The organism is Citrobacter sp. CK198, assembly GCF_030333295.1.
Classification (GTDB): Bacteria; Pseudomonadota; Gammaproteobacteria; order Enterobacterales; family Enterobacteriaceae; genus Citrobacter_B; species Citrobacter_B koseri.
Map to the genome: position 1 here is coordinate 115,344 of NZ_JAOWGE010000034.1, position 56,693 is coordinate 172,036.

The 56,693-nt window shown below is 56.3% G+C and carries 55 protein-coding genes (2 of these 55 cut by a window edge); 37 read left to right on the plus strand and 18 right to left on the minus strand.

The window, feature by feature from the left end; translation table 11 throughout:
- Positions 1-1,625: the 3' portion of a tRNA(Met) cytidine acetyltransferase TmcA gene (locus tag OGY62_RS15655; protein ID WP_286460269.1), read on the plus strand. 391 nt of this gene lie to the left of the window's left edge; 1,625 of the gene's 2,016 nt are visible here — the last part of the coding sequence; its start codon lies off the left edge, out of view; it ends in the stop codon at positions 1,623-1,625.
- Between the two features lie 73 nt (positions 1,626-1,698).
- Positions 1,699-2,397 carry an esterase gene (gene ypfH / locus OGY62_RS15660; RefSeq protein ID WP_058667868.1) on the plus strand — a complete coding sequence of 233 codons (699 nt, stop codon included), beginning with the start codon at positions 1,699-1,701 and terminating at the stop codon, positions 2,395-2,397.
- Between the two features lie 104 nt (positions 2,398-2,501).
- Here ypfH and OGY62_RS15665 read toward each other — a convergent pair whose 3' ends face one another.
- From OGY62_RS15665 to OGY62_RS15675, 3 genes are read right to left on the minus strand one after another with little or no spacing between them, the layout of a single operon-like run.
- Positions 2,502-2,702, minus strand: a complete 201-nt coding sequence (locus OGY62_RS15665; RefSeq protein WP_012131308.1) for a YpfN family protein — start codon at positions 2,700-2,702, stop codon at positions 2,502-2,504.
- A 27-nt stretch (positions 2,703-2,729) separates the two neighbouring features.
- Positions 2,730-3,857, minus strand: coding sequence for a succinyl-diaminopimelate desuccinylase (gene dapE / locus OGY62_RS15670; protein WP_012131309.1), 1,128 nt, complete (start codon positions 3,855-3,857; stop codon positions 2,730-2,732).
- A gap of 3 nt (positions 3,858-3,860) precedes the next feature.
- Entirely contained in the window at positions 3,861-4,217 is a 357-nt protein-coding gene (locus tag OGY62_RS15675; protein WP_012131310.1) for an ArsC family reductase, read from the minus strand.
- A gap of 410 nt (positions 4,218-4,627) precedes the next feature.
- Between OGY62_RS15675 and ypfM the strand changes: the two genes are divergently transcribed.
- Positions 4,628-4,687, plus strand: coding sequence for a protein YpfM (gene ypfM, locus OGY62_RS15680; RefSeq protein WP_001386977.1), 60 nt, complete (start codon positions 4,628-4,630; stop codon positions 4,685-4,687).
- Between the two features lie 73 nt (positions 4,688-4,760).
- Here ypfM and acrD read toward each other — a convergent pair whose 3' ends face one another.
- Positions 4,761-7,874: a multidrug efflux RND transporter permease AcrD gene (acrD, locus tag OGY62_RS15685; RefSeq protein WP_012131312.1), complete on the minus strand. Its 3,114-nt coding sequence runs from the start codon at positions 7,872-7,874 to the stop codon at positions 4,761-4,763.
- A gap of 185 nt (positions 7,875-8,059) precedes the next feature.
- Positions 8,060-9,760, minus strand: coding sequence for a nitrate/nitrite two-component system sensor histidine kinase NarQ (narQ, locus tag OGY62_RS15690; RefSeq protein WP_012131314.1), 1,701 nt, complete (start codon positions 9,758-9,760; stop codon positions 8,060-8,062).
- A gap of 218 nt (positions 9,761-9,978) precedes the next feature.
- Here narQ and aegA point away from each other — a divergent pair, with 218 nt between their 5' ends.
- The 3 genes from aegA to OGY62_RS15705 all read left to right on the plus strand — a co-directional run bounded on the left by aegA (position 9,979) and on the right by OGY62_RS15705 (position 13,789).
- The gene (gene aegA, locus OGY62_RS15695) at positions 9,979-11,952 is read left to right on the plus strand and encodes a formate-dependent uric acid utilization protein AegA (protein ID WP_286460270.1); all 1,974 of its coding nucleotides are present in this window, start codon (positions 9,979-9,981) and stop codon (positions 11,950-11,952) included.
- 91 nt (positions 11,953-12,043) lie between these two features.
- On the plus strand, positions 12,044-12,619 hold the full coding sequence (gene nudK, locus OGY62_RS15700; RefSeq protein WP_286460271.1) for a GDP-mannose pyrophosphatase NudK: 576 nt from the start codon (positions 12,044-12,046) through the stop codon (positions 12,617-12,619).
- A gap of 126 nt (positions 12,620-12,745) precedes the next feature.
- Positions 12,746-13,789, plus strand: a complete 1,044-nt coding sequence (locus OGY62_RS15705; protein WP_049009708.1) for a DUF1176 domain-containing protein — start codon at positions 12,746-12,748, stop codon at positions 13,787-13,789.
- Between the two features lie 102 nt (positions 13,790-13,891).
- Here OGY62_RS15705 and tkt read toward each other — a convergent pair whose 3' ends face one another.
- Positions 13,892-15,886: a transketolase gene (gene tkt / locus OGY62_RS15710; RefSeq protein ID WP_286460272.1), complete on the minus strand. Its 1,995-nt coding sequence runs from the start codon at positions 15,884-15,886 to the stop codon at positions 13,892-13,894.
- A gap of 20 nt (positions 15,887-15,906) precedes the next feature.
- Positions 15,907-16,857 (minus strand): transaldolase, encoded by a 951-nt coding sequence (gene tal, locus OGY62_RS15715; protein ID WP_047462108.1) that lies wholly within the window; start codon positions 16,855-16,857, stop codon positions 15,907-15,909.
- A gap of 278 nt (positions 16,858-17,135) precedes the next feature.
- On the opposite strand from tal, the gene maeB reads away from it, so the two are divergent.
- From maeB to eutR, 18 genes are all read left to right on the plus strand, one after another.
- The gene (gene maeB, locus OGY62_RS15720) at positions 17,136-19,415 is read left to right on the plus strand and encodes an NADP-dependent oxaloacetate-decarboxylating malate dehydrogenase (protein ID WP_012131325.1); all 2,280 of its coding nucleotides are present in this window, start codon (positions 17,136-17,138) and stop codon (positions 19,413-19,415) included.
- Between the two features lie 159 nt (positions 19,416-19,574).
- Positions 19,575-19,910 carry an ethanolamine utilization microcompartment protein EutS gene (eutS, locus tag OGY62_RS15725; protein WP_047462111.1) on the plus strand — a complete coding sequence of 112 codons (336 nt, stop codon included), beginning with the start codon at positions 19,575-19,577 and terminating at the stop codon, positions 19,908-19,910.
- Positions 19,911-19,923: 13 nt separating this feature from the next.
- Positions 19,924-20,403 carry an ethanolamine utilization acetate kinase EutP gene (gene eutP / locus OGY62_RS15730; protein ID WP_012131327.1) on the plus strand — a complete coding sequence of 160 codons (480 nt, stop codon included), beginning with the start codon at positions 19,924-19,926 and terminating at the stop codon, positions 20,401-20,403.
- The gene (gene eutQ / locus OGY62_RS15735; RefSeq protein ID WP_012131328.1) at positions 20,381-21,070 is read left to right on the plus strand and encodes an ethanolamine utilization acetate kinase EutQ; all 690 of its coding nucleotides are present in this window, start codon (positions 20,381-20,383) and stop codon (positions 21,068-21,070) included. Before eutP ends, eutQ begins: the two co-directional genes overlap by 23 nt.
- 9 nt (positions 21,071-21,079) lie before the next feature.
- Entirely contained in the window at positions 21,080-21,883 is an 804-nt protein-coding gene (eutT, locus tag OGY62_RS15740; protein ID WP_012131329.1) for an ethanolamine utilization cob(I)yrinic acid a,c-diamide adenosyltransferase EutT, read from the plus strand.
- The gene (gene pta / locus OGY62_RS15745) at positions 21,880-22,896 is read left to right on the plus strand and encodes a phosphate acetyltransferase (RefSeq protein WP_012131330.1); all 1,017 of its coding nucleotides are present in this window, start codon (positions 21,880-21,882) and stop codon (positions 22,894-22,896) included. The genes eutT and pta overlap by 4 nt, the downstream gene beginning before the upstream one ends.
- A gap of 39 nt (positions 22,897-22,935) precedes the next feature.
- Positions 22,936-23,226, plus strand: coding sequence for an ethanolamine utilization microcompartment protein EutM (gene eutM, locus OGY62_RS15750; protein ID WP_000387720.1), 291 nt, complete (start codon positions 22,936-22,938; stop codon positions 23,224-23,226).
- A gap of 144 nt (positions 23,227-23,370) precedes the next feature.
- Entirely contained in the window at positions 23,371-23,658 is a 288-nt protein-coding gene (eutN, locus tag OGY62_RS15755; RefSeq protein WP_024130131.1) for an ethanolamine utilization microcompartment protein EutN, read from the plus strand.
- Positions 23,659-23,669: 11 nt separating this feature from the next.
- Positions 23,670-25,073, plus strand: a complete 1,404-nt coding sequence (locus tag OGY62_RS15760; protein WP_115608979.1) for an aldehyde dehydrogenase family protein — start codon at positions 23,670-23,672, stop codon at positions 25,071-25,073.
- Between the two features lie 36 nt (positions 25,074-25,109).
- A complete protein-coding gene (eutJ, locus tag OGY62_RS15765; protein ID WP_049010551.1) occupies positions 25,110-25,949 on the plus strand; it encodes an ethanolamine utilization protein EutJ in 840 nt (279 codons plus the stop codon).
- A complete protein-coding gene (eutG, locus tag OGY62_RS15770) occupies positions 25,939-27,126 on the plus strand; it encodes an ethanolamine utilization ethanol dehydrogenase EutG (protein WP_012131334.1) in 1,188 nt (395 codons plus the stop codon). The genes eutJ and eutG overlap by 11 nt, the downstream gene beginning before the upstream one ends.
- 123 nt (positions 27,127-27,249) lie before the next feature.
- Positions 27,250-28,476, plus strand: coding sequence for an ethanolamine utilization protein EutH (eutH, locus tag OGY62_RS15775; protein WP_047462122.1), 1,227 nt, complete (start codon positions 27,250-27,252; stop codon positions 28,474-28,476).
- Complete coding sequence (gene eutA / locus OGY62_RS15780; RefSeq protein WP_012131336.1) at positions 28,473-29,876, plus strand: ethanolamine ammonia-lyase reactivating factor EutA; 1,404 nt, start codon at positions 28,473-28,475, stop codon at positions 29,874-29,876. Before eutH ends, eutA begins: the two co-directional genes overlap by 4 nt.
- Positions 29,877-29,887: 11 nt before the next feature.
- Positions 29,888-31,249, plus strand: a complete 1,362-nt coding sequence (gene eutB / locus OGY62_RS15785) for an ethanolamine ammonia-lyase subunit alpha (protein ID WP_012131337.1) — start codon at positions 29,888-29,890, stop codon at positions 31,247-31,249.
- A 20-nt stretch (positions 31,250-31,269) separates the two neighbouring features.
- Positions 31,270-32,175, plus strand: a complete 906-nt coding sequence (gene eutC / locus OGY62_RS15790) for an ethanolamine ammonia-lyase subunit EutC (RefSeq protein WP_012131338.1) — start codon at positions 31,270-31,272, stop codon at positions 32,173-32,175.
- A 9-nt stretch (positions 32,176-32,184) separates the two neighbouring features.
- Positions 32,185-32,844 (plus strand): ethanolamine utilization microcompartment protein EutL, encoded by a 660-nt coding sequence (eutL, locus tag OGY62_RS15795; protein WP_047462132.1) that lies wholly within the window; start codon positions 32,185-32,187, stop codon positions 32,842-32,844.
- 11 nt (positions 32,845-32,855) lie between these two features.
- Positions 32,856-33,353, plus strand: a complete 498-nt coding sequence (eutK, locus tag OGY62_RS15800) for an ethanolamine utilization microcompartment protein EutK (RefSeq protein ID WP_286460273.1) — start codon at positions 32,856-32,858, stop codon at positions 33,351-33,353.
- Positions 33,354-33,397: 44 nt separating this feature from the next.
- Positions 33,398-34,450, plus strand: a complete 1,053-nt coding sequence (eutR, locus tag OGY62_RS15805) for an HTH-type transcriptional regulator EutR (protein ID WP_012131341.1) — start codon at positions 33,398-33,400, stop codon at positions 34,448-34,450.
- Between the two features lie 118 nt (positions 34,451-34,568).
- Here the strand turns inward: eutR and hemF are convergent, their stop codons facing one another.
- Positions 34,569-35,468: an oxygen-dependent coproporphyrinogen oxidase gene (gene hemF / locus OGY62_RS15810; protein ID WP_110493969.1), complete on the minus strand. Its 900-nt coding sequence runs from the start codon at positions 35,466-35,468 to the stop codon at positions 34,569-34,571.
- Between the two features lie 2 nt (positions 35,469-35,470).
- Positions 35,471-36,340 (minus strand): N-acetylmuramoyl-L-alanine amidase AmiA, encoded by an 870-nt coding sequence (amiA, locus tag OGY62_RS15815; protein WP_071258031.1) that lies wholly within the window; start codon positions 36,338-36,340, stop codon positions 35,471-35,473.
- A 211-nt stretch (positions 36,341-36,551) separates the two neighbouring features.
- Here amiA and OGY62_RS15820 point away from each other — a divergent pair, with 211 nt between their 5' ends.
- The 4 genes from OGY62_RS15820 to yfeX all read left to right on the plus strand — a co-directional run bounded on the left by OGY62_RS15820 (position 36,552) and on the right by yfeX (position 39,043).
- Positions 36,552-36,977 (plus strand): GNAT family acetyltransferase, encoded by a 426-nt coding sequence (locus tag OGY62_RS15820; RefSeq protein WP_012131345.1) that lies wholly within the window; start codon positions 36,552-36,554, stop codon positions 36,975-36,977.
- Positions 36,964-37,413: a DUF2919 domain-containing protein gene (locus OGY62_RS15825; protein ID WP_198448642.1), complete on the plus strand. Its 450-nt coding sequence runs from the start codon at positions 36,964-36,966 to the stop codon at positions 37,411-37,413. Before OGY62_RS15820 ends, OGY62_RS15825 begins: the two co-directional genes overlap by 14 nt.
- A 60-nt stretch (positions 37,414-37,473) precedes the next feature.
- Positions 37,474-38,049: an RpoE-regulated lipoprotein gene (locus OGY62_RS15830; protein WP_058667849.1), complete on the plus strand. Its 576-nt coding sequence runs from the start codon at positions 37,474-37,476 to the stop codon at positions 38,047-38,049.
- 94 nt (positions 38,050-38,143) lie between these two features.
- Positions 38,144-39,043, plus strand: a complete 900-nt coding sequence (yfeX, locus tag OGY62_RS15835; RefSeq protein WP_101744324.1) for a porphyrinogen peroxidase — start codon at positions 38,144-38,146, stop codon at positions 39,041-39,043.
- A gap of 96 nt (positions 39,044-39,139) precedes the next feature.
- Here the strand turns inward: yfeX and pbp4b are convergent, their stop codons facing one another.
- Genes pbp4b through OGY62_RS15860 form a run of 5 tightly spaced genes read right to left on the minus strand, consistent with a single transcriptional unit; the run spans position 39,140 to position 44,495 of the window.
- The gene (gene pbp4b, locus OGY62_RS15840; protein ID WP_047462148.1) at positions 39,140-40,444 is read right to left on the minus strand and encodes a penicillin binding protein PBP4B; all 1,305 of its coding nucleotides are present in this window, start codon (positions 40,442-40,444) and stop codon (positions 39,140-39,142) included.
- A gap of 4 nt (positions 40,445-40,448) precedes the next feature.
- Positions 40,449-41,879 carry a PTS N-acetylmuramic acid transporter subunit IIBC gene (gene murP / locus OGY62_RS15845; RefSeq protein WP_060815889.1) on the minus strand — a complete coding sequence of 477 codons (1,431 nt, stop codon included), beginning with the start codon at positions 41,877-41,879 and terminating at the stop codon, positions 40,449-40,451.
- 5 nt (positions 41,880-41,884) lie between these two features.
- The gene (murQ, locus tag OGY62_RS15850; protein ID WP_071258026.1) at positions 41,885-42,781 is read right to left on the minus strand and encodes an N-acetylmuramic acid 6-phosphate etherase; all 897 of its coding nucleotides are present in this window, start codon (positions 42,779-42,781) and stop codon (positions 41,885-41,887) included.
- A gap of 13 nt (positions 42,782-42,794) precedes the next feature.
- Positions 42,795-43,385: a DUF2057 family protein gene (locus OGY62_RS15855; RefSeq protein WP_012131352.1), complete on the minus strand. Its 591-nt coding sequence runs from the start codon at positions 43,383-43,385 to the stop codon at positions 42,795-42,797.
- A gap of 24 nt (positions 43,386-43,409) precedes the next feature.
- The gene (locus OGY62_RS15860) at positions 43,410-44,495 is read right to left on the minus strand and encodes a porin (RefSeq protein WP_012131354.1); all 1,086 of its coding nucleotides are present in this window, start codon (positions 44,493-44,495) and stop codon (positions 43,410-43,412) included.
- 201 nt (positions 44,496-44,696) lie between these two features.
- On the opposite strand from OGY62_RS15860, the gene murR reads away from it, so the two are divergent.
- From murR to cysM, 7 genes are all read left to right on the plus strand, one after another.
- Positions 44,697-45,560 carry an HTH-type transcriptional regulator MurR gene (gene murR, locus OGY62_RS15865; protein ID WP_012131355.1) on the plus strand — a complete coding sequence of 288 codons (864 nt, stop codon included), beginning with the start codon at positions 44,697-44,699 and terminating at the stop codon, positions 45,558-45,560.
- A 177-nt stretch (positions 45,561-45,737) separates the two neighbouring features.
- Positions 45,738-46,529: an SDR family oxidoreductase UcpA gene (gene ucpA / locus OGY62_RS15870; protein ID WP_012131356.1), complete on the plus strand. Its 792-nt coding sequence runs from the start codon at positions 45,738-45,740 to the stop codon at positions 46,527-46,529.
- Between the two features lie 157 nt (positions 46,530-46,686).
- Positions 46,687-47,703, plus strand: coding sequence for a thiosulfate/sulfate ABC transporter substrate-binding protein CysP (gene cysP / locus OGY62_RS15875; protein WP_012131357.1), 1,017 nt, complete (start codon positions 46,687-46,689; stop codon positions 47,701-47,703).
- A complete protein-coding gene (cysT, locus tag OGY62_RS15880; protein WP_012131358.1) occupies positions 47,703-48,536 on the plus strand; it encodes a sulfate/thiosulfate ABC transporter permease CysT in 834 nt (277 codons plus the stop codon). Before cysP ends, cysT begins: the two co-directional genes overlap by 1 nt.
- Positions 48,536-49,411, plus strand: a complete 876-nt coding sequence (gene cysW, locus OGY62_RS15885; RefSeq protein ID WP_012131359.1) for a sulfate/thiosulfate ABC transporter permease CysW — start codon at positions 48,536-48,538, stop codon at positions 49,409-49,411. The genes cysT and cysW overlap by 1 nt, the downstream gene beginning before the upstream one ends.
- On the plus strand, positions 49,401-50,498 hold the full coding sequence (gene cysA, locus OGY62_RS15890) for a sulfate/thiosulfate ABC transporter ATP-binding protein CysA (protein ID WP_012131360.1): 1,098 nt from the start codon (positions 49,401-49,403) through the stop codon (positions 50,496-50,498). Before cysW ends, cysA begins: the two co-directional genes overlap by 11 nt.
- Positions 50,499-50,610: 112 nt before the next feature.
- Entirely contained in the window at positions 50,611-51,522 is a 912-nt protein-coding gene (gene cysM / locus OGY62_RS15895) for a cysteine synthase CysM (protein WP_110494894.1), read from the plus strand.
- 90 nt (positions 51,523-51,612) lie between these two features.
- Here the strand turns inward: cysM and OGY62_RS15900 are convergent, their stop codons facing one another.
- Positions 51,613-52,329, minus strand: a complete 717-nt coding sequence (locus tag OGY62_RS15900) for a type 1 glutamine amidotransferase (RefSeq protein ID WP_012131362.1) — start codon at positions 52,327-52,329, stop codon at positions 51,613-51,615.
- Positions 52,330-52,342: 13 nt separating this feature from the next.
- Positions 52,343-53,635: a MocR-like B6 salvage transcription factor PtsJ gene (gene ptsJ / locus OGY62_RS15905; protein WP_286460274.1), complete on the minus strand. Its 1,293-nt coding sequence runs from the start codon at positions 53,633-53,635 to the stop codon at positions 52,343-52,345.
- A gap of 82 nt (positions 53,636-53,717) precedes the next feature.
- On the opposite strand from ptsJ, the gene pdxK reads away from it, so the two are divergent.
- Positions 53,718-54,584 carry a pyridoxine/pyridoxal/pyridoxamine kinase gene (gene pdxK, locus OGY62_RS15910; protein WP_130028541.1) on the plus strand — a complete coding sequence of 289 codons (867 nt, stop codon included), beginning with the start codon at positions 53,718-53,720 and terminating at the stop codon, positions 54,582-54,584.
- Complete coding sequence (locus tag OGY62_RS15915; RefSeq protein WP_012131365.1) at positions 54,581-54,820, plus strand: hypothetical protein; 240 nt, start codon at positions 54,581-54,583, stop codon at positions 54,818-54,820. The genes pdxK and OGY62_RS15915 overlap by 4 nt, the downstream gene beginning before the upstream one ends.
- A gap of 219 nt (positions 54,821-55,039) precedes the next feature.
- Here OGY62_RS15915 and crr read toward each other — a convergent pair whose 3' ends face one another.
- Complete coding sequence (gene crr, locus OGY62_RS15920; protein ID WP_000522253.1) at positions 55,040-55,549, minus strand: PTS glucose transporter subunit IIA; 510 nt, start codon at positions 55,547-55,549, stop codon at positions 55,040-55,042.
- A gap of 40 nt (positions 55,550-55,589) precedes the next feature.
- Positions 55,590-56,693 carry the 3' portion of a phosphoenolpyruvate-protein phosphotransferase PtsI gene (gene ptsI / locus OGY62_RS15925; RefSeq protein ID WP_047462162.1) on the minus strand. It continues 624 nt past the right edge of the window, so 1,104 of the gene's 1,728 nt are visible here — the last part of the coding sequence; its start codon lies beyond the right edge, outside the window — the gene reads right to left on this strand; its stop codon occupies positions 55,590-55,592.

Consider the following 56,693-nt stretch of genomic DNA (forward strand, 5'->3'; position numbering starts at 1 on the left):
CAACGCCACATTTTATCCAGCACCTCAAACGCGTGATGTCCCGTGACGAGCAGGCGCTGCACTGGCAGCAGTCTCAACCGTTTTCATGGCCGCGCTTTCCTGCCCGTCCCCACTGGCGACCCGCTACGGGTGAACCACAGCCTGAGCAGGCCGCGATTTTGCGGCATCTGCTGCGGATGCCGCCCGGCGTGGCCGCCGTTACGGCAGCGCGAGGTCGGGGTAAATCGGCGCTGGCCGGGCAGTTAATTTCGCGGATGAGCGGGACGGCCATTGTAACTGCGCCGTCGAAAGCGGCGACGGACGTGCTGGCGCAGTTTGCCGGTGAGAAATTTCGCTTTCTCGCTCCTGATGCGCTGTTGGCGGGCACGGAGACGGCCGACTGGCTGATTGTCGATGAAGCGGCGGCAATCCCCGCGCCGCTGCTGCATCGCCTGGCGTCGCGTTTTTCACGCATATTGTTGACCACCACCGTTCAGGGCTATGAAGGGACGGGACGCGGTTTTCTGCTGAAGTTCTGCGCCCGTTTTCCTCATCTCCGGCGTTTTGAACTGCGACAGCCTGTTCGCTGGGCGCAGGGGTGCCCGCTGGAACAATGGGTCGGCGAAGCGCTGATATTCGACGACGAGACGTTTGCCCATGCGCCGCAGGGGGCGATTCGGTTCTCTGCTTTTACGCAGGCGCTCTGGCATACCGGGCCGGCGCAGCCGCTGGCGGTGTATCAGCTGCTTTCCGGCGCGCACTACCGTACCTCTCCACTCGATCTGCGTCGCATGATGGATGCGCCGGGGCAGCATTTTCTCGGCGCTTTTACGGCTGAGCGGGTGGCGGGGGCCGCCTGGCTGGTGGAAGAGGGCGGATTATCGGCCGCGCTGAGCCAGGCCGTGTGGGCGGGCTATCGTCGCCCGCGTGGAAATCTTGTCGCGCAGTCGTTGGCCGCTCATGGTGGCGATCCGCTGGCGGCGACGCTGACCGGGCGTCGGGTGAGCCGTATTGCCGTCCACCCGGCCCGCCAGCGGGAAGGGATTGGGCAGCAGCTGATCGCTGAGGCATACGGCGGCGCCAGCCGATGCGACTATCTCTCCGTCAGTTTTGGTTATACCGCCGAACTCTGGCGATTCTGGCAGCGTTGCGGTTTTGTACTGGTGCGGATGGGGAACCACAAGGAGGCGAGCAGCGGCTGTTATACGGCGATGGCTTTGCTGCCCATCAGCGAGGCTGGCGCGCGGCTGGCGCACCGCGAGCACCAGCGTTTGCGCCGGGATGCGGAGATACTTGCTCGCTGGAACGGCGAAGCGATCCCGGTTATCCCGCTGAAAGCGTCTACGCTTAATGATGATGACTGGGATGAACTGGCGGGCTTTGCGTTTGCCCATCGACCGTTGCTCACGTCGTTAGGCTGTCTGAGTCGACTGCTTGAGCGCTGCGAGCTGGCGCTCCCCGCGCTGCGTGGACGCCTGGAGGAGAAGTGCAGCGACGCGAATCTGTGTATCCGGCTGGGTTTGCCTGGGCGTAAAGCGCTGCTTGTCGCTCAGCGCCGGGAAGTCGCCCATGCGCTTACCGTGCTGGATGACGAACGGGCGCAGCGGTTACGCGAACGCGTTTTGCAATGGCAATTTTTTCACTAACTCCTTCAATTTCCTGGCATGGTCATTGTGATTAAGCGGCGTAGAATCTGTTCTATCAGTTAAGGAGATCGCCATGAAACATGACCATTTTGTTGTTCAAAGCCCCGATAAACCCGCGAAACAACTGCTGTTGCTGTTTCATGGCGTGGGCGATAACCCGGTCTCAATGGGAGAAATTGGCTCCTGGTTCGCACCGTTGTTTCCAGAGGCGCTGGTGGTCAGCATTGGCGGCGCGGAACCTTGTGGCCCGGCGCCTGGGCGTCAGTGGTTTTCGGTTCAGGATGTGACGGAAGAGAACCGCCAGGCGCGGGTTGATGCGATTATGCCGGTGTTTATCGAGACGGTTCGCTACTGGCAGAAACAGAGCGGCGTTGGGCCGGAGGCTACCGCGCTGATTGGGTTTTCGCAGGGGGCGATTATGTCTCTTGAAAGCATCAAGGCCGAGCCGGGTCTGGCATCGCGCGTGATTGCTTTCAACGGACGCTACGCCAGCTTGCCGGAAACCGCCACGACCGCCACAACGGTACATTTGATTCACGGCGGTGAAGACCGGGTGATTGAGTTATCTCATGCGGTTGCCGCACAGGAAGCGTTAGTCCGTGCCGGAGGCGATGTGACGCTGGATATCGTCGAGGATTTAGGCCATGCGATTGACGATCGCAGCATGCAGTTTGCGCTCGACCATTTGCGCTATACCGTGCCGAAACACTACTTTGATGAAGCGTTGAGCGGCGGTAAGCCGAATGATGATGATATTATTGAAATGATATAAGCCGGAACTGAACCGTAGGCCGGATAGGGCGAAGCCGCCATCCGGCATTCAGACGGTATGTTGCCTGATGGCGACACGCTTATCAGGCCTACAGGTTTATCTGACTATTTCTTTGGCTGATCTTTCTTCGGCCAGTCGTCGTCATCGTCCCACTTATCGTTAAAATCACGATGCGGGGGCAGCTCCGGTTTATTGGCGAGGAATTTTTTGTGATCGACCCGCTTGAGGTCTTTGATCACATTGATCAGTACGCCCACCAAAAACACCAGCACCAGAATCCACCAATATTTTGCCAGCCAGTCCATGCTTATTTCCTCTTACAGGAACACGCGTCAGGCGACGAGTTGTTCCATGATACGTTGATACATGCGGGCAAGCAGTTGCAGATCGGCTGCATTAACACATTCATTAATTTTATGAATGGTGGCGTTGACCGGCCCGAGTTCGACTACCTGCGCCCCCATACGCGCAATAAAGCGCCCGTCGGACGTTCCACCCGTAGTGAGTAACTGCGGTTTTATCTCATTATAGTGCTCAATGGCGTTCACCACCGCATCCACCAGCTTGCCGCGCGCCGTCAGGAACGGCTGGCCGGAAAGCCACCAGTCCACCGTGTAGCGTAATTGATGTTTATCCAGCAGCGCGTGAACGCGCTCTTTGAGAGTCTCATCGGTCAGTTCGGTGCTGAAGCGGAAATTGAACTGAATAAACAGCTCGCCCGGAATGACGTTATTGCTGCCGGTGCCAGCCTGAATGTTGGCAATCTGCATACTGGTCGCCGGGAAAAATTCATTTCCCTGATCCCACTCGATCGCCACCAGTTCATTCAACATCGGCGCTGCGCGATGCACCGGGTTATCCGCCAGATGAGGATAAGCGACGTGCCCCTGCACACCGTGGATCGTCAGGTTGCAGGTCAGCGACCCGCGACGGCCATTCTTGACCACATCCCCGACGATTTCAGTGCTGGACGGTTCGCCGACTAGGCAATAGTCCAGACGTTCGTTACGCGCCATCAGCGTTTCGACCACCTTCACGGTGCCGTTTTTCGCGCTGGCTTCTTCATCCGAGGTGATAAGGAACGCCAGACGCCCCTGATGATCTGGATGCTGGGCGACGAAACGTTCAGCCGCAACGACCATCGCCGCCAGAGAGCCTTTCATGTCTGCCGCACCACGGCCAAACAGCATTCCGTCGCGGATTGTCGGCTCAAAAGGCGGGTTGATCCAGCGATCGACATCACCCGCAGGTACGACATCGGTATGCCCGGCAAAGGCCAGCGTTTCGCCTTGTCCGCGCCATGCCCAAAAATTCTGTGTATCGCCAAAATCCATATGCTCAACGGTAAAACCGATTGCACGCAGGCGTTCAATCATTAACGCCTGGCATCCTGCGTCATCTGGACTCAGGGAAGGGCGGCGAATAAGCTGCTGTGTCAGCTCAATAACCGGGCACGACATAGACTACACCTCATCAAAAAACTGCTGATAACTGGATTCGCTAAAACCCAGCAGCATAGGCTTCCCGGTCGCGCAGAGCAATGGGCGTTTGATAATTGCTGGCATTTCAGTCATTAATGCTGCGGCGGACGCCGCATCCGTGATGCCGTTACGCGTGGCTTCATCAAGTTTACGCCATGTCGTTCCGCGCGTATTCAGCAGGGGTTGCCAGCCTGACTCCGCAATAAACGTATTCAATAACGCGGCATCGATTCCGTCTGCGCGGTAATCGTGAAAGCGGTAGTCAATACCGTGAGCCTCCAGCCAGCGTCGCGCCTTTTTAATCGTGTCACAATTTTTGATGCCGTAGACGGTGATCATGTTGAATCCTTTTACGCGAATTACGAATAATTAAGCAATATTATCGTGGTATCCGTCAGTGCGGAACTGCCATATACCGGTTATTTATCATGACATAATAAACGGTAAATATAACATTGTTGAACTCTTGTGAATAATAATTCTGAAATGTTGCTTAATGAGCATCCCATCGGGAAGTATAAATCCAGCGAACTGCAATAGGCTGTTTCTTAACTGAAATGAGCGCGGTTTTCAGAAGTGGATTAATGTTTCAAAATATTGCAGTAAGTCACATAAAATTTATGGTTACAGGGTCATAGTAATGCCATGAACCCCATTCACCGGAGGATGTAATCACTGCAATCGGTTAAATTATCTTCTCTTGAGGATAATGTTTTCGTAGAATAGCCATAATAATAAGAGAGGTTGTTATGATTGAACGTGAACTGGGGAACTGGAAAGATTTTATCGAAGTTATGCTTCGCAAATAAATTTCTGGAAGATATCCTGATCCTGAAAAGGATAAGAAAAAGGCGACTCAAAGTAAGTCGCCTTTTTTGTGCCTTATTCCGGCTTCGGTTTCAGCGGGAAGCGGCGACGCACCAGCACAAAGAACAGCGGTACGAAGTAAATCGCCAGGATGGTGGCGGAGATCATCCCGCCCATGACGCCTGTCCCGACGGCATGCTGGCTCCCGGAACCCGCCCCGTTGCTAATCGCCATCGGCAGCACCCCGAAAATAAAGGCCAGAGAGGTCATCAGAATTGGGCGTAAACGCTGGCGGCAGGCATGCAGCGTGGCATCCAGCAGATCGTGGCCTTTCTCGTTCATCTCATTGGCGAATTCGACAATCAGGATCGCGTTTTTCGCGGAAAGGCCGATCACCGTTAGCAACCCGACCTGGAAGTAAACGTCATTTTCCAGTCCGCGCATCCAGGTGGCGAGCAGCGCGCCAATGACGCCCAGCGGCACCACCAGCATAACCGAGAACGGCACCGACCAGCTTTCATACAGCGCGGCCAGACACAGGAAAACGACCAGCAGCGAAATGGCGTACAGCGCAGGCGCCTGCGCGCCAGAGAGGCGTTCCTGATAAGACATCGCTGTCCATTCAAGCCCAAACCCCGTTGGCAACTGGCGAACCAGCGACTCCATTACATCCATTGCCGTACCGGTACTGACGCCAGGCGCCGCTTCGCCGACAATCTCGACCGCCGAGTAGCCGTTATAGCGCTCCAGACGCGGAGAGCCCGTTTCCCAGCGTGACGTCGCAAAGGCGGAGAAAGGCACCATGCCGCCGTCTTTATTACGCACATACCAGAGATTGATATCGTCCGGCAGCATGCGGTATTTCGCCGCCGCCTGTACATAGACCTTCTTCACGCGGCCCCGGTCCATAAAGTCATTGACGTAACTGGAGCCCCATGCGGTTTGCAGCGTGTCGTTGATGTCGTCGATAGAGACGCCCAGCGCCTGGGCTTTGCGCTGATCGATATCAATTTGCAACTGCGGACTGTCGTCCAGACCATTGTGACGCACGCGGGTCAGCGCACTGTCCTGCGCCGCCAGCTCAATCAACCGATCGCGTGCGGCCATTAAGGCATCGTGACCGGCGCCCGCGTGGTCCTGAAGTTCCATATCAAACCCTGCGGAACTGCCCAGACCGCTGATTGCCGGTGGACTGCTGGCGTAAACGCGCGCTTCTTTAATCTTGTTAAAGGCTTTCGTGGCGCGTTCAATAATGGCAAACGAGGTGCCGGTCGTGGCGTTGCGTTCGTCCCAGTCTTTTAAGCGGACAAACATGCGCGCCACGTTTTGACCGTTCCCGCCAGGCCCCGATCCCACCGTCGAGAAGACGGACATGACGTTGTCTTTCTCCTGGGTGAAGTAATATTTTTCAACTTCTTGCACCACTTTTAAGGTCTGCTGCTGCGTGGAGCCGCTTGGCAACTGTACCGAGGTAATAAACATCCCACGGTCTTCCTGCGGCAAGAAGGAGGTCGGCAGACGCAGGAACAGCACCACCATCGCGCCGAGCAACAGAACGTAGATCAGTATCCAGCGCAGGCTGCGATGCAGGATCTTCGCAACGCCTTTCTCGTAGCGTTCAGCGTTGCGGTTGAACGTCCGGTTAAACCAGCCGAAGAAGCCTTTCTGTCCGTGATGCTCGCCTTTGTGCAGGGGTTTTAGCAACGTGGCGCACAGGGCGGGCGTCAGGATCATCGCCACCAGCACGGAGAGCACCATCGCGGCGACAATCGTGATGGAGAACTGGCGATAGATAGCCCCGGTCGTACCGCCAAAGAAAGCCATCGGCACAAATACGGCTGACAGCACCATCGCGATACCGACCAGCGCCCCTTGTATCTGCCCCATCGATTTTCTGGTGGCTTCGCGCGGCGAAAGACCTTCCTCGCTCATGATGCGCTCGACGTTTTCCACCACCACGATGGCGTCATCGACCAGCAGGCCGATCGCCAGCACCATCGCGAACATCGTCAGCGTGTTAATGCTGTAGTCGAAGGCATACAGGACGGAGAACGTCCCCATCAATACCACCGGTACGGCGATAGTGGGGATCAGCGTGGCGCGGAAGTTTTGCAGGAACAGGTACATCACCAGGAACACCAGCGCGATGGCTTCCAGCAGGGTTTTCACCACATCGATAATCGAGGCTTTGACGAAGGAGGTGGTTTCATACGCCACCTTATACTCCAGACCGTGCGGGAAGTATTCGGCCAGCTCGTCCAGGCGGTTAAGCACCAGTTTGGCGGTTTCCATTTCGTTGGCGCCAGAGGCCAGTTTTACCCCCAGACCGGAGGCCGGATTACCGTTGAAGCGGCTGAGATAATCATATTTTTCAGCGCCCATTTCGACGGTCGCCACATCGCCCAGCTTGACCTCTGAACCGTCCTGGTTTACGCGCAGCGTGATATCACGAAACTGCTCGGGCGTTTGCAGCAGCGACTGGGCGTTGATTGTCGCATTGAGCGCCTGCCTGTCGACCGAAGGCGTGCCGCCAAGCTGCCCGACGGCAATTTGCGCGTTCTGTGATTCGATGGCATCCGTGACATCTTTCGCGGTCATCTGGTAGCTGTTGAGTTTGGCCGGGTCCAGCCATATACGCATCGAATATTGCGAACCGTAGGCATCGATATCCCCCACGCCGTTTACGCGGCTGAGCGGGTCCTGGATATTACTGGCGACATAGTCGGCGATGTCCTGTTTATCCATTGAGCCGTCGGTGGAGACAAACGCAATGGTCAGGATGTTGGTGTCCCCGGTTTTACGGACCGTGACGCCCTGGTTCTGTACCGCCTGCGGCAATTTACGCATTGCCGATTGCAGCTGGTTTTGTACCTGCTGGACGGCTTCATCGGGGTCGGTTCCGGCCACAAAACTGAGCGTCACCGTTGCCTGGCCCGTCCCGCTGCTTTGCGACGACATATACATCAGATTATCGAGGCCGGTCATATTCTGTTCGATAACCTGAGTGACGGTATTCTCCAGCGTCTGCGCGGATGCCCCCGGATAATTCGCGGTAATGCGGACGTTTGGCGGCGCCAGGTCGGGATATTGCTCTACGGGCAAAGAGAGAATGGCCAGGGTTCCCGTCAGACACAACAGGATTGCCAGCACCCAGGCAAAAATGGGGCGATCGATAAAGAAATTCGCCATTAAAGGAGGACCTCGTGTTTCTGCGTATAATTATTGGGTATGACCTGCTTCACTGTAGCGGCAAGGTACGTGTCAAACGTGGAGAAAAAAAGAAGATAATGTAAATTATCATGCACGTTTACAGCATACATTTTGTGCCAGTGCCGCCCTGTCTGTATTCCCGCCGTGCGGTGCTTTGCCGTTCTTTACGCTAATTGACCCTCTTCATCTTCCGATGAGCGAAAACTGATGCTGACCAGCGTCCCGCCCCCTGACGGTTGCGAGAAATTCAGCGTGCCGCTAAGTCTTTCCGCACGCTCGCGCATAATGTTCAGACCGTAGTGCCCCGTTGGTTCGTTCGGTTCGCCAATACCGACGCCGTTATCCCGAATATAGACCGTATGGTTGCCATCAGGGGCGGTGACGCAGCTAACGGCGATCTCCGTGGCGCTGGCGTGTTTAATCGCATTCAGCACCGCCTCGCGAACGATTTGTAACAGGTGCACCTGCATTTGCGCATCCAGCGCCAGCGTCGGTAAACGGCAATCCAGCGTCAGTTTCGCAGAGGTCTGGCTTTGCAGGGTATCCAGCATTTCATGCAGCGCAGAAGGTAAGTCGGCCTGCTGTAACGTCAGGCGGAAGGTGGTCAGCAGCTCGCGCAGTTGACGATAAGCGTCGTTCAGCGCCCGGGAGAAATCCGCCATGATGCTTTGCGCGGGGAGATTATCTTCTGGAATTGAGCGCTTCAGCAGCGTCAACTGAATGCGCAAATAGGAGAGCACCTGCGCCAGTGAGTCATGCAGCTCGCGGGCGATAGTCGCGCGCTCTTCCATCAGCAGCAGTTGCTGGAAATGTTTTTGCGCCTGATTAAAGTACAAACCGCGCCCCAGCATGGTCGATACGCTGTGTAGCAGCGGGGTGGAGGCGCTGACGTTGGGGCTTTGCCAGTGCAGTTCGCCGTAGACCGTTTCCTGCATCGTGACTGGCAGAATCTGCATGGGCAAATCAGCGCTTTCCGCTCCTTCGCTGATCCGCCAGTTATCGCCCACGGTTAATTCCAGATAGTACGCGGCGTCATGTTCGCGGACGATCTGTAAAATATGGCGGAAACAGTGAACGTCGATTTGGCTGGTATTGAGCGCCTGTGAGCACTGGTACAGCACTTCCAGACGGCGGTTGGCTTCGTGCAGATCGTGGGTTTTTTCTTCTACCGAAGCTTCGAGAGAGCGGTACAGCTTATGCAACTCGCTCGACATCTGGCTAAACGTTTTGGCCAGCAGCCCCAGCTCATTCGGCAAGTGGGTATTCAGCGGCGGGATGTCGAACTGACCATGTTCAATGTGCTGGCTGGCGGCGACCAGTTGGTTAAGCGGCTGGACTACCTGCTGGCGAATGCGCCGCAGGGTGAAAAAGACCAGCGTGAAGATCCCGATGCCGCCCGCCAGCGATATGCCGACCACCAGCATCACCTTGCGCTCGGCATAGTGTTGCAGCGCCAGAACGAAGAGATCGATCTGATCGACATAGTTATTGATATTGGCGCGATACCACTTTATATCCGCATCCACCAGTCTCGTGTTCATCTCCAGCCAGTTCGCATGCAGTTGCCCGTAACGGCTTTTAACCGTCTGCGGGACGTACCAGGCGTTCAGGTTACTTAACGCGGGAGAGTTGAGCGCTTGCTGAAAAAGCTGACGGTGCGCGTTCAATTGCGAACTGCCGCTTTGTAGATCGTAACCCAGTCGGTAGCTCTGCATACGCAGTGAACCGGCCACGTTAATGGCCTCGGCATCCCGCAAACTGCTCGCCAGCGTCAGCAGGGCGATACCGGTTGAGAGAATCGACAGCAGCACAATGTAAAAAAAGGCCCGGGCCAGGCTGGCCGAGACAGGGCGTTTGACGACCACGCGCGTAATCCCCGAAAAATATGCTCACAGTGAACGGATAAATATTGGCAAGTGTAACTGAAACGCAATTTCACCAGCGATGAAATAAATTGATCTGCCACAGGTTCTGGATAAATAGTTGTGCGTCCTGGGCAAATGAACATTGCCGACCCCTTCGGCGTCGGTTAATAACATTCATATAAAGAATAAGGTTTTTGCCACCAAAACAGAAGGACGCCATGAATCGTTTTATTATGGCCAATAGCCAACAGTGCCTGGGATGCCATGCCTGTGAGGTCGCTTGCGTAATGGCCCACAATGATGAGCAACACGTACTGCACCAGCGGCATTTTCAGCCCCGAATTACGGTGATCAAACATCAGCATCAGCGCAGCGCGGTAACCTGCCACCACTGCGAGGATGCGCCTTGCGCCCGGAGTTGCCCAAATGGCGCAATCCGTCATGTCAAAGACAGCGTTCAGGTCAACCAGCAAAAATGTATCGGCTGTAAATCCTGTGTGGTTGCCTGTCCCTTCGGCACAATGCAGATAATCCTTACGCCAACAGGTCAGGATCAGGTCAAAGCCACGGCGCACAAATGCGATTTGTGTCTGGATCGCGAAGGCGGCCCGGCCTGTGTTGAAAATTGCCCGGCAGATGCGTTGCAGCTGGTAACGGAAGCGTCGCTGACCCGGCTGTCGAAAGCGCGGCGTCTGCGCACTGCGCGTCAGGAAAATCAGCCCTGGCATGCCTGTGCGACGGGAGTCACTCCTGGTGCGCTCAGTAAAGTTGAACAGATGCGGGCGACGCCCCCACGCGGCGAGCCGGATAAGCTGGCGATTGACGCGCGAAAAACCAGCTTTGATGAAATTTACCTGCCGTTTCGTACCGCGCAGGCTGAACGCGAAGCGGCCCGTTGCCTGAAGTGCGGTGAACACAGTATCTGCGAGTGGACGTGCCCGCTGCACAACCATATTCCGCAGTGGATTGAGCTGGTAAAAGCGGGAAACATTGACGATGCGGTGGCGTTGTCGCACCAGACTAACTGCCTGCCGGAAATTACCGGGCGCGTATGCCCGCAGGACAGGCTGTGTGAAGGCGCCTGTACGGTGCGCGATGAGTATGGCGCGGTGACGATCGGCAATATTGAACGCTACATTTCCGACCGGGCGCTGGACAAAGGCTGGCGGCCAGACCTGAGCGGCGTGCAGCAGCAGGATAAACGCGTGGCGATTATTGGCGCGGGCCCGGCCGGGCTGGCCTGCGCAGATGTGCTGGCGCGTCATGGCGTGAGCACGACCGTGTTCGATCGCCACCCTGAAATTGGCGGCCTGCTGACCTTTGGCATTCCCTCTTTTAAGCTGGATAAATCACTGCTGGCGCGCCGTCGCGAAATCTTCAGCGCGATGGGAATTCATTTTGAACTGAACTGCGAAGTCGGCAAAGACGTCAGGCTGGCGTCGCTGCTGGATGAGTACGATGCGGTTTTTGTCGGCGTCGGCACATACCGTTCCATGAAGGCCGACCTGCCAAACGAAGATGCGCCGGGCGTATATGATGCGCTGCCGTTCCTGATTGCCAACACGAAACAGGTTATGGGGCTGGATGAATTGCCTGACGAACCTTTTATCGACACCGCCGGGCTTAATGTTGTGGTGCTGGGCGGCGGCGATACCGCGATGGACTGCGTGCGTACCGCGCTGCGTCATGGCGCAAGCCAGGTGACCTGCGCATATCGTCGCGACGAGGCGAATATGCCGGGGTCGAAAAAAGAGGTAAAAAACGCGCGGGAAGAGGGGGCGAACTTTGAATTTAACGTACAGCCGGTTGAGCTGGTGCTGAATGCCGACGGTTGCGTCAGCGGCGTGCGTTTTTTACGTACTCAGCTTGGCGAACCCGATGCGCAGGGGCGTCGCCGCCCGATGCCCATCGCGGGCAGCGAGTTTGTCATGCCCGCTGATGCGGTAATTATGGCGTTTGGTTTTCATCCGCATGGTATGCCGTGGCTGGAGGCGCACGGTGTGAAAGTGGACGACTGGGGGCGCATTGCGGCAAATGTCGAAAGCGCGTTCCGTTACCAGACCAGTAATCCTAAAATCTTCGCGGGCGGTGACGCCGTGCGCGGCGCCGATCTGGTGGTGACGGCGATGGCGGAAGGGCGTCACGCCGCGCAGGGGATTATTCAGTGGCTGGGGATCATGCAAACCGGATAAGTCTCCATTCGGCGCGAGCAGCATGATAGCGCGCAGACAAAACCGGCCTTGCGGCGTAAGATTACCTGTCTTCTTACGCTGTGGAGCCGGTATGTCGCAAAAAATTACTCTCATCAAAGACAAAATTCTCTCTGATAACTACTTTATCCTGCGCAATATTACCTACGATCTGACCCGTAAAAATGGCGATGTGATTCGCCATAAGCGCGAGGTTTACGATCGCGGCAATGGCGCAACGATCCTGCTGTATAACCGCGAAAAACAAACCGTGGTGCTCATCCGCCAGTTTCGCGTTGCCACCTGGGTGAACGGCAATGAAAGCGGCCAGTTGATAGAAACCTGCGCCGGGCTGCTGGATAACGACGAGCCGGAAGCGTGCATTCGCAAAGAAGCGATTGAAGAGACCGGCTATGAAGTGGGTGAGGTGCGTAAACTGTTTGAGTTATACATGTCGCCTGGCGGCGTGACGGAACTGATTCACTTCTTCATTGCAGAATACAGCGACAGTCAGCGGGCAAACGCAGGCGGCGGTGTGGAAGATGAAGATATTGAGGTACTGGAACTGCCATTAACACAGGCGCTGGCGATGATCAAAACCGGTGAGATACGAGACGGTAAGACCGTGTTATTGCTCAATTATTTGCATTCTTCCTCGCTAATGGATTGATAAATAAGGTTTATATTTCTTTACATAATGATGCCGCTATCCGACAAATCTGATTGAGCCACAGGAGTCGCGCAAGGAAGATACCGCCTAAAGCCGTTTCGTTTTTCTTCTGGGGTTGTACCGTCCATGCGCAATCGCGTTATTTTCGTTTTCCTGCTCGGCCTGCTGCCGACGTCGCTGACGTGGGCGGCGCCAGCGCAGCAGACTTTTTCTGACTGGCAGGTCACCTGTAACAATCAGAATTTTTGCGTGGCGCGTAATACCGGCGAACATCGCGGGCTGGTGATGACCTTAAGCCGCAGCGCCGGGGCGCATACCGATGCGGTACTTCGCATTGATTTGGGGGGGCTGACCTCGCCCGGTGCGAAAGAGGCGGAGATTGCGCCGCGTCTGCTGCTGGATGAAAAACCGCTGCCGCTAAATGCCGGGCAATGGCGCATTACGCCCTGGCATCTGATGACGGACGACACCGCCACCATTGCTGCGTTTTTACAGACCATTCAGGAAGCCCAGGCGATTACCCTGAAAAAGGGAAAACAGACGATTTCTCTGGTGGGGCTTAAAGCTGCGCTGTTGTTTATCGACGCACAGCAAAAACGCGTTGGCAGCGAAACGGCGTGGATTGATAAAGGGAATGATCCACCGCTCAGCGTGCCGCCCGCGCCAGCGCTGAAAGGCGTGGCTATCGTCAACCCAACGCCGACGCCGCTCTCTTATGATGAACGCAACGATCTGCTGGATTACGGTAACTGGCGGATGAACGGTATTCACTGCTCGCTTGACCCGATGCGCCGGGAAGTGCGCGTCGCGGCCCTGACCGATGACAAAGCCCTGCTGATGACCGGTTGCGAAGCCGGAGCCTATAATACGGTCGATCTCGCGTGGATTGTCTCACGCAAAAAACCATTCGCCTCCCGCGCCGTACGGTTGCGTTTGCCCTTTAACTCCGGGGCTGAAAGCAATGATATGGAGCTGATGAACGCGGTTTTTGACGAGAAATCCCGGGAATTAATCACGCTGGCAAAAGGGCGTGGGTTGGCCGATTGCGGTATCCAGACGCGCTGGCGTTTTGACGGCCAGCGTTTTCGTTTGGTGCGTTATGCCGAAGAGCCAAGCTGCGATAACTGGCATGGGCCAGATGCCTGGCCCACGTTGTGGATCACACGTTAGGGGCGCCCGGTGGCGCTAACGCTTACCGGGCCTACGGCCCATTTTGTAGGCCGGATAAGACGCATCGCGTCGCCATCCGGCTTCCGACCCACTCATCCATTTTCACGCTTTAAGCACCTTATGCGCTTTTTCGACGATATTCTCGACCGTAAAGCCGAAATAAGGGAACAGTTTTTCGGCCGGGGCCGATTCGCCATATCCCGTCATCCCGACAATCGCGCCTTTCAGCCCGACATATTTGTACCAGTAGTCGGCAATGCCCGCCTCAATCGCCACGCGAGCGGCAACGTTCGACGGCAGCACGGATTCGCGATACGCCTCATCCTGAGCATCAAAAATATCCGTCGAAGGCAGGGACACCACCCGGACGTTATGGCCTTCTCCGGTCAGCTTTTCCGCCGCCAGTAGGGTGATTTCCATTTCAGACCCGGTGGCAATCAGGATCACATCCGGCTTACCGCCGCTGTCTTTCAGCACATAACCACCACGGGCGATCTCCTTCACCTGCTCCGGGGTACGCTCCACCTGCGCCAGATTCTGCCTTGAGAGAATCAGCGCCGTCGGGCCGGTATGGCGCTCAACCGCCAGCTTCCAGCCGACTGCCGCCTCAACCTGATCGCACGGACGCCAGGTGCTGAAATTTGGCGTCAGACGCAGGCTGGCCAGTTGCTCCACGGCCTGGTGCGTCGGCCCATCTTCACCCAGCCCGATAGAGTCGTGGGTATAAACCATGATCTGCCGGGCTTTCATCAACGCCGCCATTCGCGCCGCGTTACGGGCGTATTCCACAAACATCAGGAAGGTCGCGGTGTAAGGCACGAATCCGCCGTGGTGGGCAATGCCGTTGGCAATAGCCGTCATACCAAATTCGCGCACGCCGTAGTGAATGTAATTCCCGGCCGGATCTTCTTTCAGCGACGTCGAACCTTTCCAGATAGTCAGGTTACTGGGCGCGAGATCCGCCGAGCCGCCGAGCAGTTCCGGCAGTATTGGGCCGTAGGCGTTCAGCGTATTTTGCGATGCCTTGCGGGTGGCGATTTTGGCCGGGTTGGCCTGCAATTCAGCAATGTATTTTCGCGTCGTGGTTTCCCAGGACTCTGGCAACTCGCCGCGCATTCGTCGGGTAAACGTTCTTGCCAGATCGGGATACGCTTTCTGATACGCCGCGAACTTCTCCTGCCATGCCTGCTGCGCTTTTTCACCTTTTTCACGCGCATCCCAGGCTCGGTAAATCTCTTTCGGGATCTCAAAAGCAGGGTGATGCCAGCCCAGTTTCTGGCGGGTCAGTGCCACCTCTTCTTCTCCCAGCGCCGCGCCGTGAGACTCTTCTTTCCCGGCTTTATTCGGTGAGCCGAAGCCGATTACCGTCCGGCAAATAATCAACGACGGTTTGTCTTTCACACTCTGCGCTTCAAGAATCGCTTTCTTCACGGCTTCGGGATCGTGCCCGTCGATCTCATGCACTACATGCCAGTGATACGCTTCGAACCGTTTGGCGGTATCGTCGGTAAACCAGCCTTCGGTTTCGCCATCAATTGAGATGCCGTTGTGATCGTAGAAGCCGATTAGCTTGCCCAGCCCCAGCGTACCCGCCAGCGAGCAGACTTCGTGCGAAATCCCCTCCATCAGGCAGCCATCGCCCATAAAGACATACGTGTAGTGATCGACGATGTCATGATCGGGCTGATTAAACTGCGCGGCCAGCGTGCGTTCGGCAATCGCCAGACCGACGGCATTCGCCAGTCCCTGACCCAATGGCCCGGTGGTGGTTTCAACGCCTGGCGTATAGCCGATTTCCGGGTGCCCCGGCGTTTTTGAATGGAGCTGACGGAAGTTTTTCAGCTCCTCGATTGGCAGATCGTAGCCGGTCAGGTGCAGCAGGCTGTAGAGCAGCATTGACGCGTGGCCGTTGGAAAGAATAAAGCGATCGCGGTCATACCAGGTGGGGTCGGTCGGGTTGTGGCGGATAAAATCATTCCACAGCACTTCAGCAATATCCGCCATGCCCATCGGCGCGCCGGGATGACCGGAATTGGCTTTTTGTACGGCATCCATACTGAGCGCACGAATGGCATTGGCAAGGTCTTTTCGGGACATAAATCACTCCGTGGCAAGGTTTACAGTTTGGCGGCGAGCAGGTCTTCCAGTTTGCGTTGGTCAACGGCGAACAGGCGGATACCTTCCGACAGTTTCTCAACGGCCATCGCGTCCTGATTATGTTCCCAGCGGAATTCCGCTTCGGTCATCGGGGTCGGGCGATGGAACGTCTGCGATGACGGCACCAGTTTGCGGATCACCAGCTCTTCTTTTTCTTGTAGCGCTTTCAGTAGGTTGGGAGAAATGGTCAGGCGGTCGCAGCCTGTCAGCGCCAGGATTTGCTCGGTGCGACGGAAACTGGCTCCCATGACGATGGTTTCGTAGCGGTGGCGTTTGAAGTAGTCATAGATATTACGTACCGATTTCACCCCCGGATCTTCTTCCACGACGTAGGGGTCCATCGGGCTGTGCGCCTGATACCAGTCATAGATACGCCCGACAAACGGCGAAACCAGAAAAACGCCTGCTTCCGCGCAGGCGCGCGCCTGTGCAAAAGAGAACAGCAGCGTCAGGTTACAGTTGATGCCTTCTTTCTCCAGCTCTTCCGCCGCCCGTATCCCTTCCCAGGTTGACGCGAGCTTAATTAAAATGCGCGATTTTTCCACGCCCTGCTGCTGGTAGAGGTCAACCAGGTGGCGGGCCTTCTGCATACTTTTTTCTTTATCGAAGGATAAGCGCGCGTCCACTTCCGTAGAGACCCGTCCGGGGACGATTTTCAGAATTTCCGCACCGAAATTGACGGCCAGTTTATCGCTGGCCTCGGCGACCTGCTGCTCCTGGGTTTTACCGCGTTTCTTGCCCCAGGCGATCGCGTCATCAATCAAATGGCTGTATTGCGCAAGGCCAGCCGCTTTTAGCAGCAGCGAGGGATTGGTGGTGGCGTCCTGAGGCTGATAATGGCGAATGGATTCGATATCGCCGCTGTCTGCCACGACAGTGGTGAATTGTTTGATGCCGTCTAACTGGTTCATAGGAAATACTCCTTGAAAAGTAAAGCGTTAGGTGAGTGCGTTGATTCACACTTCTGAGAAATTCATGCAGTACACAACAAAAAAGCATAGCAGACAGGCATGGTAATGCGGGTTTAAGCGGGTAACATGGATGCTATAAATTGATAACAAATTCTTTCTTTGAGTAGTGAGAGTATGGCTACCTTCAAAGTTTATGCCGCGCAGGGAGGTGATAATGTGCGGCGCACCAGAGGTTACCCGCGCCACTTTTTTGATCGATACGTGAAAGGAACAACAAGATGGATGACCAATTAAAACAAAGCGCCCTCGATTTCCACGAATTTCCCGTTCCAGGTAAAATCCAGGTTTCCCCGACCAAGCCCCTTGCCACACAGCGCGATCTGGCGCTGGCCTATTCGCCAGGCGTAGCGGCGCCGTGTCTTGAAATTGAAAAAGACCCGCTGGCGGCTTACAAATACACCGCTCGCGGCAATCTGGTCGCGGTGGTCTCTAACGGAACGGCGGTGCTCGGCCTGGGCAACATCGGCGCGCTGGCCGGTAAACCGGTAATGGAAGGTAAGGGCGTTCTGTTTAAGAAATTCGCGGGCATCGACGTGTTTGATATTGAAGTCGATGAACATAACCCGGATAAATTCATTGATGTCGTTGCCGCGCTGGAGCCGACGTTCGGCGGGATTAACCTCGAAGATATTAAAGCGCCTGAATGTTTCTATATCGAGCAGAAACTGCGTGAGCGCATGAATATTCCGGTATTCCATGATGACCAGCACGGAACGGCGATTATCAGCACCGCCGCTATTCTTAACGGCCTGCGCGTGGTGGAAAAAAATATCTCTGACGTGCGGATGGTGGTTTCCGGGGCAGGGGCGGCGGCAATCGCCTGTATGAACCTGCTGGTGGCGTTGGGGATGCAGAAACACAATATCGTGGTCTGTGACTCGAAAGGCGTTATCTATAAAGATCGCGAACCCAACATGGTGGAGACCAAAGCGGCCTATGCGGTGGTGGATGACGGCAAACGCACGCTGGATGATGTGATCGACGGGGCAGACATTTTCCTGGGCTGTTCCGGCCCGAAAGTGCTGACCCAGGAGATGGTGAAAAAAATGGCGCGTGCGCCGATGATCCTGGCGCTGGCGAACCCGGAGCCGGAAATTCTGCCGCCGCTGGCGAAAGAGGTGCGTTCAGACGCCATCATTTGTACCGGACGTTCCGACTATCCGAACCAGGTCAACAACGTGCTCTGCTTCCCGTTCATCTTCCGTGGCGCGCTGGATGTCGGCGCAACCGCGATCAACGAAGAGATGAAACTGGCGGCGGTACACGCCATTGCCGAGCTGGCGCACGCCGAACAAAGCGAAGTGGTCGCTTCCGCCTATGGCGATCAGGACTTGAGCTTCGGCCCGGAATACATCATTCCAAAACCGTTCGACCCGCGCCTGATTGTGAAGATTGCGCCTGCCGTGGCGAAAGCGGCGATGGACTCCGGCGTGGCGACTCGGCCGATTGCTGATTTCGATGCCTACATCGATAAGCTGACCGAATTTGTCTACAAAACCAACCTGTTCATGAAGCCAATCTTCTCTCTGGCCCGTAAAGCGCCGAAGCGCGTGGTGCTGGCGGAAGGGGAAGAGGCGCGTGTCCTGCATGCGACGCAGGAGCTGATTACGTTAGGTCTGGCGAAACCGATCCTGATTGGTCGCCCGAGCGTGATCGAAATGCGTATTCAGAAGCTGGGGCTACAGATCAAATCGGGTGTGGATTTTGAGATCGTCAACAATGAATCCGATCCGCGCTTCAAAGAGTACTGGGGTGAATACTATAAGATCATGAAACGCCGTGGCGTGACGCAGGAACAGGCGCAGCGGGCGGTGATCAGCAATACCACGGTGATTGGCGCGATCATGGTTCTGCGCGGTGAAGCGGATGCGATGATCTGCGGCACCATCGGCGAATACCACGAACACTTCAGCGTGGTGCAGGAACTGTTTGGCTACCGTGAGGGCGTCCACGCGGCGGGGGCGATGAACGCCTTGCTGTTGCCGAGCGGCAACACCTTTATCGCCGACACCTATGTCAATGACGATCCGACGCCGGAGCAACTGGCGGAAATTACGTTAATGGCTGCGGAAACGGTGCGCCGCTTTGGTATTGAGCCGAAGGTGGCGCTGTTGTCGCACTCCAACTTTGGTTCGTCTAAGTCGGTCGCTGCTTGCAAAATGCGTCAGACGCTGGAGTTAGTACGCGAACGCGCGCCTGAGCTGATGATCGACGGCGAAATGCACGGTGATGCCGCGCTGGTCGAAAGCATTCGCAACGACAGAATGCCGGACAGCCCGCTGAAAGGGGCGGCGAATATTTTAATTATGCCTAACGTGGAGGCCGCGCGTATTAGTTACAACTTACTGCGTGTCTCCAGCTCGGAAGGCGTGACGGTAGGGCCGGTATTGATGGGCGTTGCCAAACCGGTGCATGTATTAACGCCGATCGCTTCTGTTCGCCGTATCGTTAATATGGTGGCGCTGGCGGTGGTCGAAGCGCAAACGCAGCCACTGTAATTTCACTTTAATTCATTCCGGCGCGGGGTTCCCCGCGCTTTTTTATTTCCTCCTTTCTTAGTGATCTACTTCACCTTTTAAATCTGCTTGCCGAATTTTGTTATTTACTCTGACAAAAAATTGCCACGATGAGGTCAGTTTCAGCGGAGGCGGTGAGCAATGGATAAAGAACGCATTATTCAGGAATTTGTGCCGGGGAAACAGGTCACGCTGGCGCATCTGATTGCCCACCCGGGTGAAGAACTGGCGAAAAAGATCGGCGTTCCCGAAGCGGGCGCCATCGGCATCATGACGCTAACGCCAGGGGAAACGGCGATGATCGCGGGCGATTTAGCCATGAAAGCTGCCGATGTTCATATCGGTTTTCTCGATAGATTCAGCGGCGCGCTGGTGATTTATGGCTCCGTTGGCGCCGTCGAAGAAGCCTTATTGCAAACGGTCAACGGGCTGGGACGCTTATTAAATTTCACGTTGTGCGAATTAACAAAAAGTTAATTGGGGGGCGGCAATGAAACGTATTGCGTTTGTCGGCACCGTTGGCGCGGGGAAAACAACGCTTTTTAACGCCTTGCAGGGAAATTATTCCCTCGCCCGAAAAACACAAGCCGTGGAATTTAATGACAACGGCGATATCGATACGCCGGGAGAATATTTTAGCCATCCTCGCTGGTATCACGCCTTAATTACCACGCTACAGGATGTGGATACGCTGATTTATGTACATGCGGCAAATGACCGCGAAAGTCGCTTACCCGCCGGGTTATTGGATATTGGCGCCAGTAAACGACACATCGCCGTCATCAGCAAAACGGACATGCCGGATGCCGACGTCGCCGCCGCGCGACAGCTACTGAGCGGGTTGGGATTTCAGGAGCCGATTTTCGAGCTCAACAGCCATGACCCGCAAAGTGTGCAGCACCTGGTGGATTATCTGGCAGCACTCACCGAACAGGAGGAAGGCGCAGGTGAAGAAACTCATCACAGCTAACGATATTCGTGCGGCTCACGCACGCGGCGAACAGGAAATGTCGGTTGTTCTGCGCGCCAGCATCATTACCCCGGAAGCCCGCGAAGTTGCGGAACTGCTGGACTTCACGATCGTGGAATGCGACGAATCGGCACCGGCTGTCGCGCCGGTGGAAGACGCGAAAACCGAAAGTCAGCGCATTCGTGAAACCATCATCGCGCAGCTGCCGGAAGGGCAGTTTACCGAAAGCCTGGTCGCGCAACTGATGGACAAAGTGATGAAGGAAAAACAGTCGCTGGAGCAGGCTGACATGCAGCCGGGCTTTAAGTCGGTCACTGGCAAGGGCGGCGTAAAAGTGATCGACGGCAGCAGCGTGAAGTTTGGTCGTTTCGACGGCGCGCAGCCCCACTGCGTCGGCTTAACGGATTTGGTTACCGACAAGGACGGCAGCAGCATGGCAGCCGGGTTCATGCAGTGGGATAACGCGTTTTTCCCGTGGACGCTGAACTACGACGAGATCGATATGGTACTGGAGGGCGAACTGCATGTGCGTCATGAAGGCGAAACCATGATCGCGAAAGCCGGGGACGTGATGTTTATCCCGAAAGGCTCCAGCATTGAGTTTGGCACACCGTCGACCGTGCGCTTCTTATACGTTGCCTGGCCTGCGAACTGGCAGTCCTGCTAAGGCGGATGTATGAAGGATTTCATTACCGAAGCATGGCTCAGAGCGAATCATACGCTCAGCGAAGGAGCGGAGATCCATCTTCCCGCTGACGCTCGCCTGACGCCATCTGCCCGGGAATTGCTGGAAAGCCGCCATTTGCGCATCAAGTTTCTGGATGAGCAAGGCCGTCTTTTCGTCGATGACGATGAGCAGCAATTACAGCCGGTGCACGGTTTGACCAGCAGCGATACGCACCCTAAGGCGTGCTGCGAACTGTGTCGCCAACCGGTGGCGAAAAAGCCCGATACGCTGACCCACCTGACCGCCGACAAAATGGTTGCGAAAAGCGATCCGCGCCTGGGATTTCGCGCCGCGCTGGACAGCACCATCGCGCTGGTGGTGTGGCTGCAAATTGAGTTGCCGGAGCAGTGGCAGCCCTGGCTTGCCGACATTCGTTCCCGCCTGGGCAACATCATGCGTGCCGATGCGATGGATGAACCGCTGGCCGCGCAGGCCATTGTGGGGCTAAACGAAGACGAATTGCATCGTCTGTCCCATCAGCCGCTGCGCTATCTCGATCACGATCATCTGGTGCCGGAAGCCAGCCACGGCCGCGATGCCGCGCTGCTGAATTTGCTGCGTACCAAAGTGCGTGAGACGGAAGTCGTGGCCGCTCAGGTCTTTATCACCCGCAATTTTGACGTGCTGCGCCCGGATCTTCTACAGGCGTTGAACCGCCTCTCCAGTACGGTCTACGTGATGATGATTTTGTGCGTGACGAAGCATCCGCTCACCGTCAGCCAGATTCAACAGCGACTGGGAGGGGAGCAATGATCATTGAACGTTGCCGCGAACAGGCCTTACGCGCGCCCGCCAGGGTGGTCTTCCCGGATGCGCTGGATGTCCGTGTCCTGAAGGCGGCGCACTATCTGCAACGGCATGGTCTGGCGCGACCGGTTCTTGTCACCAGCCCGTTTGCGCTACGCCAGTTTGCGCTCACTCACCGTATCGCGATGGATGGCATTCAGGTGATTGACCCACAGAGCAATCTGTCTATGCGCGAGGTGTTCGCCGGGCGCTGGCTGGCGCGGGCGGGAGAGAAAACACCGCCGGATGCGCTGGAAAAACTGAACGACCCGCTGATGTTCGCCGCCGCGATGGTGAGCGCAGGTCATGCCGATGTGTGCATTGCCGGCAACCTCTCTTCGACAGCGAACGTGCTGCGGGCAGGGCTACGCCTGATCGGTTTGCAGCCGGGCTGTAAAACGCTGTCGTCGATCTTCCTGATGCTGCCGCAGTACACCGGGCAGGCGCTGGGATTCGCCGATTGCAGCGTGGTGCCGCAACCCACGGCGGCGCAACTGGCGGATATCGCCATCGCCAGCGCGCAGACCTGGCGAACCATTACCGGAGAGGAGCCTCGGGTCGCCATGCTGTCGTTCTCCAGTCATGGCAGCGCGCGTCACCCCAATGTCGCCAATGTGCAGCAGGCGACAGAGATCGTTCGCGAGCGCGCGCCGGATTTGATTGTTGACGGCGAGTTGCAGTTCGACGCCGCTTTTGTCCCGGACGTCGCCGCGCAAAAAGCGCCTGCCAGTCCGTTACAGGGCAAAGCCAATGTGATGGTCTTTCCGTCACTGGAAGCGGGCAACATTGGCTACAAAATCGCCCAGCGTCTGGGAGGATATCGCGCCGTTGGGCCGCTGATTCAGGGGCTTGCCGCACCGCTTCACGATCTCTCCCGAGGCTGTAGCGTACAGGAAATTATCGAACTGGCGTTGGTGGCAGCAGTGCCGCGCCAGACTGACGTGAGTCGTGAACACGACTCGCAAACACTGGTTGTATAAAGGTCCCGTCTGGACCCCCTTACCGAAGAGGAAAACACAATGGAAGCATTAGGAATGATTGAAACCCGGGGCCTGGTTGCATTGATTGAGGCCTCTGATGCGATGGTTAAAGCAGCACGCGTGAAACTGGTTGGCGTGAAGCAGATTGGCGGCGGTCTGGTCACCGCGATGGTGCGTGGCGATGTGGCAGCGTGCAAAGCCGCTACTGATGCCGGCGCCGCAGCGGCGCAGCGCATTGGCGAACTGGTTTCCGTACACGTCATTCCGCGCCCGCACGGCGATCTGGAAGAGGTGTTCCCGATCAGCTTCAAAGGTGACAGCAATATCTAAGCTGGATGGCTACGTCTGATCGTGTAGGCCGGAGAAGACGCAAACGCGTCGCCATCCGGCAATGAGATGGCATCGATGCCGGATGGCGCCTCGCTTATCCGGCCTACAGTTTCGGCACGCAACACACAACACATGGAGGCGGGTATGAAGCTGGCAGTCGTCACAGGACAAATTGTTTGTACGGTGCGCCATGAAGGACTCGCGCATGACAAATTGCTGATGGTGAAAATGATTGATGCCGAAGGGAATCCCGACGGGCAGTGCGCCGTTGCAATCGACAGCATTGGGGCGGGAACCGGGGAGTGGGTGCTGCTGGTTAGCGGCAGTTCTGCCCGCCAGGCGCATCGGAGCGAATCCTCACCTGTCGATCTGTGCGTGATTGGTATTGTCGATGAAGTGGTGGCTGGCGGGAAAGTCGTTTTCCATAAATAGGACTGAACATCATGAATCAACAGGATATTGAACAGGTGGTAAAAGCGGTATTGCTGAAAATGAAAGACAGCAGTCAACCTGCCGCCGCCGTTCATGAAATGGGCGTCTTTGCCTCCCTGGATGACGCCGTTGCCGCAGCGAAAGTGGCTCAGCAGGGGCTGAAGAGCGTGGCCATGCGCCAGCTCGCTATTCATGCGATACGTGAGGCGGGTGAAAAGCACGCCAGAGAACTGGCGGAACTTGCCGTGTCAGAAACCGGCATGGGACGCGTCGAAGATAAATTAGCGAAAAACGTGGCGCAGGCGCGCGGTACGCCGGGCGTGGAATGCCTCTCGCCGCAGGTACTGACCGGCGATAACGGTCTGACCTTAATTGAAAATGCGCCGTGGGGGGTTGTGGCGTCGGTTACGCCGTCCACCAATCCGGCGGCAACCGTGATTAACAACGCCATCAGCCTGATTGCCGCAGGCAACAGCGTGGTCTTTGCGCCGCATCCGGCGGCGAAAAAGGTTTCTCAGCGCGCCATTACGCTGCTTAACCAGGCGGTTGTTGCCGCAGGCGGCCCGGCTAACCTGCTGGTGACCGTTGCGAACCCGGATATCGAAACCGCCCAGCGCCTCTTTAAATATCCCGGTATCGGTCTGCTGGTGGTGACCGGCGGCGAAGCGGTCGTTGAAGCTGCCCGTAAACACACCAACAAACGTCTGATTGCCGCAGGCGCCGGGAACCCGCCGGTGGTGGTGGATGAAACCGCTGACCTGGCGCGTGCCGCGCAGTCCATCGTCAAAGGCGCATCCTTCGATAACAACATCATTTGCGCCGACGAGAAGGTGCTGATTGTTGTCGATAGCGTTGCCGATGAACTGATGCACCTGATGGAAGGGCAGCATGCGGTGAAACTCACCGCCGCACAGGCCGAACAGCTTCAGCCGGTATTGCTGAAAAATATCGACGAGCGTGGCAAAGGAACGGTCAGCCGCGACTGGGTTGGGCGTGATGCCGCCAAAATCGCCGCCGCGATTGGGCTGACGGTGCCGGAGCAAACGCGCTTGCTGTTTGTGGAAACGCCTGCCACGCACCCGTTCGCGGTCACGGAACTGATGATGCCGGTACTGCCGGTGGTGCGGGTCGCCAACGTAGAAGAGGCCATTGAACTGGCGGTCACGCTGGAAGGCGGTTGCCACCATACGGCGGCGATGCACTCGCGCAACATCGACAACATGAACCGGATGGCAAACGCCATTGATACCAGCATCTTCGTCAAGAACGGGCCGTGTATCGCCGGGCTTGGTCTGGGCGGCGAAGGCTGGACCACCATGACCATTACTACGCCAACCGGGGAAGGGGTGACCAGCGCGCGCACCTTCGTGCGTCTGCGTCGCTGCGTGTTGGTAGATGCGTTTCGCATCGTCTGATACCGGCCCCGCAGACTGTCTATAAGGAGAAAAGAGATGGCGCACGATGAACAACGTTGGCTGACGCCGAGACTCCAGAAAGCCGCTGAGCTATGTAATCAGCATCCCGTCGCCAGCGATTCGCCGCTGTGGCTGGGTATTGATTTAGGGACGTGCGATGTGGTGTCGATGGTTGTCGACCGCGACGTGCAGCCAGTCGCCGTTTGTCTGGACTGGGCTGACGTCGTGCGTGACGGCATCGTCTGGGACTTCTTCGGCGCCGTCACCATCGTGCGTCGCCATCTCGACACGCTCGAACGCCAGCTTGGCTGCCAGTTCACCCACGCGGCGACCTCATTTCCGCCAGGCACCGACCCGCGTATCTCCATCAATGTTCTGGAATCCGCCGGGCTGGAGGTCAGCCATGTGCTGGATGAGCCGACCGCCGTGGCGGATCTGCTGCGACTGGATAACGCGGGCGTGGTGGATATCGGCGGCGGTACGACGGGGATCGCCATTGTGAAGCAAGGCAAGGTGACTTACTCCGCTGATGAAGCGACCGGCGGACACCATATTTCCCTGACGCTGGCCGGAAACCGCCGCATCGAACTGGAAGACGCTGAGCAGTTCAAGCGCAGCAACGCCCGGGAGATTTGGCCGGTGGTAAAACCGGTGTACGAAAAGATGGCGGAGATTGTTGCCCGGCATATCGAAGGGCAAGGTATAGCCGATCTGTGGCTGGCGGGCGGCTCCTGTATGCAACCGGGCGTGGATGAACTATTCCGTAAACGCTTCCCGGAACTGCGGGTGCATTTACCTGAACACAGCCTGTTTATGACGCCGCTGGCGATTGCCAACAGCGGAAAAGAAAAAGCGGAGGGGATCTATGCAAAGTGAATTGCAGACCGCGCTCTTTCAGGCATTCGATACCCTGAATCTGCAACGGATAAAAACGTTCAGCGTTCCGCCCGTCACGCTGTGCGGCCTGGGGGCGCTCAGCGCCTGCGGGCAGGAAGCGCAAACGCGCGGGCTGACGCATCTGTTTGTCATGGTTGACAGTTTTCTGCATCAGGCAGGGATGACCGCCGGGCTTGAACGGAGTCTGGCGATGAAAGGCGTGGCGATGAGCATCTGGCCCTGCCCGGTGGGAGAACCTTCGATCACTGACGTTTGCGCGGCGGTCGCGCAGCTGCGCGAATCAAAATGTGACGGCGTGGTGGCGTTTGGCGGCGGCTCGGTGCTGGATGCGGCAAAAGCCGTAGCGCTGCTCTTTACCAACCCGGGGCAGACGCTGGCGGATATGACGGCGCAGAGCGTACTGCGCCCGCGTCTGCCGCTGATTGCCGTGCCGACGACGGCGGGGACGGGGTCGGAAACCACCAACGTGACGGTGATTATTGATGCGGTAAGCGGGCGCAAGCAAGTTCTGGCGCATGCCTCGCTGATGCCGGACGTCGCCATTCTGGATGCGGCGCTGACGGAAGGGGTGCCTTCTCACGTAACGGCGATGACCGGGATTGACGCGCTGACCCATGCGGTTGAGGCGTATAGCGCTCTGAATGCCACGCCGTTTACCGACAGCCTGGCGATTGGCGCTATTGCGATGATCGGCAAGTCGCTGCCGAAAGCGGTGGGGAACGGGCACGACATGGCGGCGCGGGAAAACATGCTGCTGGCGTCCTGCATGGCGGGGATGGCCTTTTCCAGCGCGGGGCTGGGGCTGTGTCATGCGATGGCGCACCAGCCGGGCGCGACGCTGCATATTCCGCATGGCCAGGCGAACAGTATGTTGCTGCCGACGGTGATGGGATTTAACCGCATGGTGTGTCGCGAACGGTTCAGCCATATCGGCCGGGCGTTACTCAACAAGAAAGCGGACGATCGCGACGCGATCGGCGCAGTTAGCGAACTGATTATTGAAACCGGGCTGACAAAACGCCTCGCCGATGTTGGCGCGACGTCCGCGCATTACAGCGCGTGGGCGCAAGGCGCGCTGGAAGATATTTGTATTCGCAGTAACCCACGAACCGCCACGCAGGAACAGATTATCGACCTGTACGCGGCGGCACAATAAAGCATACCAGGATGTAGGCCGGATAAGGCGTTCGCGCCGCCATCCGGCAAAAACGCGGCACTATTGCCTGATGGCGCTGCGCTTATCAGGCCTACGAAACACCTGGCAAATGGAGATAGGGCTATGGGAATTAACGAAATCATCATGTACATCATGATGTTCTTTATGCTGATTGCCGCCGTGGACAGGATCCTGTCGCAGTTTGGCGGTTCGGCGCGTTTTCTCGGTAAATTCGGTAAGAGCATCGAGGGGTCGGGCGGTCAGTTTGAAGAAGGTTTTATGGCGATGGGCGCGCTGGGGCTGGCGATGGTCGGTATGACCGCCCTGGCGCCGGTGCTGGCGAAGCTGCTCGGGCCGGTGATTATCCCGCTGTATGAAATGCTCGGCGCGAACCCGTCGATGTTCGCCGGAACGCTGCTGGCCTGCGATATGGGCGGCTTCTTCCTCGCCAAAGAACTGGCGGGCGGCGATGTGGCGGCATGGCTGTACTCCGGCCTGATCCTGGGGGCGATGATGGGGCCGACGATCGTCTTCTCCATTCCGGTGGCGCTCGGCATTATCGAGCCGTCTGACCGCCGCTACCTGGCGCTGGGCGTGCTGGCGGGGATTGTTACCATTCCCATTGGTTGTATCGCCGGTGGTTTAGTGGCGATGTACTCCGGCGTGGAGATCAACGGGCAACCGGTGGAGTTCACCTTCGCGTTGATCCTGATGAACATGATCCCGGTGATCATCGTTGCGGTGCTGGTTGCGCTGGGACTGAAATTTATCCCGGAGAAAATGATCAGCGGTTTCCAGATCTTCGCTAAATTCCTGGTGGCGTTGATCACTATTGGCCTGGCGGCTGCGGTGATTAAATTCCTGCTGGGATGGGAGCTGATCCCAGGTCTTGACCCGATCTTCATGTCCCCTGGCGACCAGCCTGGCGAAGTGATGCGCGCCATTGAAGTGATCGGCTCCATCTCCTGCGTTCTGCTCGGCGCCTATCCGATGGTGCTTCTGCTGACCCGCTGGTTTGAAAAACCGCTGATGCGCGTTGGCGGCCTGTTAAAAATCAACAATATGGCGGCAGGCGGCATGGTCGCGACGCTGGCGAACAATATTCCGATGTTCGGCATGATGAAACAGATGGATACCCGCGGCAAAGTGATCAACTGCGCCTTTGCGGTCTCCGCTGCCTTTGCGCTGGGCGACCACTTAGGCTTTGCGGCCGCCAACATGAACGCGATGATCTTCCCGATGATTGTCGGCAAGCTGATCGGCGGCGTGACGGCGATTGGCGTGGCGATGATGCTGGTGCCCAAAGATGAAGATGTTCCGGCAGAAACGGAAGTGGAGGCGCAGTCGTGAACACTCGCCAGCTACTGAGCGTCGGTATCGATATCGGCACCACCACCACTCAGGTGATCTTCTCACGCCTTGAGCTGGTTAACCGTGCGGCAGTGTCGCAGGTGCCGCGCTATGAATTTATCAAACGCGAAATTAGCTGGCAAAGCCCGGTCTTTTTTACCCCTGTGGATAAGCAGGGCGGATTGAAAGAGGCCGAACTTAAGGCGCTGATTCTGGCTCAGTACCAGGCGGCGGGGATTGCGCCGGAGACGGTGGATTCCGGGGCGATCATCATTACCGGCGAAAGCGCGAAAACCCGCAATGCGCGTCCGGCAGTGATGGCGCTGTCGCAGTCTCTCGGCGATTTTGTCGTCGCCAGCGCCGGGCCGCATCTGGAATCGGTGATTGCCGGGCACGGCGCGGGGGCGCAGACCCTGTCTGAACAGCGTTTGTGTCGCGTGCTCAACATCGACATCGGCGGCGGCACTTCGAACTATGTTCTGTTTGACGCCGGAAAAGTGAGCGGCTCCGCCTGTCTGAACGTGGGCGGCAGATTGCTGGAAACGGACGGTCAGGGGCGGGTGGTGCATGCGCATAAACCGGGGCAGATGATCGTTGAGGCGGTGTTCGGCGCGGGCACTGACGCCCGCTCGCTCAATGCCACACAGCTGGCGCAGGTCGTGCGGCGGATGGCGGATTTGATTGTCGAAATCATTGACGGCGAGCCTTCGCCGCTGGCGCAGGCGCTGATGCAAACCGGATTACTGCCCGCAGGGGTGAAACCGGAAGTGATCACCCTTTCCGGTGGCGTCGGGGAGTGCTACCGCAATCAGCCTGCCGATCCGTTCTGCTTTTCTGATGTCGGCCCGCTGCTGGCGACGGCGCTGCATGAGCACCCGCGCCTGCGTGAGATGAACGTGCAGTTCCCGACGCAAACCGTGCGCGCCACGGTGATTGGCGCGGGGGCGCACACGCTGTCGCTGTCCGGCAGCACCATCTGGCTGGAGGGGGTTGCGCTGCCGCTGCGCAACCTGCCGGTGGCGATTCCACAAGATGAAAACGAACTGGTGGCCGCCTGGGAACAGGCGCTGACTCAGCTCGATCTCGACCCTGGCACTGACGCATACGTGCTGGCGCTTCCCGCCCGGCTTCCGGTGCGCTACGCGGCATTACTCACGGTCATCGACGCGCTGCTGGCGTTTACCGCGCGTTTTCCCAATCCGCATCCCCTGCTGGTGGTGGCCGAGCAGGACTTTGGCAAAGCCCTGGGCATGTTATTGCGCCCACAGTTACAGCAACACCCGCTGGCGGTCATTGACGAAGTGAGCGTCCGGGCGGGGGACTATATCGACATTGGTACGCCTCTTTTTGGCGGATCGGTTGTGCCGGTGACGGTGAAATCACTCGCATTTCCTTCCTGAGGGAACGACTTATGAAACTAAAGACCACATTGTTCGGCAATGTTTATCAGTTTAAGGATGTAAAAGAGGTGCTGGCAAAAGCCAACGAACTGCGTTCGGGGGATGTGCTGGCAGGTGTTGCGGCTGAAAGCTCACAGGAGCGCGTTGCCGCGAAACAAGTGTTGTCGGAAATGTCGGTGGCGGATATTCGCAACAACCCGGTGATTTCCTATGAAGAGGACTGCGTGACGCGTCTGATTCAGGACGACGTCAATGAAACGGCCTATAACCGCATTAAAAACTGGAGCATCAGTGAGCTGCGTGAATATGTGCTGAGTGATGAAACTTCCGTGGATGACATTGCGTTTACGCGTAAAGGGCTGACTTCGGAAGTGGTGGCGGCGGTCGCGAAGATCTGCTCCAACGCCGACCTGATCTACGGTGGTAAGAAGATGCCGGTGATCAAAAAGGCCAATACCACCATCGGTATTCCGGGCACCTTTAGCTGCCGTTTGCAGCCGAACGATACCCGTGACGATGTACAGAGTATCGCCGCGCAAATCTATGAAGGGCTCTCTTTCGGGGCAGGCGATGCGGTGATTGGCGTTAACCCGGTAACGGACGACGTGGAAAACTTAAGTCGCGTGCTGGATACCGTGTACGGGGTGATCGACAAGTTCAATATTCCGACGCAGGGCTGCGTGCTGGCGCACGTCACCACTCAGATTGAAGCCATTCGTCGCGGCGCGCCGGGCGGGCTGATTTTCCAGAGTATTTGCGGCAGTGAAAAAGGATTAAAAGAGTTCGGTGTGGAGCTGGCGATGCTGGATGAAGCGCGTGCGGTCGGCGCGGAGTTCAACCGTATCGCCGGGGAAAACTGCCTGTACTTTGAAACCGGGCAGGGTTCTGCGCTTTCGGCTGGGGCCAACTTCGGCGCCGACCAGGTGACGATGGAAGCGCGTAACTACGGCCTGGCGCGGCACTACGATCCGTTCCTGGTGAATACGGTGGTCGGTTTTATCGGGCCGGAGTATCTCTACAATGACCGGCAGATTATTCGCGCCGGTCTGGAAGATCACTTTATGGGTAAGCTGAGCGGCATCTCAATGGGCTGCGACTGCTGCTACACCAACCACGCCGACGCCGATCAGAACCTCAACGAAAACCTGATGATTCTGCTCGCTACCGCAGGCTGTAACTACATTATGGGCATGCCGCTCGGCGACGACATCATGCTCAACTACCAGACCACCGCATTCCACGATACCGCAACGGTACGTCAGTTACTCAACCTGCGTCCGTCGCCGGAGTTTGAGCGCTGGCTGGAAACGATGGGCATTATGGAAAACGGTCGCCTGACCAAGCGGGCGGGCGATCCGTCACTGTTCTTCTGATGACGCGGGGATGACATACGATGGATCAAAAACAGATTGAAGAAATTGTACGCAGTGTAATGGCGTCAATGGGCGAGTCGCAGCCGCAGGCCCCCGCAGAATCCGCGCCAGCCTGTAGCGCTAAACAATGTGCCGCACCTTCAGCGCCTTCAGCGGCGGAAAGCTGCGCGCTGGATTTAGGATCGGCTGAGGCGAAAGCCTGGGTAGGCGTGGAGAATCCGCATCGCGCAGATGTGTTGGCCGAACTGCGCCGCAGCACCGCTGCGCGCGTGTGTACCGGTCGCGCTGGCCCACGTCCACGCACCCTGGCGCTGTTGCGCTTCCTGGCGGATCACTCTCGTTCGAAAGATACCGTCCTGAAAGAGGTGCCGGAAGAGTGGGTGAAAGCACAGGGGCTGCTGGAAGTTCGTTCGGAAATCAGCGACAAAAACCTCTACCTGACCCGCCCGGATATGGGGCGTCGTCTGAGTCAGGAGGCCATTGACGCGCTAAAAGCGCAGTGTGTCGCCAGCCCGGATGTCCAGGTGGTGATTTCCGATGGTTTATCGACGGATGCGATTACTGCCAACTACGAAGAGATCCTGCCGCCGCTGCTCTCTGGCCTGAAACAGGCGGGGCTGAAAGTCGGGACGCCGTTCTTTGTACGCTATGGCCGCGTGAAGATTGAAGATCAGATCGGCGAAATTCTTGGCGCGAAAGTGGTGATTCTGCTGGTGGGTGAGCGTCCTGGCTTAGGTCAGTCGGAAAGCCTCTCCTGCTATGCGGTTTACTCACCACGGGTGGCAACCACCGTTGAAGCGGATCGTACCTGTATTTCGAATATTCACCAGGGCGGCACGCCGCCGGTTGAAGCCGCAGCGGTAATTGTGGATTTGGCGAAACGTATGCTGGAGCAGAAAGCATCCGGCATCAATATGACCCGTTAAGGAGGCAACATGCCAGCATTAGATTTGATTCGACCGTCGGTCACCGCAATGCGCGTGATTGCCTCGGTGAATGACGGTTTCGCGCGTGAGCTTAAATTACCGTCACATATACGTAGCCTCGGTCTCATCACGGCAGACTCTGATGACGTAACGTATATTGCGGCAGACGAAGCGACAAAACAGGCGATGGTGGAAGTGGTGTATGGCCGTTCACTGTATGCCGGAGCGGCCCACGGGCCGTCGCCGACGGCCGGTGAAGTCTTGATTATGTTGGGCGGCCCGAACCCGGCGGAAGTGCGGGCGGGTCTGGATGCGATGGTGGCGCATATTGAAGGCGGCGCAGCGTTCCAGTGGGCCAACGATGCGGAAGATACAGCATTCCTGGCGCATGTGGTTTCGCGTACCGGGTCTTATCTCTCATCAACCTCAGGCATCGCGCTGGGCGATCCTATCGCCTATCTGGTGGCGCCGCCGCTGGAAGCGACGTTTGGCATTGATGCGGCGATGAAATCCGCCGATGTCCAACTGGTGACCTACGTGCCGCCGCCGTCAGAAACCAACTACTCTGCGGCGTTTTTAACGGGGAGCCAGGCCGCCTGTAAAGCCGCCTGCAACGCCTTTACCGATGCCGTTCTGGATATTGCCCGTAATCCCGTCCAGCGCGCGTAAGAGAGGTAGCGATGATCAATGCACTGGGATTACTGGAAGTGGATGGCATGGTTGCCTCCGTTGATGCGGCGGACGCCATGCTGAAAGCCGCCAATGTGCGATTGCTCAGCCACGAAGTGCTCGATCCCGGCCGGTTGACGCTGGTGGTGGAGGGCGATCTGGCGGCGTGTCGCGCGGCGCTGGATGCCGGAAGCGCCGCAGCACAACGCACGGGCCGTGTTATCAGCCGCAAAGAAATTGGGCGGCCGGAAGACGACACCCAGTGGCTGATCGGCGGCTTTAAGCGCCAGCCAACGAAAGTCGGAAAGACGCCAGATGCGCCTGTTACCTCTGAATCCTCAGAAGCGCTGTTGACGTTATTAGCATCAGTACGTCAGGGAATGACGGCAGGGGAGGTGGCCGCGCATTTTGGCTGGTCACTGGAGCGCGCCAGAAATGCGCTGGAGCAACTCTTTTCTGACGGGGCGTTGCGTAAACGCAGTAGTCGCTATCGTCTGAAGAAAGTATAACCTGTCGGAGGTGCCGGGGACGTTGCGCCCCGGCTTTGAAGATCATGAAAAAGACTCGTACAGCAAACTTGCACCATCTTTATCATGAAGCGTTACCCGAAGACGTTAAACTTACGCCTCTGGTTGAGGTGGATAATGTTCACCAGCGGCTGACAACGGACGTCTATGAACACGCCCTGACGATAACCGCCTGGCAGCAGATTTACGATCAGCTGCATCCCGGTAAATTTCATGGGGAATTCACGGAAATCCTGCTGGATGAAATTCAGGTGTTCCGTGAGTACACCGGTCTGGCGCTGCGTCAGTCTTGCCTGGTCTGGCCGAACTCCTTCTGGTTCGGTATTCCGGCAACGCGCGGCGAGCAAGGTTTTATCGGCACGCAGTGCATTGGCAGCGCGGAGATCGCCACCCGTCCTGGCGGGACGGAGTTTGAGCTGAGCACGCCGGATGATTACACCATCCTTGGCGTGGTTATCTCGGAGGAGGTGCTTACCCGGCAGGCCAATTTCCTGCATCACCCGGAAAGGGTGTTGCATATGCTGCGTAACCAGTCTGCGCTGGAGGTGAAAGAGCAGCATAAAGCGGCGCTGTGGGGCTTTGTCCAGCAGGCGCTGGCGACGTTCAGCGAGAACCCGGAAAACCTGCATCAGCATGCGGTGCGTAAAGTGCTGGGGGATAACCTGCTGCTGGCGATGGGGACGATGCTGGAAGAAGCGCAGCCGATTATAACGGCAGAAAGCGTCAGCCATCAGAGCTATCGAAAATTGCTGTCCCGCGCGCGGGAATACGTGCTGGAGAATATGTCGGAGCCGCTGACGGTACTCGATCTGTGCAATCAGCTGCACGTCAGCCGCCGCACGTTGCAAAACGCGTTTCACGCGATTCTGGGGATTGGCCCGAACGCGTGGCTGAAGCGGATTCGATTAAACGCGGTGCGGCGGGAGCTGATCAGCCCGTGGTCGCAAAGTTCGACGGTCAAAGAGGCGGCAATGCAGTGGGGGTTCTGGCATCTGGGGCAGTTCGCGACCGATTACCAGCAGCTGTTTGCCGAAAAACCGTCGCTGACGCTGCATCAGCGTATGCGCCAGTGGATGTGATGACATTATTGTGCCGGATGCGACGCTTTGCGTCTTATCCGGCCTACGGGCGCTACCGTTGCAGTTGTAGGCCGAATAAGGCGTTAGCTGTCATCAGGCAAAAACGCGGCCAGGTAAATTATACCCAGTCGCGGACTTTGATAAATTCGCTCAGCGCCGCTTCCGGGCTGCCTTCTTCCGGCTGCCAGTCGTACTCCCAGCGCACCAGCGGCGGCATCGACATCAAAATGGACTCGGTGCGTCCGCCCGTTTGCAGGCCAAACAGCGTGCCGCGATCCCACACCAGATTAAACTCCACATAGCGGCCCCGGCGATAAAGCTGGAAATGACGTTCGCGCTCGCCCCAGGCCATTGCTTTACGCCGCTCGACAATTGGCAGAAAAGCATCGGTATAGCCTTTGCCTACCGCCTGCATAAAGCGAAAGCAGCTGTCGAAATTCGGCGTGTTCAGATCGTCGAAGAAAAGCCCGCCGATGCCGCGCTGCTCATCGCGATGCTTCAGGAAAAAGTAATCGTCGCACCATTTTTTATAGCGCGGATAGACGTTCTCGCCGTAGGGCTGGCATAGATCCCGCGCCGTGCGGTGCCAGTGAATGGCATCCTCTTCAAACGCGTAATAGGGCGTCAGGTCGAAACCGCCGCCAAACCACCAGACCGGCTCCGCGCCGGGCTTCTCCGCAATAAAAAAGCGAACATTGGCATGGCTGGTTGGAATGTACGGATTCAACGGATGCACCACCAGCGACACGCCCATCGCTTCAAAACTGCGCCCAGCCAGCTCCGGGCGGTGTGCCGTCGCGGAGGCGGGCATCGCGTCGCCGTGAACATGGGAGAAATTTACCCCAGCCTGCTCAAAGACACCGCCGTTACGCAGTACCCGGCTGCGCCCGCCGCCACCCGCGTCGCGCTGCCAGCTATCTTCAACAAAATCAGCGCCATCAACGGCGGCTAACTGCTGGCAAATATCATCCTGAAGGCTGAGCAGGAACTGTTTTACGCGTTGTGCATCGGGTTTCATGATTACCGTTTCTTCGAGTGTGCTTTCTGGTTATCAAACCAGTGGAAATAACTGATCACGCCATTGGCTATCGCGGTGGCGATTTTCTGCCGGAATGCGGTGGTGCCTAACAGACGCTCCTCTTCCGGGTTGGTGATAAATGAGGTTTCTACCAGTACGGAGGGAATTGACGGTGATTTTAGTACCACAAACGCCGCCTGTTCCGTATTGCGACTGTGCAGACGATGCACCGGCTTGATCTTCTTAAGAATATGCGATCCCAGCGTCAGGCTGTTTTTGATGGTGTCGGTTTGCACCAGATCGAACAATACCTGCTGCAACAGATGATCTTTATCGGTCGCTTTTTTCCCCGCGACTTCATCGGCGCGGTTTTCACGGTCGGAGAGGTATTTCGCCATGGCGCTACTGGCGCCGCGATTAGAAAGCGCAAACACCGAGGCTCCTGCGGCGCTGGGGTTGGTAAAGCCATCTGCGTGGATGGACATAAACAGATCCGCGCCGTGCTTGTGGGCGATTTCCACGCGATCGTACAGGGGAATAAAGGTGTCGCCCGTGCGTGTCAGGCGCGCATCAATCCCCTGGTTGCGCAAAATCGCGCGCACGTTTTTGGCGATCTCCAGCACGACGTGTTTTTCCTTCGAGCCGTTGCGACCAATCGCGCCGGTGTCGATACCGCCGTGGCCGGGATCGAGAACAACAATGCGTCTGGCGCCTGCTTTTTTGGCCTTCGGTTTGCTGTGACCATTACTGGTCTTTAGCGCTTCTTCTTTAGCGATGGCGTGCGACATGCCCGACAGCGTCAGAGCCGCCAGCCCGGCTTTCAGCACCTGGCGGCGCGATGTGAGAGTTTTTAAGGGTTTAAAAGTGCTCATACAGCCTGAGTTGTGAAAATTGAGTTCCAGATGTTATATCGTATCGCGTAATCCGTTACGACTGTTCGTGATGAGAATTGTTTTACTTTTCATTTCAATACGTGACAATCCGTCATTATGCCATTTTTTTCGCCGTTTCGCGTCAGATATTGGCTAAATCAGTCGTTCGCGCCATAATCGGAGTTTTAACCTTGAAAAGGGTCTCAATACCATGGAGATACGCGTTTTTCGCCAGGAAGATTTCGAAGAGGTGATCACCCTCTGGGAGCGCTGCGATTTGCTGCGTCCGTGGAACGATCCTGAAATGGATATCGAACGTAAGCTGAACCATGACGTCAGCTTGTTCCTGGTCGCTGAGGTGAATGGCGAGGTGGTCGGTACGGTCATGGGCGGCTATGACGGCCATCGGGGTTCTGCCTATTATCTTGGCGTACACCCGGAGTTTCGCGGTCGTGGCATCGCCAACGCGCTGTTGAACCGGCTGGAGAAAAAGCTCATTGCTCGCGGCTGCCCGAAAATCCAAATCATGGTGCGGGAAGACAACGACATTGTACTGGGCATGTACGAGCGCCTGGGTTATGAACATTCGGACGCGTTAAGTCTGGGCAAGCGTCTGATTGAAGATGAAGAGTACTGAGTTTCATCCTGCTGACTACGACGGTCATGGGCGCTTGCGCCTGCCTTTTCTGTTCTGGTGCGTGCTGCTGCTTCAGGCGCGTACCTGGGTGCTGTTTGTGATTGCTGGCTCCTCCCGCGAGCAGGGCGATACGCTGCTGAATCTGTTTTATCCCGATCACGATACGTTCTGGCTGGGGTTGTTGCCCGGCGTCCCGGCGGTACTGGCGTTTTTACTGAGCGGGCGGCGCGACGCTTTCCCGTTGCTGTGGCGCGGGCTGCGCGGCTTATTGATTCTGGCGCAGGGCGTTCTGCTCTGCTGGCAACCGGTGCTGTGGCTGTATGGTGAACCGGTAAACGGCATCGGGCTGGCGCTGGTGGTGGCCGATATTGTCGCGCTTATCTGGTTGCTCTCTAACCGCCGTTTACGCGCCTGCTTTGCGCCGGCAAAAGAATAACGGCACTTTTTGGCGAAACCGGACTCCAAACAACGTTGATTAATAAAGAAAGGAAGTGAGATGAAATCGCTGCGTTTGATTTTATGCGCAATGCCGCTGGTGCTGAGCGGCTGTTCAACCCTCTCGTCGGTGAACTGGTCTGCTGCGAATCCGTGGAACTGGTTTGGCTCGTCGACAGAGGTCACTGAGCAGGGCGTTGGGGCATTAACTGCCTCCACGCCGCTGGATGAAAAAGCGATTACTGACGCGCTGGATGGCGGCTATCGCCTGCGTAGCGGAATGAAAACCCAGAACGGCAACGTGGTGCGTTTTTTTGAAGCGATGAAAGAGGACAAGGTTGCGCTGGTTATCAATGGCGACCAGGGAACCATCAGCCGTATTGATGTGCTGGACAGCGATATTCCATCGCAGGCAGGCGTTGAAATCGGTACGCCGTTTAGCGACCTTTACAGCAAAGCCTTCGGTAACTGCCAGAAAGCGACGGGCGATGACAGCGCGTCGGTCGAGTGTAAAGCACAAGACAGTCAACATATTAGCTATCTGTTCTCCGGCGAGTGGAACGGCCCGGAAGGGTTAATGCCTCCTGACGACACGCTGAAGAACTGGAAAGTGAGCAAAATCATCTGGCGCCGTTAATTTGCGTCTGAACAAACCGCCTCGCTGAAAAAACGGGTACAATACGCCCATCAATGCCACGCAGCCGTGGCATTCTTATTTTTCAGGAGGAACAATGTCTCAGGTTCAAAGTGGCATTTTGCCAGAACACTGCCGCGCGGCGATTTGGATTGAAGCCAATGTAAAAGGGGATGTCGATGCCCTGCGTGCGGCCAGCAAAGCGTTTGCCGATAAACTGGCAACCTTCGAAGCGAAATTCCCTGACGCGCATCTGGGCGCGGTTGTCGCATTTGGCAACAACACCTGGCGCGCCCTGAGCGGCGGCGTTGGGGCTGAAGAGCTGAAAGATTTTATCCCTTACGGTAAAGGTCTGGCGCCAGCAACCCAGTACGATGTGCTGATCCACATTCTTTCACTGCGTCACGACGTGAACTTCTCTGTCGCGCAGGCGGCAATGGCGGCTTTTGGCGAGTGCATCGAGGTGCAGGAAGAAGTCCACGGTTTCCGTTGGGTGGAAGAACGCGATCTCAGCGGCTTCGTTGACGGGACGGAAAACCCGGCGGGAGAAGAGGTTCGCCGCGAAGTCGCGGTCATCAAAGACGGCGTGGATGCGGGCGGCAGCTACGTGTTCGTTCAGCGTTGGGAACACAACCTGACGCAGCTCAACCGCATGAGCGTTCACGACCAGGAGATGATGATTGGTCGTACTAAAGAAGCCAACGAAGAGATCGATGGCGATGACCGTCCGGTCACGTCTCACCTGACCCGCGTGGATCTGAAAGAAGACGGCAAAGGGCTGAAAATTGTGCGCCAGAGCCTGCCATACGGTACGGCCAGCGGCACCCACGGCCTTTATTTCTGCGCTTACTGCGCGCGTCTGTACAATATTGAGCAGCAGTTGCTGAGCATGTTTGGCGATACCGATGGGAAGCGTGACGCCATGCTGCGCTTCACGAAGCCAGTGACGGGCGGCTATTACTTCGCACCGTCTCTGGACAGATTGATGGCGCTGTAATTTCTTTTGCCGGATGGCGGCGTCGTTTTACCCGGCCTACAGAGACTTTTTGTAGGCCGGGCAAGCGAAGCGCCCCCGGCAGTCCTGCCTTATCGGTTACTCATGTTTTAACGCCGCGTATATCTGATCCACCACCCAACCGTATGTGGCTATCGGCATCAACCCGCTGTTAAACATATTCGGGTTCTTTTGCGGGTCGGCGACGGGCGAGTGCGGTTTGTTGCTCAGCATCACAATCGCCATCTGATTGGCCGGGTCGATAACGGTCAGCGTCCCTGTCCATCCGGTATGGCCGTATGCCTGCGCGCTGGCCAGCGTGCCGAATGTCGGCGTCATGGACGCATTGCCGTTAACGCGCCAGCCGAGACCAAACGTGGCATCCTCCGGCGAGGATTGCGTGAACATTTTCACGGTTTCCGGGCTGAACAGCGTCACGTTACCGTACCCTCCGCCATTCAGCATGGTCTGCATCAGTACCGCAATATCGCCGGTATTCGAAAACAGTCCCGCATGTCCTGAAACACCGCCCATCGAGTAGAATGCTTTTTCATCATGCACCTGGCCCCATAGGGTGGTCGTGCGGATATTGGGGAAATGAATCACGCCATCCCGGGTATTGCCGTTCAGTTCCGTCGCGGCGATCTGCTGTTGGCGGAAGCCTTTCTGTAGCGGGTTAAAGACCGTATGCGTTAAACCGAGCGGGCGATAGAGGTTCTCTTCAACATAACGATCGAGCGGCTGGCCCGTCACGGACTCCACGATAAACCCAAGCAGCATATAATCCACATCGCTGTAGATGTGTTTCGTGCCGGGGCGGTACGCCAGCGGCGTGCGTTTGATCATCTCCAGCGTGGTGGCTTTATCCTGCGAATACAACTCGCCCGCGACGGCCTGGTTCGGGTATTGCGGGTCAGCAGGGAAACCGCCGGAATGATGCAGCAAATCCGCAATGCGTAACGTGCTTTTCCCTTTAATCGCATCCCCCGGACGATCGCCAAAATCGGGAATATATTTCGAGATAAGATCGTCCGGCTGTAATTTGCCCTCTGACATCAGTTTTTGCAGGGCAAAGTTCGTGGCATACATTTTTGTATTTGATGCCAGGTCGTACAGGGTGTCAGTGGTTGCCTTGACGGGATGAGACATCAGGACGCTGCCGTCATATTTTTTAGCCTGACCCCAGGCCTTACGATAAACAATATGACTGTCTTTAATAATGAGCAGGTTAACGCTCGGATAACCGGCATCAACCTGTTGCGCTATCCAGTTATCCAGCGCGTTAAGCCGTTCAATATTAAATCCTGCTTTTTCCGGCGCGGCGTCAGTCAATACCGGAAATGGCGCGGCGCTGGCAGTGCAACTGAGCGCCAGCAGGGAAGCAAAAAGTAATGTCATTTTCATGGTATTAGTCCAGATTCACATTACGGCAGCCAAAGAGAGCGGTAAAAATAAATCCGCCAAGATACGCAATCAGCATTCCTCCGGCATATACCGCCATTGCGGGCAGAATACCTTGCGCGGACGTCATTAACGGCAGCGCCACCAGACCGGATGGGCCAAAGGCGCTGTTTAAGCCCATCGGCAGACCCGACCAGGCCACTAAGCCGATGAACAGCCCCCCGGCAGCGCCGCCGAGGCAGGCGGTGATAAACGGTTTCATTCGTGGCAGCGTAACGCCGTAAATCAGCGGTTCGCCAACACCGAGTAAGCCGGGAATAATCGCCCCGCGAACCTGGCTGCGTAACACGCTGTGTTTTTCTGCTCGCCAGTAGAGCGCCAGTGCGGCGCCGACCTGACCTGCGCCCGCCATAGAAAGAATAGGGAACAGGCTGTTGAATCCCTGGCTACTCATTAATGCCAGATAGACGGGAATGAAGCCCTGATGGACGCCAAACACCACCGAAACAAGAAACAGACCCGCCAGAACGGCGCAGCCCAGCGGGTTGCTGTTGAGGTGGATAAAGAGCCATGACATCCCTTCGAACAGCCAGCCGCCCAGCGGCATGATGATCAGGTAGGCCAGTGCGGCGGTGACCAGCAGGGTTAACATGGAGGTCAGCAGCATGTCCAGATCGTCGGGCATAAAGCGTCGGATAAAGCCCTCAATACGCGCGCTGGCCCAGGCGGCGATCAGTACGCCGATAATGTTGCCGCGCGGGTCGATCGGCAGGCCAAAGAAGTCCTCAATACCGGAGAAATAGCCCGTGGTGGCGGCAGGGTTGTATCCCAACAGGAACAGCGAGGCGATGATCGCCCCGTTAACGCCGGTGCCACCGAAAGCCTGCGCGGCGTTATAGCCAATAAGAATGACCAGAAAGGTAAACAGCCCTTTACTGAATACTTTCATAAAGTTCAGGGCGTCGGGAAGCATACCTTGCGCATCGGCCGGAACGTGCAATACCGTACCCAGCAGCGTGGCAATCCCCAGCAGCAGACCCGCAGCAATAAAACCGGGAATGAGCGGCGTAAAAATAGTGGCGAACTTCGACAGGAATTGCTGAATGCCTGAGGTTTGTTTCGCTTTTAGCTGGCTTTTGGTTTTGGCGGCGATATCTGCCGCCTGCGTGACGGCGCCGCTGTTGTCGCTCAGTAGCGCATTCATGGCATCTGCCGCCCGCTGCGCTTTACCGGGGCCAAAAATGACCTGCACCTGGTTATTCGAGAGGACCACGCCTTTCACGCCTTCGAGCGTTTTAATCGCCGGATCGACCCGATCGCTGTCATGTACCGCCAGGCGTAAACGGGTCATGCAGTTCCCGCAGGTGGCAATATTACCCGGGCCACCGACCCGGGAGATAATCGTATTCAGGAGATCATTACTGATTTCTTTTGCCATTCGCTTTATTCCTCTTCCAGTACCTGGCGAATGAAGCCGCCATGTTGCTCAAGACGCAGACTGGCTTCTGTTGCGTTGAGGTTTTTCAGTAGCATGACGATAGCGGTTTTGCAGTGACGGCCACAGGCCATCAGCGCGGCTTCAGCCTGTTGCCCGGTGCAGCCTGTCGCATTTTTCACAATATTTACCTGACGCACGTTGAGTTTTTCGTTCGTGGCGACAACATCCACCATCAGGTTGCCAAACACCTTGCCGGATTTAATCATCAGGCCGGTGGACAGCATGTTGAGAATCAGCTTCTGCGCGGTGCCCGCCTTCATACGGGAAGAACCGCTCACCACTTCGGCGCCGACAACGGGCGTGATGGCAAGCTCCGCCGCCTTTGCTACGGCGCTCCCCGGATTGCAGGAGATCCCGATCGTCCGGCAGCCGAGCGTACGGGCATATTCCAGACCGGCAATCACATACGGCGTGCGACCGCTGGCCGCAATGCCCACAACCACATCTCTTTCATTGAGTGCGAGGGCTTTCAGGTCGTTGACCCCAAGCTCGCGGTTGTCTTCCGCGCCTTCAATCGCATGCTGTATCGCGCGCTCGCCACCGGCGATCAAACCGATAACCAGGCCTGATTCCACGCCATAGGTCGGGGGGCATTCGCTGGCGTCAAGGATACCCAGGCGACCGGACGTTCCGGCGCCGGTATAAATCAGCCGCCCGCCAGCGCTGACCTGCGCATAAATGATGTCGATAGCCGCGGCGATCTCGGGCAGAACCTGCTCCACGGCGAGTGGAACCGTTTTATCTTCATCATTAATGATGCGGCACATATCGAGGGTGGAAGCCCGGTCAATCTCAAAAGAGGCGCGGTTAACACCTTCGGTAATCATATTTTCAAGTTGCATATTACTTACAGCCTTACAGGTTTAGCGCCCATTTCAGGAATGCTTTTTTCTGGGTGTCGTCAGCTTTCAGATACAGTTGCTGTAGCTGGGAGAGCTGGTCATGCGAAGTGGCGGGCGCCGCCGGGGAAGCGGAGCGCGCCGGAGAAGGTATCATCGTGCTGTCATCGTTGACGATGGCGCTCAGGTCGGTGAACACGGTGATGCTGTCACGGTCGAGAATTTTGATATCAAACGGTACGGGTTTCCCGGCCGCCGTCAGGGTGAATACCGGTTTTTGCGCCATCTGACTGGCTTCTTTTTCGTCCAGCGGTTTTCCCGCAGACAGTTGCAGATCCACATTGCCGGAAGCGTTAAACGAGATGATATACGGGTTAGACGTCACGCGGCCCCGGTTATTGTTCACCGATTCAGGATTTGCTGGACTGTCGAACTTCACCACCATTTTTTGAGCGCCGTCTGGCAGCGCCACGTCTTTACTAAAAATACTGACTTTTGCCGAACGGGCCGCCAGCACGCTGACGTTATCGCCAATAAAGAGATGCGGAGCGGCAAAAGCCTGGCTGCAAAACAACAGTGCTGCGGCGGACACAAAATATTTCTTCATTTTTACTCTCCCGGAAAAGGGGAATCAGAATTCGTAACGTAAGCCAAGGTGGAAATAGTCATCAGCCGGGTTGCTGCCGCCAAAGGAGACATCATTGCCGTTCGTCCGTTTTTTCCCTTCTTCACCATTACGCCAGGAGTAAGACGCAAATATGGAACTGCGAACGGTGAGTTTGTACTGCGCTTCAAAGGTGGTGTCGCGAAGTTTCAGCCCGTCGCCGTCCTCATTTTTCAGATGGCGATAGCCGGTACGTAACGCCCAGTCCGGGCTGACGTTCCAGACCAGCGTTGCTTCGTAATCTTTATCGGTGCTGTCCGCAGAACCGTCGAGGTAGGTGACTTTATCCTGGGCATAGAGCAGGCCGAACATGAAATCGCCCAGGTAGTAGCGGGTGCCGATGCCATAAAAGGTGTACTTATCGACATTATTATCCGACAGCGTGGATGTATCGTCATGGCTCGCTTTCTCTGTCTGACCGGCAATCACCGGCTGGAGGCGGCCAAAATCGCCCATATCGAGCGTATAGCGAAGGGCGGCATTATAACCGTAATCCAGATCGGAGGTGTTGTTGCCCAGAATATAGGCGGTAGAGAAATCAAAATTGCCGAATGTGTTCTGGTACTGAATGGTGCCGTCCTGACGGAAAACCTGTACTGCCGTCGGGTCAACAAAGTTTGCCTGGCGAGCCATTGCGACATCGGAGCTGGCGAACACATCGCCGATATCCGTGAACATGATCAGGCCGGATGACACGCGCCCGCCGGTCAGCTTGCCGTATTCGGCAAAATCAATCCCTGCCCAGACGTAACGCGCGGTGAAGTCATTCGGGTTTTCCGCGCTGATGTTGTTCGCGTACTCTGCGGCATTTACCTGATACTGCGTAAAACCAATAACGGCCAGCTTGTCATTAATCGCCTGGCGGGCGGAGAAACCGATACGCGCGTCAAAATCGCCCGAGGTGTCGCCTGATTTCTTGTCAGAGATATTGAATCCGAGACGCCCGTAGAGATCGATATTCGATCCGTCATTGGCCTGGTAGATCACGGCGGCATGGCTGGCGCTGGTTGCGAGGAGAGTAAAGATTGCCAGGGACTTCAGAGTACGTTTCATTATGATTATCCTTTTCTGTGTGTAGTTTTTTGTTGCTATGAAAGACGCAAGGAATCATATATTCCATAAAAATATTTACAATAGAATCATTGAATCGTAATACAAATATTGTGAGGGCTATCAAATTCTCACCCGCGTTGTGTTATCCTGCGAACAGTGCGTTGGAATTAATGATTCCATGATGACGGGAGCGGAAGAGCGATGTTGTATCTGGCGAAAATGCGTAATGCAGAGGGAGAGTTAACGGAAAATGAACAGAAAATTGCCAGCTTTCTTTTGGCTCATGTCAGCGAGCTAAAAACCGTTTCTTCCCGCAATCTGGCGAAGCAGCTGGAAGTCAGCCAGTCCAGTATTGTGAAATTCGCCCAGAAGCTTGGCGCGAAGGGATTCACCGAGCTCAGAATGGCGCTCATTGAGGAGTACAGCGTCAACCGGGAAAAGAAACATGACACGGCGCTGCATCTGCACAGTACGATTACCAGTGAAGACAGCCTGGAGGTGATTGCCCGTAAGCTGAACAGAGAAAAAATGTTCGCGCTGGAGGAAACCTGTAGTCTGATGGATTTCGATCGCCTGAAGCAGGTGATTAACCTGATCAGCAAGGCCCGGCTTATTCAGATTACGGGCGTCGGCGGTTCGGCGCTGGTAGGACGGGATTTATCCTTCAAGCTGATGAAAATTGGTTATCGCGTGGCCTGCGAGGTCGATACCCATGTGCAGGCAACCATTGCTCAGGCCTTGCAGGAAGGGGACGTGCAAATAGCCATTTCCTACAGCGGGTCGAAAAAGGAGATCGTGCTTTGCGCTGAAGCGGCGCGTAAGCAGGGGGCGACGGTGATTGCGATCACCTCTTTGACGGACTCTCCGCTGCGGCGGCTGGCCGATTACACGCTGGATACCGTATCCGGTGAGACCGAATGGCGCAGTTCGTCCATGTCCACCCGAACCGCGCAGAACTCGGTGACCGATCTGCTGTTTGTTGGCATGGTGCAGCTCAATGATGTTGAGTCGCTTCGTATGATTGAGCGCAGCAGCGAACTGATTAATCTTTTAGGCAGGAGCTAGGGACTTTTACGTAAGATTTACCCTAATTAGTGAGCTGTTCCGCAGCACTTATTTGTTTTTTCTGTATTTTCAATGTTAATGGAGTGTAAGGCTTCATCGTAGTTTCGCTGGAGACGAGAGTAGCGCATAAGACGCACCGCTTATGCGCTGCAACAGACTGAAAAGGAGAACATTGAAATGGGTAAACTCACGGGCAAAACGGCATTGATTACCGGCGCGTCACAGGGCATTGGCGAGGGGATCGCCAGAGTGTTTGCTCGCCACGGCGCGAATTTAATTTTGCTGGATATCTCCGATGAGGCGGAAAAACTGGCGGATGAGCTGGGCGGACGCGGTCATCGTTGTACCGCCATCAAAGCGGATGTCAGGGATTTTGCATCGGTCGCGGCGGCAGTGGCGCGCGCGAAAAAGATAGAAGGTAAAATTGATATTCTGGTCAACAATGCGGGTGTTTGCCGGTTGGGCAACTTCCTCGACATGAGCGAAGAAGATCGCGATTTCCATATCGATATTAATATCAAAGGCGTCTGGAACGTCACAAAAGCCGTTCTGCCGGAAATGGTTGAACGCAAAGATGGGCGTATCGTCATGATGTCCTCCGTGACCGGGGATATGGTGGCCGATCCAGGCGAAACGGCTTATGCCCTGTCTAAAGCGGCGATTATCGGACTCACCAAGTCCCTGGCCGTGGAGTATGCGCAGTCCGGCGTTCGTGTGAACGCAATCTGTCCGGGTTATGTCCGCACGCCGATGGCGGAAAATATCGCCCGTCAGTCTAATCCTGACGATCCTGAATCGGTACTCACCGAAATGGCGAAAGCGATCCCGATGCGCCGTCTGGCCTGTCCGCTCGAAGTGGGTGAACTGGCGGCCTTCCTGGCGTCGGATGAGTCCAGCTATTTGACCGGGACGCAAAACGTGATTGATGGCGGCAGCACGCTGCCTGAAAGCGTGAGCGTGGGCGTCTGATTGACGCCGCTTTCCTCCTCACCGCATGTGGGGAGGGATTCTCTTATTCCCTTTTCGACTTTCAAATCATCAAACGGTATATAAAACCGTTACTCCTTTCGTACCCGTTATAAATATTATGACCATAAGAAAGTCATCAAATTTATAAGGGTGCGCAATGGCTGTTAACTTACTGAAAAAAAGATACCTGGCGCTGAGCGCGATGCTGTTGTTGGTCACGCAGGCGCAGGCAACAGAGCTGCTGAACAGCTCATACGACGTTTCTCGCGAACTGTTTGCCGCCCTTAATCCGCCGTTTGAACAGCAGTGGGCGAAAGATAACGGCGGCGATAAGCTGACCATCAAGCAGTCTCACGCCGGTTCGTCAAAACAAGCGCTGGCGATTCTGCAAGGGCTGAAAGCTGACGTAGTGACCTATAACCAGGTCACGGACGTGCAGATCCTGCATGACAAAGGCAAGCTGATCCCTGCCGACTGGCAAAGCCGTCTGCCGAATAACAGCTCACCGTTCTATTCCACGATGGGATTCCTGGTGCGCAAAGGGAATCCGAAAAATATCCATGACTGGAATGACCTTGTGCGTTCCGATGTAAAACTGATTTTCCCGAACCCGAAAACCTCAGGCAATGCCCGTTACACCTATCTGGCTGCATGGGGCGCGGCGGATAAAGCTGACGGTGGCGACAAAGCCAAAACCGAGCAGTTTATGACCCAGTTCCTGAAGAACGTCGAAGTGTTTGACACCGGCGGTCGCGGCGCGACCACCACCTTTGCGGAACGCGGCTTGGGCGATGTGCTGATTAGCTTTGAATCGGAAGTGAATAACATCCGTAAACAGTATGAAGCGCAGGGATTTGAAGTCGTTATCCCGAAAACCAATATTCTGGCCGAATTCCCGGTGGCATGGGTGGATAAAAACGTACAGGCCAACGGTACTGAAAAAGCGGCGAAGGCTTATCTGAACTGGCTCTACAGCCCGCAGGCGCAGACCATCATCACCGACTTCTACTACCGCGTGAATAACCCGGAAGTGATGGACAAACTGAAAGATAAATTCCCACAGACCGAACTGTTCCGCGTGGAAGACCAGTTTGGCTCCTGGCCGGAAGTGATGAAAACCCACTTCGGCAGCGGCGGCGAACTGGACAAACTGTTGGCGGCGGGGCGTAAGTAATGTTCGCAGTATCGACAAGACGTGTGCTGCCCGGCTTTACCTTAAGCCTCGGAACCAGCCTGTTGTTCGTCTGCCTGATATTGCTGCTTCCGTTGAGCGCGCTGGTGATGCAGCTGGCGCAAATGAGCTGGGCGCAATACTGGGAGGTTATCACCAACCCGCAGGTGGTAGCGGCCTACAAGGTCACGCTGTTGTCGGCGTTTGTGGCATCAATCTTCAACGGCGTATTTGGCCTGTTGATGGCGTGGATCTTAACCCGCTATCGCTTTCCAGGACGTACGCTGCTGGATGCGCTGATGGATCTGCCGTTTGCCCTGCCGACGGCGGTGGCGGGTCTGACTCTGGCGTCATTGTTTTCCGTGAACGGTTTTTACGGCGAATGGCTGGCGAAGTTTGATATCAAAGTGACTTACACCTGGCTTGGCATCGCGGTAGCGATGGCTTTTACCAGCATCCCGTTTGTGGTGCGCACGGTGCAGCCGGTACTGGAAGAGTTAGGCCCGGAATATGAAGAAGCGGCGGAAACGCTCGGCGCAACGCGCCTGCAAAGTTTCCGCAAAGTGGTGTTGCCGGAGCTGTCTCCTGCGCTGGTGGCGGGTATTGCGCTCTCGTTTACCCGTAGCCTCGGCGAGTTCGGCGCGGTGATTTTTATTGCCGGGAACATCGCGTGGAAAACCGAAGTGACCTCGCTGATGATTTTTGTTCGTTTGCAGGAGTTTGACTATCCGGCGGCCAGCGCGATTGCGTCGGTGATCCTCGCGGCGTCGCTGTTGCTGCTGTTCTCGATTAACACCCTGCAAAGTCGCTTTGGTCGACGTGTGGTAGGTCACTAATGGCGGAAGTTACCCAATTGAAGCGTTATGACGCCCCCCGCATTAACTGGGGAAAATGGTTTCTGATTGGCACCGGGATGCTGGTTTCGGCGTTTATTTTGCTGGTGCCGATGATTTATATCTTCGTACAGGCCTTCAGCAAAGGGCTGATGCCGGTCTTACAGAATCTGGCCGACCCGGACATGCTGCACGCGATCTGGCTGACGGTGTTGATTGCGCTGATTGCCGTACCGGTAAACCTGGTGTTTGGCGTTCTGCTGGCGTGGCTGGTGACGCGCTTTAATTTTCCCGGTCGCCAGCTGCTGCTGACGCTGCTGGATATTCCGTTTGCCGTCTCGCCGGTGGTGGCCGGTCTGGTCTACCTGCTGTTTTACGGCTCGAACGGCCCGCTGGGCGACTGGCTGGATGAGCACAACCTGCAAATTATGTTCGCCTGGCCGGGGATGGTGCTGGTCACTATTTTCGTCACCTGTCCGTTTGTGGTGCGTGAACTGGTGCCGGTTATGCTGAGTCAGGGCAGCCAGGAAGATGAAGCGGCGATTCTGCTTGGCGCTTCCGGCTGGCAAATGTTCCGTCGCGTTACGTTGCCTAATATTCGCTGGGCGCTGCTGTACGGCGTGGTGCTGACCAACGCGCGCGCCATTGGCGAGTTCGGCGCGGTGTCGGTGGTTTCCGGCTCGATTCGCGGCGAAACCCTGTCGCTGCCGTTACAGATTGAATTACTGGAGCAGGACTACAACACCGTCGGCTCCTTTACCGCCGCCGCGCTGCTGACGCTGATGGCGATTATTACCCTGTTTTTGAAGAGTATGTTGCAATGGCGCCTGGAAAATCAGGAAAAACGCGCGCAACAGGAGGAAAATCATGAGCATTGAGATTGCCAATATTAAGAAGTCTTTTGGTCGCACCCAGGTGCTGAACGATATCTCGCTGGATATTCCTTCAGGTCAGATGGTTGCCTTGCTGGGGCCGTCCGGTTCCGGTAAAACCACGCTGCTGCGTATTATTGCCGGGCTGGAGCATCAGACCAGCGGGCACATTCGTTTTCACGGTACAGACGTAAGCCGTCTGCACGCGCGCGATCGTAAAGTCGGCTTTGTTTTTCAGCACTATGCGCTGTTTCGTCATATGACGGTGTTCGACAATATCGCCTTTGGCCTGACGGTGCTGCCGCGTCGCGAACGTCCGAATGCGGCGGCCATTAAAGCGAAAGTGACGAAACTGCTGGAAATGGTGCAACTGGCCCATCTGGCGGAGCGTTTTCCGGCACAGCTTTCCGGCGGGCAGAAACAGCGCGTGGCGCTGGCGCGCGCGTTAGCGGTTGAGCCGCAGATCCTGCTGCTGGATGAACCGTTTGGCGCGCTTGATGCGCAGGTGCGTAAAGAGCTGCGCCGCTGGCTGCGTCAGTTGCATGAAGAGTTGAAATTTACCAGCGTGTTTGTCACCCACGATCAGGAAGAGGCTACGGAAGTGGCGGATCGCGTGGTGGTGATGAGCCAGGGCAACATTGAACAGGCCGATGCGCCGGATCAGGTGTGGCGTGAACCCGCCACCCGCTTTGTGCTGGAGTTTATGGGCGAAGTGAACCGTTTGCAGGGAACGATTCGCGGCGGTCAGTTCCACGTTGGCGCGCATCGCTGGCCGCTGGGGTATACGCCAGCGTACCAGGGAGCGGTCGATCTGTTCCTGCGTCCGTGGGAGGTGGATGTCAGCCGCCGCACCAGTCTGGATTCCCCGCTGCCGGTACAGGTGCTGGAGGCCAGTCCGAAAGGTCACTACACCCAATTAGTCGTGCAGCCTCTGGGGTGGTATAACGAACCGCTGACGGTGGTGATGCAGGGGGATAATCCCCCACAGCGCGGCGAGCGGCTGTTTGTCGGGCTGCAAAATGCGCGGTTGTACAACGGCAACCAGCGCATTGAGACGCGCGAAGAGGAGCTTGCTCTGGCAGAATCGGCCTGATAGGTTAATATCACGTAGTTTTGCCGGGTGGCGCTGCGCTGACCCGGCCTACAATATGATCTGCGTCGGCCCGGTAAGCGAAGCGCCACCGGGCTTTTTACTGGACAGAGAAGTGAACACATTAGAACAAACAATTGGCAATACGCCTCTGGTGAAATTGCAGCGGATGGCGCCGGATAACGGCAGTGAAATTTGGGTCAAGCTGGAAGGCAATAACCCTGCCGGGTCAGTGAAAGACCGGGCGGCGCTGTCGATGATCGTCCAGGCGGAAAAGCGCGGGGAAATTAAGCCCGGCGATGTGCTGATTGAAGCGACCAGCGGCAATACCGGTATTGCGTTGGCGATGATTGCCGCACTGAAAGGCTATCGCATGAAACTGCTGATGCCGGACAACATGAGCCAGGAGCGCCGCGCGGCGATGCGCGCCTATGGCGCGGATCTGATACTGGTGTCTAAAGAGCAAGGGATGGAAGGCGCGCGCGATTTGGCGCTGGAAATGGCCGAACGCGGCGAAGGTAAGCTGCTCGACCAGTTTAACAATCCCGACAACCCTTACGCGCACTACACCACGACCGGGCCGGAAATCTGGCAGCAAACCTCAGGCCGCATCACCCACTTTGTCTCCAGTATGGGAACAACCGGCACGATTACCGGTGTGTCGCGCTTCCTGCGCGAACAGGAAAAACCGGTAACGATTGTTGGCCTGCAACCGGAAGAGGGCAGCAGCATTCCGGGGATTCGTCGCTGGCCCGCAGAATATATGCCGGGTATTTTTAATGCTCAGCTTGTGGATCAGGTGCTGGATATTCACCAGAGCGAGGCGGAAAACACCATGCGCGAACTGGCGGTACGCGAAGGTATTTTCTGCGGCGTGAGTTCCGGCGGCGCGGTTGCCGGTGCGTTACGCGTTGCCCACGCGACGCCGGGGGCCGTGGTGGTGGCGATCATCTGCGATCGCGGCGATCGTTATCTTTCTACCGGCGTCTTTGGCGAAGAACACTTCAGCCAGGGGGCAGGGATTTAGCCTGTAGGCCTGATAAGCGTAGCGCCATCCGGCAACCGTAAAGTATGATCGCCGGATGACGACGCAAAGCGTCTTATCCGGCCTGCAACGTCAAGCGTTACGTTTCTCCACCAGCAGGTCGAGGAAGCGCCACAGTTTCTCGTTCATCTCCTGATAATTCCACTCGCGCATTTCGGCGTTCGAGCGAATAAAGCGCTTCCCTTTTGCCGCAGCCAGTTCCTGTTCTGAATGCTGGATCAGCCCTTCTACCGCCTCGGCGGTAAACTCCATATGGCACTGAAAACCGTAGACGGCGTTACCGTATTGCACGATCTGGCGCGGACATCCTTCGCTTGTCGCGAGAACGACCGACTGATCGGTTAACCCTGGCATATCGTTGTGCCAGTGCCCGACCACAAGCGGAGAGCCGAAATGAGCGAGCAGCGGATTCTGTTTCCCGGCTTCCGTCAGCGTAATCGGGTAGTGGCCGATCTCCTTTTCCGGGCTCTGGCGTACTTTTGCGCCCAGCGCCTCACCAATCAACTGGGAGCCAAGACAGATGCCGATCACAATACGACGCGCAGAGATCGCCTGATTAATAAGCCGCTGCTCCGCTAAAGAGTCAAAATACGGGCACTCTTCGAGCGTAGTACGCGGTGACTGCGGGCCGCCAAACACCACCAGCATATCGAAACCATCCGCATTGGCGGGGACAGGTTCACCGGCATACACGCGGGACCAGGAGAGGGGGTAACCGCGATCCTCAGCCCATTGCAGATAGGCTCCGGCAGATTCGAAAGACTCATGAACGACAAAATGAACTCGCACTTTTTCTCTCCTGTTAACGTTTTAACGCCTGATGGATATCAGCCGCCAGTTTGTTGATATCACCATCGCCCAACGTTGACAGCGTAATGCGCAGACCGTGGGCGGGCGCGTTGACGCCAAATGCTTCGCCTTCCCGTACCAGCCAGCCCGCTTTCGCCAGCATAAACGCGATGCTCTGGCTGTGGCTTTTCAACGGTAACCACGCATTCAGCCCATCGCCGGGGGCGTGTGTAAGCCCGGTTCGCTGGAGCGCGCAGGCCAGCTTCTGCTGCTGCGAAGCATAAAATTGCCGGGTCTGCGCCAGCGTTCGCTGATAGTTTTTGTCACTCAGGCAGGCATGCACTAAATCTTGCAACAGATGGCTGACCCACTGACTGCCGGAATTAAGGCGCAGGCGCAGTCTGGCTGAGGTGGCGGGATCGCTGGCGACAATGGCAAGACGCAGATCCGGCCCCAGCGTCTTTGACATCGAGCGAACCACTGACCAGTGTAGCGTCTCCGGGGCGATCACCGGGTGCCAGGGAGATGAAGAGAGCAGGGCAAAGTGGTCGTCGATAATAACCAGCGCTTGTGGGTATTTCGCCACAATGTTCTGTAGCGCGGCGGCGCGGGAGGCGCTTAAACTGCACCCCGTAGGATTGTGGGCGCGCGGGGTTAAAATGACGGCGCGGGCGCCATTTTTCAGCGCCTGTTCCAGCATCTCAGGCTGCATACCTTCGCTATCGACGCCGACGGGGATGGCGGAAAACCCGGCGTAGCGCAGCATACTGATGCTGCTTAAAAAGCAGGGATCTTCCACCGCTACGCTGTCACCCGGCAGTAAATGGGCGCACAGCAGACGCTCGATGGCGTCAATCGCCCCACTGGTGATATCAATCTCGCCTTCGCCAGGTATGGCATCCTGCATCCACTGCTTCGCCCACGCGTGAAGGGCGGGAGAAACGGCCGCATCGCCGTAAAGACGCGGCGACTTATTTATTGTCGAAAAATAACTGCTGAGATCGGGCAGCCGTTGGGGATCGGGATTGCCGCCGGAAAGATCGGTCAGCGGCGTATCGGGGCTGCTTCCTTCCAGCGCGAGCGGAAAAGGCGCACCTTTAATGACCGTACCGTTACGTCCCTGGCTCAGGGCCAGGCCGGATGTCACCAGCCGTTTGTAAGCCGCCGCGACAGTATTGCGGTTCACGTTTAATTCCGATGCTAGTTCCCGCACCGGCGGCAGCGTTTCCCCTGGCGCCAGTGCGCCGGTGGTGACATGCTGACGAATACTGTCAAAGATTTCGCTGGCGGTTTTTCCGTCGATCATTATTGACCTATGACAAAATGAATTTTAGCATATGACGATAATAGTGAGGCGTTAGCCCGCTGTCCAGTGAGAGGAGAGGTAAATGGGGCAGGATAGTGAAATACAGTCAGTGCTCTTCGACGATAAGCATCGGGCTTTACAGACCGACATTGTCGCCGTTCAGTCACAGGTGGTGTACGGCAGCGTAGGCAACAGTATTGCCGTACCGGCGATTAAAGCGCAGGGCTTGCGGGTGACGGCGGTACCCACGGTGCTGTTCAGCAATACGCCGCATTATGAAACGTTTTACGGCGGCATTATTCCTGCCGACTGGTTCAGCGGTTATCTTCAGGCCTTAAATGAACGGGATGCGCTGCGTGAGCTTAAAGCGGTCACGACAGGCTATATGGGCAGTGCGGAACAAATCGTTCTGCTGGCGAAATGGCTGGAAACGGTGCGGATCGCGCATCCTGAGGTGTGCATTCTGGTTGATCCGGTGATTGGCGACACGGACAGCGGAATGTATGTGAAAGCGGAAATCCCGCAGGCGTATCGTCATTATCTGCTGCCGCTGGCGCAGGGGCTGACGCCGAATGTGTTTGAGCTGGAGATGCTCAGCGGCAAACCGTGCGGCACGCTGGATGAAGCGGTTGCGGCGGCGAAATCGCTGCTCTCCGACACGCTGAAGTGGATTGTGATCACCAGTGCGCCAGGCCAGACGGCGGATACCATCAATGTGGCGGTGGTGACGAACGGCGGCGTGGATGTGATTGAACACCCGCGTGTGGAAACCGATTTAAAAGGGACGGGCGATCTGTTCTGCGCCGAACTGGTGAGCGGTATTGTGCAGGGGAAAGCGCTGACGGCGGCGACGCGATATGCCGCAGAGCGCGTGCTGGAGGTGATGACCTGGACGCAGCGCTGCGGGTGTGATGAGTTGATTCTGCCACCGGCAGGGGAGGCGCGATGAAGAGTTATCGGCTGGTGGTTCGCCAGCAGGGGCGTGTAGTTGGTCACTTTGAAACGAGCGGGCTTGATGCGCTGGAGGATATCTGCGTGGCGCGCGCGATGTTCGGCATTGCGGGCGGCTATCAATGCGAATTGCTGGTGTCGGACTCGGAGAAGCGGATGCTGGAAAGCGGGCCGGAAGGGATGAAGATCCTGATGCGCGAGAAGTGCTATCGTCCAGTCACCTCGCTGTTGTGAGCGCGTAACTATGCCGGATGGCGGCGAAAAACGCCTTATCCGGCATGCGATATTTTGTTGTAGGCCTGATAAGCGCAGCGCCATCAGGCAAACATCGCCTTATCCGGCATACGATATTTTGTTGTAGGCCTGATAAGCGAAGCGCCATCAGGTGCGGTTTTACCGTAACCAGGATAAAAAAATGGCGCCAGTCGGCGCCATTTTTCCCTGCGGCAAGAATTACTTCTTGATGCGGATAACCGGGGTTTCACCCACAGTCACGCTACCGGACAGTTTGATCAGTTCTTTGATTTCGTCCATGTTGGAGATAACAACCGGAGTCAGGGTAGACTTGGCTTTTTCTTCCAGCAGCGGCAGATCGAACTCAATTACCGGATCGCCAACTTTAACGCGTTGACCTTCTTCAGCAATACGCTTGAAGCCTTCGCCTTTCAGTTCAACGGTGTCGATACCGAAGTGAACGAACAGCTCAATGCCGCTATCCGATTCGATAGAGAACGCATGGTTGGTTTCAAAGATTTTGCCGATGGTGCCGTCTACTGGCGCGACCATTTTGTTACCGGTTGGTTTGATAGCAATGCCATCGCCAACGATTTTCTCGGCAAAAACTACATCCGGCACGTCTTCGATGTTGACGATCTCGCCAGAGAGCGGAGCAACAATCTCAATAGTTCCGGTGTCTTTCTTATCATCAGAAACCAGAGATTTTAGTTTATCGAACAAACCCATGATCTTCTCCTAAGCAGTAAATTGGGCCGCATCTCGTGGATTAGCAGATTGTTTTTTCTTCAATGAACTTGTTAACCAGCGTCATTAACTCGTCCGTTGTCGGTTGAGCAAGAGCCTGCTCTGCTAACACCTTCGCATCTTCGAAGTTCGTGTTACGGATAATCTTCTTAATGCGCGGGATAGAAATGGCGCTCATAGAGAATTCGTCCAGACCCATCCCCAGCAACAGAAGTGTAGCACGTTCGTCGCCTGCAAGCTCACCACACATGCCAGTCCATTTACCTTCAGCATGAGAAGCATCAATAACTTGCTTGATCAAGTTCAGCACGGACGGTGACATTGGCTGGTAAAGATGTGAAATCATATCATTACCACGGTCAACTGCCAGGGTGTACTGCGTTAAATCATTGGTGCCGATACTAAAGAAATCAACTTCTTTGGCTAAATGACGAGCAATGGTTGCCGCTGCCGGTGTTTCCACCATCACGCCAATCTCAATGCTTTCATCAAATGCTTTACCTTCGTCGCGCAGTTCCTGTTTGTAGATTTCAATCTCTTTGCGCAGCGCGCGAACTTCTTCAACAGAGATGATCATCGGGAACATGATGCGCAGTTTACCGAACGCAGAGGCGCGCAGAATGGCGCGAACCTGGTCACGCAGGATCTCTTTGCGATCCATAGCGATACGTACCGCACGCCAGCCCAGGAACGGGTTCTCTTCTTTCGGGAAGTTCATGTACGGCAGTTCTTTGTCGCCGCCGATATCCATAGTACGGACGATAACCGCCTGAGAGCCGCAGGCTTCAGCGACGGCTTTGTACGCCGCAAACTGTTCTTCTTCAGTCGGCAGAGCGTCACGGTCCATGAACAGGAATTCAGTACGATACAGACCAACGCCTTCCGCGCCATTGCGCTCTGCGCCTTCAACGTCACGAACGGTACCGATGTTGGCGCAAACTTCTACCTGGTGACCGTCCAGCGTGATAGCCGGCAGATCTTTCAGTTTAGCGAGTTCCGCTTTCTCGGTTGCAACCTGCTCCTGAACGGCGCGCAGTTTTTCAATTTCTTCGTTGGTTGGGTTGACGTAAACCTGATTGTTTACGGCATCCAGAATCAGATAGTCGTCGTTTTTCACCTGAGAGGT

Bases quoted from the DNA above. Each gene is read 5' to 3' on its own strand.
- ypfH (WP_058667868.1), top strand. From the start codon at position 1,699: ATGAAACATGACCATTTTGTTGTTCAAAGCCCCGATAAACCCGCGAAA.
- OGY62_RS15665 (WP_012131308.1), bottom strand. From the start codon at position 2,702: ATGGACTGGCTGGCAAAATATTGGTGGATTCTGGTGCTGGTGTTTTTG.
- dapE (WP_012131309.1), bottom strand. From the start codon at position 3,857: ATGTCGTGCCCGGTTATTGAGCTGACACAGCAGCTTATTCGCCGCCCT.
- OGY62_RS15675 (WP_012131310.1), bottom strand. From the start codon at position 4,217: ATGATCACCGTCTACGGCATCAAAAATTGTGACACGATTAAAAAGGCG.
- acrD (WP_012131312.1), bottom strand. From the start codon at position 7,874: ATGGCGAATTTCTTTATCGATCGCCCCATTTTTGCCTGGGTGCTGGCA.
- aegA (WP_286460270.1), top strand. From the start codon at position 9,979: ATGAATCGTTTTATTATGGCCAATAGCCAACAGTGCCTGGGATGCCAT.
- nudK (WP_286460271.1), top strand. From the start codon at position 12,044: ATGTCGCAAAAAATTACTCTCATCAAAGACAAAATTCTCTCTGATAAC.
- OGY62_RS15705 (WP_049009708.1), top strand. From the start codon at position 12,746: ATGCGCAATCGCGTTATTTTCGTTTTCCTGCTCGGCCTGCTGCCGACG.
- tkt (WP_286460272.1), bottom strand. From the start codon at position 15,886: ATGTCCCGAAAAGACCTTGCCAATGCCATTCGTGCGCTCAGTATGGAT.
- tal (WP_047462108.1), bottom strand. From the start codon at position 16,857: ATGAACCAGTTAGACGGCATCAAACAATTCACCACTGTCGTGGCAGAC.
- maeB (WP_012131325.1), top strand. From the start codon at position 17,136: ATGGATGACCAATTAAAACAAAGCGCCCTCGATTTCCACGAATTTCCC.
- eutS (WP_047462111.1), top strand. From the start codon at position 19,575: ATGGATAAAGAACGCATTATTCAGGAATTTGTGCCGGGGAAACAGGTC.
- eutP (WP_012131327.1), top strand. From the start codon at position 19,924: ATGAAACGTATTGCGTTTGTCGGCACCGTTGGCGCGGGGAAAACAACG.
- eutT (WP_012131329.1), top strand. From the start codon at position 21,080: ATGAAGGATTTCATTACCGAAGCATGGCTCAGAGCGAATCATACGCTC.
- pta (WP_012131330.1), top strand. From the start codon at position 21,880: ATGATCATTGAACGTTGCCGCGAACAGGCCTTACGCGCGCCCGCCAGG.
- eutM (WP_000387720.1), top strand. From the start codon at position 22,936: ATGGAAGCATTAGGAATGATTGAAACCCGGGGCCTGGTTGCATTGATT.
- eutN (WP_024130131.1), top strand. From the start codon at position 23,371: ATGAAGCTGGCAGTCGTCACAGGACAAATTGTTTGTACGGTGCGCCAT.
- OGY62_RS15760 (WP_115608979.1), top strand. From the start codon at position 23,670: ATGAATCAACAGGATATTGAACAGGTGGTAAAAGCGGTATTGCTGAAA.
- eutJ (WP_049010551.1), top strand. From the start codon at position 25,110: ATGGCGCACGATGAACAACGTTGGCTGACGCCGAGACTCCAGAAAGCC.
- eutG (WP_012131334.1), top strand. From the start codon at position 25,939: ATGCAAAGTGAATTGCAGACCGCGCTCTTTCAGGCATTCGATACCCTG.
- eutH (WP_047462122.1), top strand. From the start codon at position 27,250: ATGGGAATTAACGAAATCATCATGTACATCATGATGTTCTTTATGCTG.
- eutB (WP_012131337.1), top strand. From the start codon at position 29,888: ATGAAACTAAAGACCACATTGTTCGGCAATGTTTATCAGTTTAAGGAT.
- eutC (WP_012131338.1), top strand. From the start codon at position 31,270: ATGGATCAAAAACAGATTGAAGAAATTGTACGCAGTGTAATGGCGTCA.
- eutL (WP_047462132.1), top strand. From the start codon at position 32,185: ATGCCAGCATTAGATTTGATTCGACCGTCGGTCACCGCAATGCGCGTG.
- eutK (WP_286460273.1), top strand. From the start codon at position 32,856: ATGATCAATGCACTGGGATTACTGGAAGTGGATGGCATGGTTGCCTCC.
- eutR (WP_012131341.1), top strand. From the start codon at position 33,398: ATGAAAAAGACTCGTACAGCAAACTTGCACCATCTTTATCATGAAGCG.
- hemF (WP_110493969.1), bottom strand. From the start codon at position 35,468: ATGAAACCCGATGCACAACGCGTAAAACAGTTCCTGCTCAGCCTTCAG.
- amiA (WP_071258031.1), bottom strand. From the start codon at position 36,340: ATGAGCACTTTTAAACCCTTAAAAACTCTCACATCGCGCCGCCAGGTG.
- OGY62_RS15820 (WP_012131345.1), top strand. From the start codon at position 36,552: ATGGAGATACGCGTTTTTCGCCAGGAAGATTTCGAAGAGGTGATCACC.
- OGY62_RS15825 (WP_198448642.1), top strand. From the start codon at position 36,964: ATGAAGAGTACTGAGTTTCATCCTGCTGACTACGACGGTCATGGGCGC.
- OGY62_RS15830 (WP_058667849.1), top strand. From the start codon at position 37,474: ATGAAATCGCTGCGTTTGATTTTATGCGCAATGCCGCTGGTGCTGAGC.
- yfeX (WP_101744324.1), top strand. From the start codon at position 38,144: ATGTCTCAGGTTCAAAGTGGCATTTTGCCAGAACACTGCCGCGCGGCG.
- pbp4b (WP_047462148.1), bottom strand. From the start codon at position 40,444: ATGAAAATGACATTACTTTTTGCTTCCCTGCTGGCGCTCAGTTGCACT.
- murP (WP_060815889.1), bottom strand. From the start codon at position 41,879: ATGGCAAAAGAAATCAGTAATGATCTCCTGAATACGATTATCTCCCGG.
- murQ (WP_071258026.1), bottom strand. From the start codon at position 42,781: ATGCAACTTGAAAATATGATTACCGAAGGTGTTAACCGCGCCTCTTTT.
- OGY62_RS15855 (WP_012131352.1), bottom strand. From the start codon at position 43,385: ATGAAGAAATATTTTGTGTCCGCCGCAGCACTGTTGTTTTGCAGCCAG.
- OGY62_RS15860 (WP_012131354.1), bottom strand. From the start codon at position 44,495: ATGAAACGTACTCTGAAGTCCCTGGCAATCTTTACTCTCCTCGCAACC.
- murR (WP_012131355.1), top strand. From the start codon at position 44,697: ATGTTGTATCTGGCGAAAATGCGTAATGCAGAGGGAGAGTTAACGGAA.
- ucpA (WP_012131356.1), top strand. From the start codon at position 45,738: ATGGGTAAACTCACGGGCAAAACGGCATTGATTACCGGCGCGTCACAG.
- cysP (WP_012131357.1), top strand. From the start codon at position 46,687: ATGGCTGTTAACTTACTGAAAAAAAGATACCTGGCGCTGAGCGCGATG.
- cysT (WP_012131358.1), top strand. From the start codon at position 47,703: ATGTTCGCAGTATCGACAAGACGTGTGCTGCCCGGCTTTACCTTAAGC.
- cysW (WP_012131359.1), top strand. From the start codon at position 48,536: ATGGCGGAAGTTACCCAATTGAAGCGTTATGACGCCCCCCGCATTAAC.
- cysA (WP_012131360.1), top strand. From the start codon at position 49,401: ATGAGCATTGAGATTGCCAATATTAAGAAGTCTTTTGGTCGCACCCAG.
- ptsJ (WP_286460274.1), bottom strand. From the start codon at position 53,635: ATGATCGACGGAAAAACCGCCAGCGAAATCTTTGACAGTATTCGTCAG.
- pdxK (WP_130028541.1), top strand. From the start codon at position 53,718: ATGGGGCAGGATAGTGAAATACAGTCAGTGCTCTTCGACGATAAGCAT.
- OGY62_RS15915 (WP_012131365.1), top strand. From the start codon at position 54,581: ATGAAGAGTTATCGGCTGGTGGTTCGCCAGCAGGGGCGTGTAGTTGGT.
- crr (WP_000522253.1), bottom strand. From the start codon at position 55,549: ATGGGTTTGTTCGATAAACTAAAATCTCTGGTTTCTGATGATAAGAAA.